Source organism: Mesorhizobium sp. M0701, assembly GCF_040320365.1.
In the GTDB taxonomy this organism is placed as follows: domain Bacteria; phylum Pseudomonadota; class Alphaproteobacteria; order Rhizobiales; family Rhizobiaceae; genus Mesorhizobium.
This window is the reverse complement of the sequence record NZ_JAMYPO010000001.1, coordinates 170,888-227,954: the sequence shown is the minus strand read 5'-3', so window position 1 is coordinate 227,954 and position 57,067 is coordinate 170,888. Positions and strand designations below refer to the sequence as shown.

Below are 57,067 nucleotides of genomic sequence, written 5' to 3'. Positions count from 1 at the left end.
GTTCCAGATGTTGGTGAACTGGTAGATCACCGTCACCACGATGATCGGCAGCGAGTTGGGCAGCATGATGCGCCGGAAGATCTGGAAGAAGCCGGCGCCGTCGATCTGCGCCGCCTTCACCAGCTCGTTCGGAAACGCTTCGTAATAATTGCGGAAGAACAGGGTGGTGAAGCCGATGCCGTAGACGACGTGAACGAACACCAGGTTCACGGTCGCATTGCCGAAGCCGAAGGTGAGGCCGGTCGCGTTCTGCAGCTTGACGCCGAACCGGCCGAGGCTGCCGAGGATCGTTGCCATCGGCAAGAGGACGGACTGGAACGGAATGAAGCAGGCAAACAGCATCAGCCCGAACACCAGCGTCGCCCCGCGAAAGCGCCACTTCGTCAGCACATAGCCGTTGAGCGCGCCGAGCAGGGTCGAGATGATGACGGCCGGAACCACCATCTTGATCGAGTTCCAGAAATAACCCTTCATGCCGACGCAGGTGAGACCCGAGCAAACCTCGCTCCACGCCCTTATCCAAGGTGCGAAGGTCGGCTCCTGCGGCAGCGCCAGCATGTTGCCGTTCTGGATTTCGTCCATGGTCTTGAACGAGGTCACCAGCATGACGAACAGCGGCATCAGATAGAACAGCGCGAACAGCGCCAGCAGCCCGTAGATGACAATACGGTTGACCGTCCTGGCGCTGATATCGCCAGTGCTCTGGCGAGCAGGAGTGGCCACGGCGCTCATCGCGGCTTCTCCCGAAGCTCGGAATAGAGATAGGGAACGATGATCGCGGTGATGGTCATCAGCATGATCACGGCGCTGGCCGAGCCGACGGCCATCTCGTTGCGCTTGAAGGTGTACTCATACATGAAGTTGGACGGCAGCCAGGCCGAACCGCCCGGCCCGCCGCTGGTCAGCGCGACCACCAGATCGTAGGATTTGATGGCGAGATGCGCGAGGACGATCAAGGCGGACAGGAAGATCGGCCGCAGCAGCGGGATGACGATGCGACGGTAGAGCTGGAAGGTGGTGGCGCCGTCGATCTGCGCCGCCTTCAGGATCTCGCCGTCGATGCCGCGCAGGCCGGCCAGGAACATCGCCATGATGAAGCCCGACGCCTGCCAGACACCGGCGATGACCACCGTGTAGATGACGAAATCCTTGTTCTTGATCCAGTCGAAATGGAAGCTCGTCCAGCCCCATTGGTGCAGCGTCTGCTCGAGGCCGAGGCCGGGGTCCAGAAACCATTTCCAGGCAACGCCGGTGACAATGAACGACAGTGCCATCGGGTAGAGGTAGATCGGCCGCAGCACACCTTCGCCGCGGATCTTCTGGTCGAGCAGGATCGCCAGGAACAGGCCGAGCGCCAGGCAGATGGAAATATAGAGGAAGCCGAAAATCCCCATATTGGTGATCGACGTGTACCAGGAGGACGGCGGATCGCTTTCGAAAGTCCAGCGCCATAGCCGCTGATAGGCGCGTGGCCCGGTGATCGCATAGGAGGGAAAGGTCTTGGAATTGGTGAAGGACAGATAGATCGTCCACAGGATGAAGCCGTAGACGAAGACGATAGTGGCGGCGAAGCTCGGCGCCAGCACGAGCTTCGGCAGCGCGTCCTGAAGGCGCGAGCGCACCGTGGCGCCCGGACGGGCATCGTGCTCCGGCGTCAGCGTGATACTGGTTTCAGCAACTGTGCTCATCTGTCCATTCCGTATGGCGGGTCCGGAATTCTGCTGTCTCGGGCTCTGCGGCACGAAAGCGTGCCGGTCGGCGCAACCGCAAAACCTCGCCAGGGGATCTCCCCGGCTTGCGCCGGGGAGATCATTCACATGGGCGGGTGCCTTACTTGGCGTCTTCGATCGCGCTGACCAGTTGGGTCACGGCCTCGTCCGAGGTCTTGATCTGGCCGTGCACGAATTTCGAGACGACATCCTTGTAGGCGTTGGCAACCGCGGGAGGCGCGCCATAGCCCTGCGCCAGCGAACCGAACAGCGTGCCGCCTTCATTGGCCGCCTTCAGGTCGGCCATGCCCTTCTTGCCGCAAGCGTCGAAATCGGTGTCCGGCACGTCGGTGCGGGCCGGAACAGAGCCCTTGACGACGTTGAAGGCCGACTGGAAGCTCTTCGACAGCGTGGCGGTGGCCAGGGCGATCTGGGCGGCCTTGCGGTCCTCCGGAACGTTGAACATGCCGAACATGTCGGAGTTGTAGACGACGCTGCCGTCGGTGCCCGGGAAGCGGTAGCACAGGAAGTCGGTGCCCGGGACCTTCTTGGCGGCGTTGAATTCGCCCTTGGCCCAGTCACCCATCACCTGCACCAGCGCATCGCCCTTGATGACCATGGCGGTGGCGAGGTTCCAGTCCCGGCCCGAGAAGTTCGGGTCGACATAGGTGACGAGCTTGGCGAGATTGTCGAACGACTTCTTCATCGTGTCGGACTTCAGCGACTCCTCGTCGAGGTCGTTGAAGGCCTTCTTGTAGAACTCAGGCCCGCCGGTCGACAGCACGACTGAGTCGAACATTGTCGCTTCCTGCCAGTTCTGGCCGCCCAGCGCGAGCGGGATGACGCCCGCCGCCTTGGCTTTGTCCAGCAACGCAATGAAGTCGTCGAAGGTCTTGGGCTCGGTGCCGCCGATCTTGTCCATCACCGCCTTGTTGATCCATAGCCAGTTGACCGAGTGGACGTTGACCGGAGCCGCGACCCACTTGCCGTCATAGACGGAGAATTTCTGCAGGGCCGCGGGAACGGACTTGTCCCAGCCTTCCTTTATCGCCGTCTCGGTCAGGTCGCCCATAACGCCGGCTGCGGCGTAATCGAGCACCGTATAGCCAAGCATCTGCGAGGCGGTCGGGTAGTTGCCCGCTGCCACCATCGCCTTCAGCGCGGTCATGGCGGCGTCGCCGCCGCCGCCGGCCACCGGCACGTCCTTCCAGGCAAAGCCTTCCTTGGCCAGATCCTGCTTGAGCACGTTCAGAGCGGCAGCTTCGCCGCCCGACGTCCACCAATGCAGCATCTGGACTTCCTTGACGTCCTCGGCATGGGCCCCGAACGCAACGCCCGATGCGAGAGCCGTCCCGATAAGCAGTTTGCGCAACATGTACTTCCTCCCTTGTTTAACTTGCACGACCGGCGGATGCCCACCGGGTTCTTCCCAACTCAGCCGACCCACCATCCGGTGCGCTGGCCGCGATGAAACTGGATTGTCTTTTCCTCGGTATAATCCTCGACGGCGCGCTTGCCGAGTTCGCGTCCGAGACCGGACTGCTTGTAGCCGCCGAAAGGCAGCTCGGGGTAACCCTCCATGAACGTGTTCACCCAAACGGTTCCCGAACGCACATTCCGCGCCACCGACATGCAGGTATCGATGCTGGCGCTCCACACGCCCGCCGACAGACCATAGGGCGTGTTGTTGGCGATGTGCAACGCCCTTTCAATCGATTCAAAAGTCAGCACCGAGAGCACCGGACCGAACACTTCCTCGCGTGCAATGGCCATGTCTTCGGTGACGTCGCGAACGATGGTCGGATCAAGATACTGGCCGGCGCTCGAAGCAAGCTGATTGCCGCCGCTACAGATCCGGCCGCCGCCGTTTTCCGCTGCCGTCACGTAGCCGGTGACCTTGGCCATATGGTCGGCGGAGATCATCGCGCCGACCTTGGTGCGGTCGTCGAGCGGGTCGCCGACAACCACCTTGGCGGTGAGGGCTTTGACGGCGCCGAGGAACTCGTCGGCGATCGCCTCATGGACGATCAGCCGGCTGCCGGCATTGCAGCATTCGCCGGCATTGAAGAAGCCGCCGAACACTGCCGCGTCGGCGGCGGCCTCGAGGTCGGCATCGGGAAAGACGATCTGGCCGTTCTTGCCGCCGAGCTCCATCGCGATTTTCTTCAGTGAGTTGGCGGCAGACGCCATGGTCACCTTGCCGACGCGGGTAGAGCCGGTGAACGACACCATCTCGACCAGCGGATGGCTGACCATCGGTGCGCCGACATCGGCGCCCAACCCGGCAAGGATGTTGACGACGCCGTCCGGCAAGCCGGCCTGCATCAGGATCTCGCCGAGCACAAAGGTCGAGGCCGAGGTCATCTCGCTCGGCTTGACCACCGCCGTGCAGCCGGCGGCGAGCGCGAAGGGTAGTTTCTGGCTGACGATAAGGAACGGGAAATTCCACGGCGTGATGATGGAGATGACGCCGATCGGTTCGCGCAGCACGACGCCGAGCATGGCGTCGCCGAGATTGGCGTAGCTTTCGCCGTGAAGGGTCCGCGCAAGTGCCGCGGCATAGCGCCAGATGTCGACGGCGCCGCCGATCTCGCCGCGCGCTTGCGCAATCGGCTTGCCGGATTCCAGCGCGTCGAGCCGTGCAATCTCGTCCAGCCGCGCCTCGATCAGGTCAGCAGCCTTGAGCAGGATCGCGGCGCGTTCGGCGGCCTTCATGCGCGGCCACGGGCCGGTCTCGAAGGCCTTGTGCGCGGCCTGTACCGCCGTCTCGACGTCCGCCGCGCCGGCTTGCGCATAGCGCGAGACGGTGAAGCCGTGGCCGGGGCTGCTGCGCTCCAGCGTGCGGCCGTCCTGGGCGTCGACGAACCTGCCGCCGATCAGCAGCCGGTAGCTTTGCGGCGCAGCGGCTGCCTCGGCGGGCATGGCGATGTTGAGAGGTGCGTTCATGTGAGTTTCAGGTTCCTAAGATCTTGAGAAGGCCGGCTTCTGCTTGGCCTTGAAAGCCTCGACGCCGGCCCTGAGATCGTTTGTCTGCGCGATGAAGCTGCTGGCCAGCGCTTCGGTCGCGGCAGCACTCTCCTCGCTTTCCGCAATGGCAATCATCAGCTTGGCGGCCTCGGTTGCCAGTGGCCCGCGCTCGGCGATCTTGCCGGCCCAGGCCTTGGCTTCGGCGAACGCCTTGCCGGTCTCGACCACCCGGTCGACAATCCCCAGAGCAAGAGCCTCGGTCGCCAGAAACACCTCGCCGCCGAGCGCCATCCGCCGCACTGCCTGCGCGCCGAAGCGGCGCACGGCGCGCTGTGTGCCGGACCAGCCGGGAACGACGCCGATCGAGGTTTCGGGGAACCCCAACTTCACCTGCGTTTCCGCCACGCGAAAGTCGCAAGCCGCCGCCAGTTCCAGCCCGCCGCCCAGCGCATGGCCGGCAAGAACGGCGATCGTGGGCTGCCGCAGCCGCGCCAGCCGGTCGAAGACGCGGTGGCCGTAGCGCACCCATTGCACCTGGAAATCGGCAGCGCTCATTTCTGCCCAAGCCTCGACGTCGCCGCCGGCGCAAAAGCCCTTGCCTTCGCCGCAGACCAGCACGACGCGGACGCCGGTTGCTGTCTCGGCCTCGTCGAGTGCCGCTTCCAGCGCCCGCAGCATCGGAATATCGAGCGCGTTGAATTTCTCCGGCCGGCGCAGCGTGACAATGCCGATGGCGCCGTCGGTTTCAAAGGTTACCAGACGCTCAGCCATGTGCGCCTCCAAGCGACGCGCCGCCATTGAGCGATAGGCCGATCGGCCGGTCCCGGTAGAGCGCATCCGGCGTCACTTTCAGGTCGTTGGCGACGGCGAGCGGGATCTCGGCCTGCGCCAGCACATCGCGCTCGAGGTCGATGCCCGGCGCCAACTCGGTCACCATCAGCCCCGCAGGCGTCAGCTTCATCACGCAGCGCTCGGTGACATAGGTGATGTCTTGTCCCTGCGCGACGGCACGCTTGCCCGAGAAGGAGATATGCTCGACCTCGTCGACGACTTTCTTGACCTTGCCCTCCTGGTCGATGCGGATGCCGCCACCGGCAAGCGACAGCTTGGCGCCGGCGTTGAAGAAACCGGAAAAGACGATCTTCTTCGCCCGCGCGGTGATGTCGACGAAGCCGCCGGCGCCGGCGGTGACATGCGGCCGCGCCGAAAGCTTCGAGACATTGACAGAGCCGTGCCGGTCGATCTGCAGGAAGGACAGCAGCGAGGCGTCGAAGCCGCCGGCCTGGAAATAGATGAACTGGTGCGGCGAGGGCATGAAGGCGTCGGCATTCGACGAGCAGCCGAACTTGAAGTCGAGCAGCGGCACGCCGCCGACCGCGCCCTGTTCGATGACCCAGGTGACCTTGCCGTGCTGGCCTTCCTCGAGCAGAATGCGCGGCACATTGGCCGAGATGCCGAAGCCGATATTGACCGCCATGCCGTCGGCAAGCTCCATGGCGACGCGGCGCGCAATGACCTTCTGGACGTTCATCTCGGCGTTGCGAAAGCTCGACAGCGGCCGGAAGATCTCGCCGGAGATGGCCGGATCGTAAGGCGTCAGCGTCGTCTGCAACTGGTCGGGCGCCACCACGATATGGTCGACCAGCACGCCGGGCACGCGCACATCGTGCGGCTTCAGCGTGCCGTTCTCGACGACGCGCTTGACCTGCGCGATGACGATGCCGCCATTGTTGCGGGCGGCCAGCGCCTGTTCGAGGCCGCCGAGATAGGCACCCTCATGCTCATAGGTAAGGTTGCCGCGCTCGTCCGCCGTGGTGGCGCGGATGATCGCGACCTGCGGTACGATCGAGCGGAAATAGAGCCATTCCTCGCCGTCGAACTGCTGCACCGAAACGATCGGCTCGCTGGCGGCAGCATTCATGGCGCAACCCTGATGGCGCGGGTCGGCAAAGGTATCGAGCCCGACCTTGGTCAGCACGCCGGGGCGCTTGGCCGCGGCTTCGCGGTGCATGTCGAACAGAATGCCGGACGGCACGTTGTAGGCGGCGACCGTATTGTCGCCGATCATCTTCCAGATCTGCGGCGGTTCCGACGATGACGGCCCGGACGGATAGGAGCCGCACAAAGTGCGCTTCAACAGGCCGGGCTTGGCTAGATGGTCGATGCCCTTGATGCCGTACATGTCACCGGCGGCGATCGGGTGCAGCGTCGTGATGTCCCTGGGATGGCCTTCGGCGTCGAAGCGCTCGCCGATCGCGGCAAGCACCGCATCCGGGCAGCCGAGGCCGCTCGACGACGACACGGAAACGACCATGCCATCCCTGATCAGGCCGGCAGCCTCAGCAGCTGAAACGAGCTTGCTCACGCGGCGCTCCCGAGCTTCGGGTCGATGGCAACGGCGTTTCCGGACCTGGCCGATTGCAATGCCGCTTCGGCTGATGTCAGCGACCAGACGCCGTCCTCGCCGGTGGCGGACGGCTGGCCCTCGCCGCGGATCGCCGCGTGGAATTCGCGCAGCGAACGGGCATAGAGGTCTTCGCGGTCGAAGCTCAATTCCTCCTCACCCTGTGCCGTGCGAAGCAACACAGAGCCGAGCGGCTTCTGCGTCATCACGTCCTTGGCGATCAGCGAGCCTTCGCTGCCATGCACCTCGAAGCCGCTGCCGGCGAATTTGGTGGTAAAGCCCTCGTGCGACTGGGCGATGACGCCCGATGCGAAGCGCCAGAGGCACATGGCGCCGTCTTCCAGCCCGCCGGCGGCCATGCCGGCCGATTGTGTGAACGCCGAGATCTCGACCGGATCGTCGCCGAGCACGAAGCGCAGCGTGTCGGCATCGTGGACGGTGATGTCGAGCACCACGCCGCCGCCGGCGTCCGGCCTGGTGATGCGCCAGCCCTGCAGGTGTTCCGGCAGATAGACAGAGTGGAAGACGCGCGCGGCGATCGGCCTGCCGATGCGGCCGCCAGCGATCGCTTCGCGCATCGCCCGATGCGAGCCGGCATTGCGCAGATGGTGATTGGTGCCGAGCACAACGCCGGCGGCCCTGGCCGCCGCGACCATCTTGCGCGCGTCGGCGCTGGTCAGCGCCAGCGGCTTTTCGCACAGCACATGCTTTCCCGCCTCGATGGCGGCGAGTGCCTGTTCGAGATGCAATTCGTTAGTGGTCGAGATGTAGACGGCGTCGATATCGGATTTGAGCAGGGCGTCGAGCGTCGAGACCGCCGCCGGAATGCGGTTTTCACCGGCGTAATTGGCGGCGCGCTCCGGGCTGGAGCTCATCACCGCGGCGATCTCGCCGTCCTTCTGCGCGCGGATGGCGCCGATCATGAACTGTCTTGCGATCGTGCTGGCGCCGATCAATCCCCATCGGACGGTCATGCCGCGTCTCCCATTCCTGCACGCCGAGTTCCATTGCGATCGGGGCCGCAGCTTTCCCGGACCACGAGGTTGACGGCGCCGATATGATCCTCGGCGCGCGTGGTGCGCGACTGGATCATCTTCAGCACGACATGGGCGGCGCGCTCGCCGAGGCCGGCGGTGTTCACCGCGACGCTGGTCAGCGCCGGCATATAGTGCTCGGCCTCGGCGACGTCGTCGAAGCCGACGACGGCAAAGTCCGCGCCGGGTTCCAGGCCGCGCTTGCGCAGCGCCAGCAAGACGCCGAAGGCGACCGCATCGTTGAAGCAAAGGGCCGCGGTCGGCGGCGCGGCCATGGCAAGTGCGGTTTCCAGGCAGGCAATACCGCCCTTGCGGCTGGTTTCGCCCTCGAAGACCAGCCTGTCGGCCGGATCGATGCCGAGCGCTTCACAGGCCTCGCGAAAGCCGCCCAGGCGCTCGTGATAGACGACAAGGTCGGACGAGCCGCCGAAGAAGGCCAGCCGGCGGTGGCCCTTGCCGATCAGATGGGCGGTGGCGAGATAGGCGCCGCGATGATTGTCGGGCGTGATCACCGGGATACGGCTTTCGGGAAGCCGGCGCATGACGAAGACGACCGGAACGCCTGCGGTCTCAAGGCGACGGAACGCACCAGGCGTGGTGCCGCGCGCCGGCGACACGACGAGCCCGGCGACACCCTGCTCCATCAACGATTTCAGAACCTCTTCCTGGCGCACCGGGTTTTCAGCCGTATTGGCGATGAAAGGCACGACTCCGGCCGACTGGAAGACGCGCTCCATGCCGACCGCGAGCTCGGCGAAAAACGGATTGGTGAGATCGTTGATGACCATGCCGATGACGTTGGAATGGGCCTTGCGCAGATTGGCGGCGCCGCGGTTGTAGACATAGCCGACGTCCTCGATCGCCTTGCGCACCTTGAGCGCGGTTTCGGGCCGGATCAGCCCGCTGCCTTGCAGCACCAGCGATACCGTCGATTTGGACACGCCCGCCTCACGGGCGATGTCGAGTATCGTTGCCTTGGCCCGGCTGGCCATCCAGATCTGTCCTCCCGGTGGTTTCTTGTGCGATTTTATTGGAACGATCTAATCCCTGCGGCGCATTTGAGTCAATCGCGTTTTTGCGAAGCCGGGAAAAATGCGGCTCGGTGGCGCAATTCTCCGGCAAGCAGGGCTTTCGGCTGCTGCGATGCAGCAATTTTCGCTGCACGAGGCAGGAGTCAAAATATCTTGATTTGTTGGAACGTTCCATTTAATAGGCGTTGGCAAGGGAGAGAGCCATGGACATCACCTTGCCCGGGGAAGGCGCCGGCCGTGTCCGCTACCGGCTTGTCGGCCAGCCGGTGCAGCCTGTGGCCGGCGCTCGCTTCTCGCGTATCGCCTACGCCGCCGCCCATGTCGTTGCCGATCCCCTCGCCATGACCGATCCGTGGTCGAGGCCCGCGGTCGACTGGGACAAGACGATGGCGTTTCGCCATCACCTCTGGGGGCTTGGCTTCCGTGTCGCCGAAGCGATGGACACCTCTCAGCGCGGCATGGGTTTCGACTGGGCGAATGCCAAGGAATTGATCCGCCGCTCGATCGCCGAGGCGCGCAGCGTCGAAGGCGCCGATCTTGCGTCGGGCGCCGGCACCGACCATCTGGCGCCGGGGGGCGCCAGCAGGCTAGACGATGTCATCGCGGCCTATGAAGAACAGCTCGGCTTCATCGAAGGGCTTGGCGGCAAGGCGATCATGATGGCCAGCCGGGCGCTGGCGGCGGTCGCCAAAGGCCCCGACGACTATATCGGCGTCTACGACCGCATCCTGTCCCAGGCCTCCGGCAAGGTCATCCTGCACTGGCTGGGCGACATGTTCGACCCGGCGCTGAAAGGCTACTGGGGCAGCAGCGACTTCGAAACTGCGCTGGAGACGGTGGTCGCGATCATCGAACGCCATGCCGGCAAGGTCGAAGGCATAAAGATATCGCTGCTCGATGTCGGCAAGGAGATTGCGCTCAGGGACCGGCTGCCTGAGGGCGTGCTGATGTTCACCGGCGACGATTTCAATTACCCCGAGCTGATCGCCGGCGACGGCGACAGACATTCGCACGCGCTGCTCGGCATTTTCGATGCGATCGCGCCGGTCGCCAATGCAGCGCTGGCAAAGCTGGCCGACGGCGACCGCGCCGGCTATGACGCGCTGATGGCGCCGACAGTGCCGCTGTCGCGCAAAATCTTCGAGGTGCCGACCGAATATTACAAGGCCGGCATCGTCTTCATGGCATGGCTGAACGGCCACCAGGAGCATTTTTCGATGATCGGCGGCATGCAATCGGCGCGCGGCATCCGTCACTATTCCGATGTCTTTCGCCTTGCCGACCAGGCAGGGTTGCTGGCCGACCCCGAGCTTGCCATTGCCAGAATGACAAGCCTCTGCGCGGTAGCGGGCGTCTGATCGCGAGCGCTACAGCGTCCGATCCAAAGGTTGCTTCGGGTGGCTTTGCGATTTGCCTTGTCTGGGCAAATCTGTATGCGGTATGCGTCCGGCAACAGAGAAGCCGATCCGGCGCTCCGCCGGCCAACTGGCATGGCTGCCGTTCTGCATTGGGGTAAGCTGATGACCTTCGACCTTCAGGGCAAGCGCGTTTTCGTGGCCGGACATCGCGGCATGGTCGGCTCGGCCATCTTGCGCAGATTGGCCGACGAGGATTGCGAGGTTATGACCGCCTCGCGCGCCGAGCTCGATCTTCTCGACCAGGCCGGCGTGCGGCGCTGGATGGCCGACCGCAAGCCGGATGCAGTGGTGATGGCGGCGGCCAAGGTCGGCGGTATCCTGGCCAACAACAGGCTTCCCGTCGATTTCCTGCAGGACAATCTCGTCATGCAGAACAATGTCATCGACAGCGCCTTCCGCAACGAGGTGCAGAAGCTGCTGTTTCTCGGCTCATCCTGCATCTATCCCAAATTCGCGGCGCAGCCGATCTCCGAGGACGCCTTGCTGACCGGGCCGCTCGAACCCACCAACGAATGGTATGCGATCGCCAAGATCGCCGGGCTGAAACTGTGCCAGGCCTATCGGCGCCAGTACGGCGTCGACTACATCTCGGCGATGCCGACCAATCTCTACGGTCCGGGCGACAATTTCGACCTCAATTCCAGCCATGTCGTGCCCGCTCTGATGCGCAAGGCGCACGAGGCCAGGCGCGCCGGCCGCAAGAGCCTGGAGGTGTGGGGATCAGGCACGCCGATGCGCGAATTCCTGCATGTCGACGACGCCGCCGACGCGCTGGTCTGGTTGCTGAAGAATTATTCGGGCGACAGCCACATCAATGTCGGCTCGGGAGAAGACATCACCATTGCCGATCTTGCCCGCACCATCGTGTCGGTCGCCGGCGCCGATGCTGCGATAACGTTCGATGCGACGAAGCCGGACGGCACGCCGCGCAAGCTGATGGACGTGTCGCGTCTGTTCGCCACCGGCTGGCGCCCGCGCTACTCGCTGCGCAGCGGATTGGAACAGACCTATGCCTGGTTTCTGGAGCACGTCGAGACCGGCGATCTGCGCCTCGGTGCGGCCTGAGGCCGGTATAGGCCGGGAACGTCAGTCGACGAAAAATACCGACGGCCAATTGAGGGATTGTCTGGATGGTGGGCGTGACAGGGATTGAACCTGTGACCCCTGCAATGTCAATGCAGTGCTCTCCCGCTGAGCTACACGCCCATCCGAAGCCGCGCATACACCATTTTTGGTTCGGCACGTCAATAGCGGGAAAAGCGAAAGAATGGCTGGCTTGCCGGGTCGGTCAAGACGCGACAAAAAACGCGTCAGGCGGCCTGCAGCATCTTTTCGACTTCGTTGACGAGGTCGCGCAGGTGGAACGGCTTCGATAGCACCTTGGCGTCTTTCGGCGCCTTGGAATCAGGGTTCAGCGCGACGGCGGCGAAGCCGGTGATGAACATCACCTTGAGGTCGGGATCGATCTCCGTGGCGCGACGGGCGAGCTCGATGCCATCCATCTCGGGCATGACGATGTCGGTCAAAAGTAGCGAAAAAGGTTCCTCGCGCAGCCGCTCATAGGCACTGGCGCCATTGTCGAAATCGCTGACCTGATAACCGGCGCGCTCCAGCGCCTTGACGAGGAACCGGCGCATGTCGTCATCGTCTTCCGCCAGCAGAATGCGTGCCATCTTGTCCCGTCCGAATCACCCAACCGACAATGCCGTGCGGCAAGCCCGTTAACCATGCTGTATATGAGGAGGTGACGGTAAACATCAAGTGAACGTTGGCCGCACAATCCTGATTTGGCTGGCGCTTCGGCGGCTGGACATGCGGGCGGCGAGGTGGCACTTTCCTATCATGATGCATTGGTATTCCCGGGTTCGTTCAAATTGAAAACGGCAGCCGAGGATTTTTCGGTCGTTCCTCCCTTCGAAATCCGATCGGGCGCCGAACAGCGCGTTCCCTTCCTCTTCAACTCGCCGCATAGCGGCCGCTACTATCCGGAGCGGTTCATGGCGATGGCCAAGCTGGACCGCAACGCCATCCGCCGCTCAGAGGACTGCTATGTCGAGGAATTGTTCGGCGGCGCCGTCGCGCTCGGTGCGCCGATGCTGGCGGCAAACTTCCCGCGCGCCTATCTCGACGTCAACCGGGAGCCGTGGGAACTCGACCCGCGCATGTTCGCCGAACCGGTGCCGTCATTCTGCAACATCCGCTCGGCGCGGGTGGCCGGCGGGCTCGGCACCGTGCCCAAGCTGGTCGGCGAGGGGCTCGACATCTATTCCGGCCGCTTGCCGCTGGCGGAAGCCGTGGCGCGCATCGAAGCGGTCTACAAGCCCTATCACGAGACGCTGAAACGGCTTTTGACCAGAACCCATGCGCGCTTCGGCTACGCCGTGCTGATTGACTGCCACTCGATGCCGGCAAGCATAAGGGTCGGCGACAGCGGATTGCGGCCGGACTTCATCGTCGGCGACCGCTTTGGCATTTCCGCCGCGGCGGCGTTGACCGAGACGGCGATCGGCCTGCTCACCGGCATGGGCTACAGCGTCGCCCACAACAAGCCCTACGCCGGAGGCTTCATTACCGAGCACTATGGCCGCCCCGTGCGCCATCTGCATGCGCTGCAGATCGAGGTCAATCGCGGGCTCTACATGAATGAGCGGACGTTCCAGAGATCGGCTGGTTTCGACGCACTGGCCGACGATCTGGCGCGGTTTTCGGCCGAACTGATGGCGATGCCCGATCACAATTTCATGGATCTGCCGCTGGCCGCAGAATAGCGCCTGAATCGCGGCACTCGCCGCTCATGCGGCGGCATAAAAAAAGACCGCATCGTTTGCACGACACGGTCGAAGTCTAGGGAGGAAACGCCCAAGGAGGGCATGGACAGGAACCCCTGTCCGAGAACAAACGTATTGTGCGCTGCACAAATGTCAAGGCGCGTTCCGGCTTTTTTAATTCACTGTGAAGTGGAAACTGCATTTCCACGACGGCGGCGTTGCATTCGAGCAACAGTTGGCACCGTGCGAAAGGCTCCGAACGCCTTTGTTTCGGCATAAATCCGTAGGCAAACGGGTATCTCCAAACATGCTGGAGCGGGAGAATCAGTTGGACATCAGCATCGAGTTCATGCGGCGCATTGCGCGTGCCGCCGCAGCCGAGACCTTGCCGCGCTTCCGCAACCAGGGCGCGGTCACCAACAAGGAGCGCGGCAGCTTCGACCCGGTCACCGAGGCCGACCGCGAGGCCGAGCGCGCCATCCGGGCGCTGATATCAGCGCAGTACCCCGATCACGGCATTCTCGGCGAGGAACATGGCGGCGAAAACATCTCCAGCCGGCATGTCTGGGTGATCGATCCGATCGACGGCACGCGCGCCTTCATTTCCGGCCTGCCGGTATGGGGCACGCTGGTCGGACTGACGGTCGACGGCGATGCCGTCGCCGGCATGATGTCGCAGCCCTTCACCGGCGAGCTGTTCTACGCCAATGCCTCCGGCTCGCATTATGAAGGTCCCGGTGGCCCGCGAAGACTCGCGACGCGCAAGACGACGAATCTCGCCGAGGCGACGCTGTTCACCACCACGCCGGCGCTGTTCAAGGGAGACGCGCGCCTGCGCTACGACCTGTTCGAGCAACAGGTCCAACTCGCCCGCTACGGCACCGACTGCTATGCTTTCGCCATGGTGGCGGCGGGCAGCGTCGATATCGTCGCCGATCCCGGATTGAAACCGTACGACATCGTCGCGCTGATCCCGATCATCGAGAAGGCGGGCGGCGTTGTCACCACTTTCGAAGGCGGGCCGGCGGAAGAGGGCGGCGACATTTTGGCGGCGGCGACACCGGAGCTGCACGCAGCCGCGATGGCGGCGCTGCGCGGCTGAGATTGGCCATTGCTGCCCAGGTAAGATCGTTGCCATACCTCCTGACAGGATGATGTCAGTTGGCATGCGCTATGGAACGCTGTCAGCCGGGGAGGACCATAGATGCCGACGCAGCCAGCAGCCAGCCATTCCGATGCTCCGGCGGACGGGCGGAGCGATTTCGATTTCTTTTTCGGGCGCTGGACCGTCGGCCATCGAAGATTGCAGAAGCGGCTGCAGGGCGACGGCAACTGGGATGTGTTTGGCGGCAGGTGCGAGGTGCGGCCGATCCTTGGCGGCCTCGGCAATGTCGACGACAATTGGATCGAATTGCCCGGCGGGCCCTATCGCGCCGCCACCTTGCGGACCTTCGACCCGGCGGCGAGGCAATGGTCGATCTGGTGGATCGACGGCCGCAATCCGTCGACCATCGATATACCGATGCGCGGCACTTTCGTGGCGGGTGTCGGCACGTTCCTGTGCGAAGACGTCTTCGACCGCCAGCCGATCCAGGTTTGCTTCCTGTGGTCGCGGATCACGGACAGGTCGGCACGCTGGGAGCAGGCCTTTTCGCCGGACGGCGGCAAGGCATGGGAGACCAACTGGATCATGGATTTCTCCCGCACGAGCTGAAGCCGGACAAGGTATGTGGCTCAGACGTCACCGGTTCCGGGGATGAAGGCATCGAATGCGGCGAGCAGTTGCTCGCGATAGAGATCGGCTTCTTGCAGGATCTCGTGGCGGGCGCCGTCGATCATCACTAACGAGCCGACGCGCAGACGTCTCGCATAGGCTTCGACTGCCCTGGTCGAGACGACCTGGTCGGCGCCGGCGGCGATCATCAGCAAGGGAACCTGGATCTTGGCCATGAAATCGGGGTCGCTGACGATCAAGGACGCCTCGGTGGCCGCCTTCAGCCAGCGGATCGTCGGTCCGCCGAGCGCCAGCTGCGGATAGGTTTCGTAGATCAGCGTGTTGCGCCGATAGCGCGCCGGGTCGCTGGTCAGCTTGTTCATGGCGAAGGGCACTGATTCCTTCGGTCGCGGACCCCATGCGGCATAGAGCCGGCCAAGGCCGAGAAGGCAGAACAGCGAACAGGTGCGGCGAACGGTTTTTATCGAAACCGGCAGGTCGGGCACGGTGAAGAATGGTGCGATCAGCACCATGCGGCGCACGCGGTTCGCCATTGAGGGCGCGGCGAGCAGCGCGATCACCGCGCCGGCCGAATGGGCCAGTATGTAGTAGGGTCCTCGGCAATCGGGCAGCACGATCTCCTCGAAGAACTGCTCCAGATCGCCGGTATAGTCGAAGAAGCTCTGGACGTAGCCGCGCTGTCGGTCGCCGATCATCCGGTCGGAAGCGCCCTGGCCGCGCCAGTCGAGGGTTGCCACGCCAAAACCCCGGTCGGCAAGGTTGCGAATGGTCTCGAAATACTTCTCGATGCATTCGTTGCGGCCGGTCAGGACGACCACGGTGCCCTTCATCGGACGGCTAACCGCGGCAAACAGACCATAGCGGATCTTCTTGCCGTCGCGCGTGGTGAAGAAGCCGCCGGCTGCGTTTTCCGGCAGCGGATTGCCTGGAGTCTCATGGAAAGGCGGCGTCTGGTGGAAGAGATCGGTCATACGGTGTTTGGTTTGGGATCGGTGCCGGCATGGGCGCAAGTTAGGCATAGACGCCCATGCGCCAAAAGCAAAGGAATTCGGGACGCCGGAGGTCGACCGAGGCAGCGAAGAAATAAGGCCGGAAGCAGCCTTGGGCGTACTTCCGGCCTCTGTCGACCCGGGAGGAAGGGACGTTACACCCGGTTCGGCCTCGTCGTGTCGCCTTTTCCGGCGACCTGTTCGTGATCTCGAGAACAGTTTTAGTGCCGCCTGGCTGAACGCTCGCCGAAGCCACGGTTCATCTGCCGTTCATCGGCATCGGGACGTGGGCCGGGACCGGTCGCGTTCGGACGCGGGAAAATCTTGAAATGCCGTCGCCGGCTTCCCAAATTTGTCATGCGGTCGCCAATGTCGGGGCCGCTGGCCAATCCGGAACGCCGTCACGGGTTTCGCACCGGCCATACGCAACCTTGTTGCTCAACAGGAGAACACACCATGCGTCACGTTGATTTTTCCCCGCTCTACCGTTCGACCGTCGGTTTTGACCGGCTGTTCACCATGCTCGATTCGCTTGCGCAGCCGGAAGGCCAGACGTATCCGCCTTACAACATCGAGCGCACGGGCGAGGATGCCTATCGCATCTCGATGGCTGTGGCCGGCTTCTCGGAAGATGAGATTTCGATCGAAGCTCACCGCAATGTGCTGACCGTCAAGGGTGAGCGCAAGGAGGAAGGCAATGGCGAAGGCTCCGAACTGCTCTATCGCGGTATCGCCAGTCGAGCCTTCGAGCGCCACTTCCAGCTTGCCGATCACGTCGAGGTTGTCGGCGCCGCGCTGAAGAACGGCCTGCTCTTCGTCGACCTCAAGCGCAACATCCCCGAAGAGCTGAAGCCGCGCAAGATCGCGATCACCTCGGCTCCGGCCAAGGCCAAGCAGATCGAGGCCAAGACTGCCGCCTAAGCCAGGCAGCTTAACTCCGGGACGCCAACTCCCCGGGAAGAAAGGGCGGTGCAGCAATGCGCCGCTCTTTTGCTGGTGGGCAAGGCTTGCTATCCGGCGAGCAGGTAGCCGAAACGGTCGACCTCGTCGGGCGTGGTCGCGAAGCTGGTGACAAAGCGATAGAGCGCTTCGTCTTCGCCAATGTAGCCGTCGTAGCCGAGCGGCCTGTGCCAGTCGTGGAAGGCCGCCCCTGCCGCTTGCATTCTTTCGGCCTCGGCCTTTTTCATGACTGCGAAGACCTCGTTCGCCTGCGGCAGCCAGGCCAGCCGGGCCGAAGGGGAATCTTCTATCGCCGCGGCAAGCCGTGCCGCCATCGCATTGGCGTGCCGTGCTGTGTCGAGCCATAGCCCACCCCTGAAATAAGCATCGAATTGCGCGGCGATGAAGCGCGATTTCGAGAACAGCTGGGCCGCGCGCTTGCGCAAAAAGGCCAATTCCTTGGCTCGCTCGAGGTCGAACAGCACGATCGCCTCGGCGCACCAACAGCCATTCTTGGTGCCGCCAAAGGAGAGGATGTCAACGCCATGCTTCCAGGTCATTTCGGCCGGCGTCGTTTCCAGCGCGACGAGCGCATTGGCAAAGCGGGCCCCATCCATGTGCAGCGGGAGTCCATGCTGCTTTGCGATCGCCGAAATCCTGGCGATTTCGTTCAGCGTGTAGACGGTGCCGACTTCGGTCGACTGGGTGATCGAAACGGCAACCGGCCGCCCGGAATGGACGTTTTCGGGTGCGAAATGGTCCACCGCCCGTTCCAGATGGCCGGCATCGATCCTGCCGAGTGCGCCTTCGACTGTATAAAGCCGCGAACCGCCGGTGAAATATTCCGGTGCACCGCATTCGTCCTCGATGACGTGCGATTCGCGATGGCAGAAGGAAATGCCGCCTGGCTTGTTATAGGTAGTCAGCGACAGCGAATTGGCAGCGGTGCCGGTGGCGACGAAAAACACCGCGACCTCGCATTCGAAGATTTCATTGAAGCGCTGGTAAACGGCCTTGTCGAGGGCACCGTCGCCATAGGCGGTGGAGAAGCCGTCGGCATGGGCCGACAGACCGGCAGCGATACGGGGATGGGCGCCTGCCCAATTGTCGGAAGCGAAAATCATGCGTCTGCCTATGCTGGGGAAATCGATGCGAGCTTGGCCGCTTTCGCATGCCGGCCGCAAGTGGCAGATGCCGAAAATCCGCTAAAGCCAGCGAAACGCATGAGCGTAGATGCAGCGACTGAAGGCTACGCTGACACGGCGTTCCGCGCAATTTTCTGTCGCGAAAGCTTCAAGAATTTTGTGAATCGGTCTTGTGTGCATCCAAAATTTCTGTCATAAAAATTTAGGACAGTAGTGCTGTCTTATTTTGTCGCACAAAACTGGCCGCATTGGCATATGATTGCGCCTCTGCGGCATTGCCGCGAGCGACAGCTAGACAGTCTGGCTCCAGCCTGTACGAATACCATATGCGAACGATGCGGAAAGCCGCACGGTCGGCAAGAATTTCGCAAGACGTGCCGCAAGATTGAAAGGGGAGCCACGCGCTTCCCGGCGGAAACCAGCGCCCGAAGGGGACGGAACGGAGGACAGGACGATGACGGACATGACGCCATCTGCGACGAAGGCCGCGCAGACGAAAGCGGCAGCCGTCAAAAATCCGTCCCTGACCAATATTGGGCGAACCAGCACCGGCTATGCCGCGCACGGCCTCTATGATCCGCGCAACGAGCATGATGCCTGCGGCGTCGGCTTCATCGTCAACATGAAGGGCGTGAAGTCGCATCAGATCGTCGAGGACGGCCTTGCCGTGCTCGAAAACCTGACGCATCGCGGCGCCGTCGGCGCGGATCCGCTGATGGGCGACGGCGCCGGCGTGCTGGTGCAGCTGCCGGACCGCTTCTTCCGCGAGGAGATGGCCAAGCAAGGGGTCGAACTGCCGAAGCCCGGCCACTATGCAGTCGGCCATGTGTTCATGCCGCGCGACCCGGAGCTGCAGGCGCATATCGAAGGCATCATCGCCGAGGTGGCGCAACTCGAGGGCCAGCCGCTGCTCGGCTTTCGCGACGTGCCGGTCGATAATTCGTCGCTGTCCAAGGCGCCCGACATCGCCGCTTCCGAGCCGGTGCACCGGCAGGTGTTCCTGGGCCGCGGCGCCGAGATCGAGAACGACGACGATTACGAGCGGCGGCTCTACATCCTGCGCAAGGTCATTTCCGGCCGTATCCACGAAGAGACCAAAGGCGTCGACAACGGCTTCTATGTCGTCTCGATGTCGTCGCGGACCATCGTCTACAAGGGCATGTTCCTGGCCTATCAGGTCGGCGCCTACTACAAGGACCTCACCGACCCGCGTTTCGAGACGGCGCTGATCCTGGTCCACCAGCGCTTCTCGACCAACACGTTCCCGTCGTGGAAGCTGGCGCATCCCTACCGCATGGTCGCCCACAATGGCGAGATCAATACGCTGCGCGGCAACGTCAACTGGATGGCGGCGCGGCAGGCCTCGGTCGATTCCGAACTGTTCGGCAACGACATCTCGAAGCTGTGGCCGATCTCCTATGAAGGGCAGTCCGACACCGCCTGCTTCGACAATGCGCTCGAATTCCTGACGCAGGGCGGCTATTCGCTCGCCCACGCCATGATGATGCTGATCCCGGAAGCCTGGGCCGGCAACAAGCTGATGGGTCAGGACCGCAAGGCTTTCTACGAGTATCACGCTGCCCTGATGGAGCCGTGGGACGGGCCAGCGGCGGTTGCCTTCACCGACGGCCGCCAGATCGGTGCCACACTCGACCGCAACGGGCTGCGGCCGGCGCGCTACATCGTCACCGATGACGACCGCGTCATCATGGCCTCGGAAGCCGGCGTGCTGCCGGTGCCGGAGGAAAGGATCGTCAAGAAGTGGCGGCTGCAGCCCGGCCGCATGCTGCTGATCGACCTGGACAAGGGCCGCATCGTTTCCGACGAGGAGATCAAGTCGGAGATCGCGACCAGGCACCCCTACAAGAGCTGGCTCGCCAACACACAGCTCATCCTCGAGGATCTGAACCCGGTCGAGCCGCGCGCCCTGCGCAGGGATGTCTCACTGCTCGACCGCCAGCAGGCGTTTGGCTACACCCAGGAGGACACCAAGCTGTTGATGTCGCCGATGGCGACCACCGGCCAGGAAGCCGTCGGCTCGATGGGTACCGACACGCCGATTTCGGCAATGTCGGACAGATCGAAGCTGCTCTACACCTATTTCAAGCAGAATTTCGCACAGGTCACCAATCCGCCGATCGACCCGATCCGCGAGGAGTTGGTGATGAGCCTGGTGTCCTTCATCGGGCCGCGGCCCAACATCTTCGATCTTGTCGGCAATTCGCGCCGCAAGCGGCTCGAAGTGCGCCAACCGATCCTGACGAACGGCGATCTGGAGAAGCTGCGCTCCGTCGGCCACACCGAAGACCGTTTCGACACCAAGACGATCGACATCACTTACGGTTCGAATGAAGGCGCGGCCGGCATGCAGGGCGCCATCGACCGGCTATGCGAGCGCGCCGAGGCGGCGGTCGCCGGCGGCTACAACATCATCATCCTTTCGGACCGTCAGCTCGGCCCGGATCGCATTGCCATTCCGGCACTGCTGGCGACTGCGGCCGTGCACCATCATTTGATCCGCAAGGGATTGCGCACCTCCGTTGGCCTCGTCGTGGAATCCGGCGAGCCGCGCGAGGTGCATCATTTCTGCTGTCTCGCCGGCTACGGCGCCGAGGCGATCAATCCCTATCTCGCTTTCGACACGCTGCTCGACATGCACAAGCGTGGCGAATTGCCGGCGGAGGTCGATGCCTACGAAGTCGTCTCCCGCTACATCAAGTCGATCGGCAAGGGCATCCTCAAGGTGATGTCCAAGATGGGCATCTCCACATACCAGTCCTATTGCGGCGCGCAGATATTCGACGCCATCGGCCTGAAGTCGGACTTCGTGCAGAAGTACTTCACCGGCACGGCGACGCTGATCGAAGGCGTCGGGCTGGACGAGATCGCCGCCGAAACGGTCAGCCGCCACACCGACGGCTTCGGCAACGACCCGGTGCTGCGCAACAGCCTCGAGGTCGGCGGCGAATACATGTTCCGCATGCGCGGCGAGGCCCATATCTGGTCGCCCGACGCAGTGGCGACCTTGCAGCACGCCGTGCGCCAAGGCTCGTGGGAGACGTTCAAGGACTATTCCGCCCAGATCGACAGCGAGACGGCGCAGGCGCAGACCATTCGCGGCCTGTTCAAGATCAAGCTTGCGCAAGAGACCGGGCGTAAGAAGGTCACGCTCGACGAGGTGATGCCGGCGGCCGATATAGTCAAGCGCTTCTCGACCGGGGCGATGTCCTTCGGCTCGATCTCAAGGGAAGCGCACACGACGCTGGCGCGCGCCATGAACGCCATCGGCGGCAAGTCGAACACCGGCGAGGGCGGCGAAGAGGCCGACCGCTATCTGCCACTGCCGGGCGGCGGCAAGAACCCCGAACGCTCGGCGATCAAGCAGGTCGCCTCGGGACGCTTTGGCGTCACGGCGGAGTATCTGGTCAATTCCGACATGATGCAGATCAAGGTCGCGCAAGGGGCGAAGCCAGGCGAGGGCGGCCAGCTGCCGGGTCACAAGGTCGATGCGACCATAGCAAAGGTCAGGCACTCGACGCCGGGCGTCGGCCTGATCTCGCCGCCGCCGCATCACGACATCTATTCGATCGAGGATCTGGCGCAGCTCATCTACGACCTGAAGAACGTCAATCCGGCGGCCGACGTATCGGTCAAGCTGGTCTCGGAAGTCGGCGTCGGCACGGTTGCGGCCGGCGTCGCCAAGGCGCGTGCCGACCACATCACCATATCAGGCTATGACGGCGGCACCGGTGCCTCGCCGCTGACCTCGCTCAAGCATGCCGGCAGCCCGTGGGAGATGGGCCTTGCCGAGACGCACCAGACGCTGGTGCTCAACGGCCTCAGGTCGCGCGTCGCGCTGCAGGTCGACGGCGGCCTGCGCACCGGGCGTGACGTCATTATCGGCGCACTGCTCGGCGCCGACGAGTTCGGCTTTTCGACCGCGCCGTTGATCGCGGCCGGCTGCATCATGATGCGCAAGTGCCATCTCAACACCTGCCCCGTCGGCGTCGCGACACAGGACCCGGTGCTGCGCAAGCGCTTCAAGGGCACGCCCGAGCACGTCATCAACTTCTTCTTCTATGTGGCGGAAGAGGTGCGGGCGCTGCTTGTCGAGATGGGCTACACCCATCTCGACCAGATCATCGGCGACACCGACCTTCTGGAAAAGCGCGAGCTGATCCAGCACTGGAAGGCACGCGGGCTCGACTTCAGCAAGATGTTCTACAAGCCCGATGCGCCGCACGAGGCGGTGCACTGGACCGAGCGGCAGAAGCATCCGATCGACGACGTGCTCGACCGCAAGCTGATCGAACTCGCAAAGCCGGCGCTCGAAGCCAGGCAGCCGGTCAGTATCGAACTGCCGATCCGCAACGTCGACCGTTCGACCGGCGCCATGCTGTCGGGCGAGGTGGCAAAGCGCTTCAAGCACAAGGGCCTGCGCGAGGACACGATCTCGGTCAAGCTCACCGGCACGGCCGGCCAGTCCTTTGGCGCCTTCCTGGCGCGCGGTGTCTCGTTCGAACTGGTGGGCGCTGCCAACGACTACGTCGGCAAGGGCCTGTCGGGTGGCCGCATTGTCATCCGCCCGCCGGAGAACACGAAAATCGTTGCTGCCGAGTCCATTATTGTCGGCAATACCGTGCTCTACGGCGCAACCGAGGGCGAGGCCTATTTCTGCGGCGTTGCCGGCGAGCGTTTTGCGGTGCGCAATTCGGGTGTCGCCGCCGTCGTTGAAGGCGTCGGCGACCATGGTTGCGAATACATGACTGGCGGTATCGTCGTCGTCATCGGCCAGACCGGCCGCAACTTCGCCGCCGGCATGTCGGGCGGCGTCGCCTATGTGCTCGACGAGGCGGGTGATTTCGCCGAACGCTGCAACATGGCGATGGTCGAGCTGGAGCCGGTTCCGGAAGAGGACGACCTGATGGAAAAGCTGCTCCACCATGGCGGCGATCTCGACCATAAGGGCCGTGTCGACGTATCCGGCGATATGACCAGCCATGACGAGGAGCGGCTCTACCAGCTGATCTCCAACCACGTCCACTACACCGGCTCGGTACGAGGTCGCGAAATCCTCGACGACTGGGCGACTTTCCGGCCGAAATTCCGGAAGATCATGCCGGTCGAATACCGCCGCGCGCTGATCGAGATGGAGCGGATGCGCATGAACGTGGCGGCGGAATAGATTTGGAAATTGCCGGGAGGCCATGCGTCCCGGCAACCACCTTCATCAACAATCCTGACCTCGGACTGAAGGTTGCCACAGCTGCCTTATGAGGTTAACGGGTGCGTCGCCAGGCGTGCCTTCCGGACAGCAGGGACTGGACTATGGGCAAGGTAACAGGATTTCTCGAGATCGACCGGCAGGTGCACAAGTACCAGCCGGCTTCCGACCGCATCCGGCATTTCCGCGAGTTCACCCTGCCGATGTCGGACAAGGAGGTCGAGAAACAGGCCGCGCGGTGCATGGATTGCGGCATTCCGTATTGCCATGGACCGACCGGCTGCCCGATCCACAACCAGATCCCGGACTGGAACGACCTCGTCTACAATGGCGACTGGGAAAACGCGATCCGCAACCTGCATTCGACCAACAATTTTCCGGAATTTACCGGCCGCATCTGCCCCGCACCTTGCGAGGAAGCCTGCACGCTGAACCTCGAGGATATTCCGGTCGCCATCAAGACGATCGAGCAGGCGATTGCCGACAAAGCCTATGAAACCGGCCATATCCGGCCCTATCCGCCGGAACGGAAGACCGGCAAGCGCGTCGCGATCATCGGCTCGGGGCCGGCAGGCATGGCGGCTGCCCAGCAACTCGGCCGCGCAGGCCATGACGTTCACGTCTATGAGCGCGAGAGCCGGCCGGGCGGGCTGATGCGCTACGGCATCCCCGATTTCAAGATCGAGAAGCATTATATCGACCGGCGCATCGAGCAGATGCAGGGCGAAGGTGTCAGCTTCCATTGCGGCGTCAATGTCGGCGTCGACAAGCCGGTCGCCGAACTGCTCGCCGAATATGATGCCGTGCTCTATTGCGGCGGTTCCGAAACGCCGCGCCCGGCCAACATCCCGGGCGACGATCTCGACGGCGTGCACGACGCCATGCCCTATCTGGTGCAGCAGAACAAGCGTATCGGCGGCGAGCCGATCCAGTCGGTCGCATGGCCGTCGCGCCCGATCGTCGCCGGCGGCCAGCATGTCGTCGTCGTCGGCGGCGGCGACACTGCCTCAGACTGCGTCGGCACCGCCTTCCGCCAGGGCGCGGTGCGCGTCACCCAGCTCGACATCCGGCCGCAGCCGCCGGAAAAGGAAGACAAGCTGTCGGTCTGGCCCTACTGGGCGACCAAGATGCGCACGTCATCGTCGCAGGCCGAAGGCGCCGAGCGCGAATTCCAGGTGGCGACGCTTGAATTCATCGGCGAGGACGGCCAGCTGACCGGGGTCAAATGCTGCGAGGTCGACGAAAAGCGCAAGCCAATCGCCGGCACCGAATTCGTCATCCGCGCCGATCTCGCGTTCATCGCCATCGGCTTTGCCGGGCCAGCCGCTCGCGGGCCGGTCTCGGAACTCGACGGGCAGATGAAGATCGTCACCGACAGCCGCCGTTCGAAGAATGTCGAGGCCAATGACCGGGACTACAGGACCAGCGTCGAAAGGCTCTATGCGGCGGGCGACGTGCGGCGCGGCCAGTCGCTGGTCGTCTGGGCGATCCGCGAGGGCCGCCAGGCGGCGCGCGCCATCGACGAGGCGCTGATGGGATCGAGCGTGCTGCCGCGCTGAGCCAGTTCCGAAGAGGTTCTGTTTACTGGCGGATCGCCGTCGTCGTATCGGATGCGGCCGCCGTCGCAGGTTGTGTCTTGGGCGGCCAGGAGAAGTCATCGGCGCGGCCCGGTGAGGCGTCGGGCGCCTTGCCCTCGACGATCAGCCTTTCGCCCGGCAAATTCTTGTCAGCTTTTGCCGGCGGGGCGGCGCCGAGAAGTTCCGAGCCGCCGTCCAGCGCCGGATCGCTGAGCAGCATCGGCGCGGTGCGATCGACAGCTATCGGTGCGGCAGCAGGTGACGGCGCCTCGACGGGAGCGCCGGCCGGGGCAGACGCTGTCACCACGCTTCCCGGCGCGGCCAGCCCAAGGATCTTCATCAGCGGCTTTTCGGTATAGAAGGCGAGCTTGCGCTTGCCGGCCTTCGACATGTTGATGCCGTCGTCGGAGCGCAGGCGCACCGATTGGCCGTTGATGTCCGGTCCGCTGGTGATGAAGGCGCCGTTCTCGTCGACGAACCCGTCCCAGACGTCGACGAATTCGCCGCCGTGGCTTTCGGCGGACGAGCGGAAGATGTCGTTGAAGGCCAGCATGTCGGAGGTCATTTTCGAGACCCGGAAGGCCGGCATGCCAACCCACAGATACGGCACCTTGGTTGCTGCGATGGCCTTGCCGAACGCTTCGGTCCGGCGCTCGTATTCCTTGGTCCAGTTTTCGGATCGCGGCTGCTCGCGCACATCGCCGACGCGCATCTGCTGCCGGTCGTTGGATCCGAGCATGACGACAACGGCTGCCGGTTTTTCGGCGGCGATCAGCGACTTGACCTGGCCTGGCCAGTTGTAGACATCGTCACGCACGAAGCCGGACGATCCGTTGGCACGGACGACGATCCTGACGCCAGTGTTCTCGGCAAAGGCGGCGTCGAGCCCCTCAGCCAGCCCAGACGCCATGAAATCGCCGACCACCAGAACGACGCGTGCATCCGGCGCCTTCTCGGCCACCGGGGTTGTCGGCTCGGCCGGCGGCGGCCGGCGAACTGACCGGGGCTTTCTCAGCTTGGGCCTGGGCTTTGTTCTCTGGAATTCTCTCTGGAATTCGGGCGGCGGCTGCTCAAACCGCTCGCTTCTGCGCGGAAACAACAGGTCGCGCAGCGACCAGCCACGACTTTCCGGCTCCTGCGCCATGGCCGAGGTATGAAAGGCACTGGCTGCGCCGACTGCCAGAACGGCGATCGCCAGAACCAGGATCGGCACGCGACGAACGATTAACCGGATGCGCGCAGCCGAAACCAATCACCCTCTCCATCCCGCAACCGGCTCTAGTTCTGCCTGAGCCATTTGAGCACTTCCTTGCTCGGATACCCGTCCTGGGTCAAGCCAGCCTTTGCCTGGAAGGCCATGATGGCGGTTTTCGATCCGTCACCGATCTTGCCGTCGAACTTGCCGTCGTAATAGCCGTGCTCGGAAAGTCGCTTCTGAAGCTCCTGCCTTTCCTCGAAGGAGAGCTTGGTAAACGGTCGCTTCCAGTCCTGCACAAGCCCGCCATAGCCGGCGATTTCGTCGGCAAGAAGGCCCACGGCGAGCGCATATTTGTCGGCATTGTTGTAACGCTTGATGACGGAGAAATTCTTGATCATCAGGAAGGCTGGCCCGCCGCGGCCGCCGGGCAGCTTCAAAGTCGCCTTGTCCGCACCGTTCTTGAACGGCTTGCCGTTGGCACGGGTGACGCCCAGCGCCTGCCATTGCGACAGCGACTTCGAGCCTCCGGGCAGCTTCTTGCCGTCCGGAAGGCTGACCTCATAACCCCAGGTCTTGCCTGCCTGCCAGCCGTTCTTCCTCAGCAAATTGGCGGCTGTCGCCAGAGCGTCGGGAATCGAATTCCAGATGTCGCGCTTGCCGTTGCCGTCCATATCGACCGCATAGGACTGGTAGCTGGTGGGGATGAACTGGGTATGGCCCATCGCGCCGGCCCATGAGCCGCTGAGATGGCTTTCGTCGATGTCGCCGGTCTGCAGGATCTTCAGCGCCGCGATCAGTTGGGTGCGGGCAAATTTCGCTCGCTTCGGGTCGGCATAACCAAGCGTCGCCAGCGAGCGCACCACATTGCGCATGATATTATCGCGCTTGAGGGTTTCGCCGTAGTTAGATTCCATAGACCAGATGGCCAGCAGGATGTAGCGGTCGACGCCGTATCTTGCCTCGATCCTGTCCAGCCAAGGCTTCCATTTCCTTGCCATCTGCTGGCCGACGGCGACCGACTGGTCATGGACGCGGTTGTCGAAATAATCCCAAGCGGGTGCGGTGAATTCGGGTTGAGTACGGGCCTTTTCCAGCACCACCGGGTCAGCATCGTTGATGCCCTTGAATGCCTGGTCGTAGACGGAGCCGGAAACGCCGCTCGCCACGGCGGTAGCACGGAAGCTGGCGACCCATTGGCGGAAGCCGGCATCGGCAAAAGCCGACCCGCTGGGCATGAGCAAGGCAAGCGAGAGGCTGGCGGCCGTCAGGACGCTGGTGAAGCGCCTTGCGGCGTTGCGAACGGACATCTTTTCCTCCTTCTTCATCTCAGGAAGACTATTCATCGCCGAACCCGGTTAGCATTTGGTTTACCATAGGTGCCGTCCGGGGTGAAAAGATGCGTCAATGCTTTACCAGCTGAGATTTCTGACCCGCCGTTCAGTAATCCTCGATTTCGGCATGAAAATGTCTCGAATCGGGATTGCCGAACAGGCATGCAAATGGATAATTGGCACATGAAGAGAGTTCGCAAGGCAGTGTTCCCGGTTGCCGGTCTCGGCACGCGCTTTCTCCCCGCCACCAAGGCCATTCCCAAGGAAATGCTGACGGTCGTCGACAGGCCGGTCATCCAGTATGTGGTCGATGAGGCGCGCGAAGCCGGGATCGAGCATTTCATCTTTGTGACCGGCCGCAACAAGGCGGTCATCGAGGATCACTTCGATGTCCAATTCGAGCTCTACGACACGCTTGCGCAGCGCGGCAAGGACGACCAGCTCGCCCGCCTGCAGCGGCTGCAGCCGGCGCCGGGGCAGACCAGCTTCACCCGCCAGCAGGTACCGCTCGGCCTTGGTCACGCCGTCTGGTGCGCGCGCGAGCTCGTCGGCGACGAGCCCTTTGCGCTGCTGTTGCCCGACATGATCATGCAGTCGGAAAAAAGCTGCATGAAGGACATGGTCGAGCTTTACGCCGAGACCGGCAACAACATCGTCGCCGTGCAGGAATGCGATCCGGCCGAGGCGCACAAATACGGCATTGTCGGCCGCGGCGAGGCCGCGCATCACGGTTTCCGCATCTCCGGCATGGTGGAAAAGCCGAAGACCGGCACGGCGCCGTCGAACCTCTACATCAACGGGCGCTATATCCTGCAGCCGGAGATATTCAAGATACTCGAAGGTCAGGAAAAAGGCGCCGGCAACGAGATCCAGCTCACCGATGCAATGCTGAAGCTGCAGAAGCAACAGCCCTTCTACGGCTACCACTACCGCGGGCGAACGTTCGACTGCGGCTCGCCCGAAGGCTTCGTCGAGGCCAACGTTGCCTTCGCACTGTGGCGCAGAGACATGAATGCCAGCATGGCCGGTGTCATTCGCACGCTTCTCGACGAACTCGCGCCGTCAGAACGCCGCGGCGTAGCCTTGTAGTTTCAACACCGGTTGCCGCGCTGATCGGCTAAAGCGCGCCGCGTTCGACCGGCCTCATGCGACGCGCTTTAGGTTCTTGTTTTACGCAAGTCGTTATCGCAAAACCGCTGCAAACTTTTGCGCGACATGCATTTAGCGCTGCAACTTCAAGCCGACGAAGATACTGTTGGCCGTGTAGTCGCGCCCAACCAGGTTGCTGGTCAGTTTTTCAGTCCTGGCGCGGGTGGTGAGCCCGGTGTAGCGGTTCAGCCACCACGTCAGCCCAGCCTCGGCGCTCAGCGTCAAATCATGATCGTCGGAGCCGGTATAGTCGCGCCATTCAAGGCCGAGAGCGGCATTTCCGGTCAGGTTGGCGCGGATCTGCCGCTCGCCGGTGAGGCTGCCGGAATAGAGCATGTCGCCGCTTTCGCCCGCATTCGTCGTGTTCTCGGCGGTCGTCTGTGCGGTGAGCCCGATCGTGGTGCCGCGTTCCGGCGACCATTTGAGATCGGCATTGACCGTCGCGCCCGAAATAGCCGGCAGGGCATCGTCGTCGATAGCTTCGCGCAGCCAGCCGACCGAGAACTCGCCGGTAAGCTTCTCGCGGAGATCGAGCTCGACGCCGGCCCGTGCGCCAAGCCTGGTCGAGGAGCGCTGGAAGCCGTTTGGATCGACGCGCAAATCATAAGCGCGCCGGCCGATCTCGATTTCGGTGAACGGGGTGATGGCAGGCGAGATCTCGTAACCGGTACGCAAAATGGCCGTGTAGAGCGTCGAGTCGCGGCCCTTCTGCGACAGCGATCCGCCCGACGAAAGCTTGGCGTCGCCAAAGATGTCGTGCTCGACCGCGCCGGTCAGCGCGAAGCGCATCTTGCCGGCATCCTTCTCGACGGCGAGACTGCCGTTCACGGTCTGGCGCACCGGCTGGCCAACGGCGCCGACGACCGCGTCCGGCGCCGAGGCCGATTCGGGCAAGGCCTCATAGCCCAGCTTGGCGATGGCGCGCAGATCATTGTCGAGATCGATGTTGAGTGTGCCGTCGACGCGGCCTTGCGCCTCGTGAATGTCATAGCCGGACAAGGTTTCGCGGAAGATGCCATAGCCCTCAACCGTCGCCGAATTCTCCCGCCAGTCGGAGACGGCGTTGAAGCGCAGCGTCGTTTCCGACAGCAAGGCCGGCTTGCCGAGGCTGCTCGAATCGGCGTTTGTCGAAGACGTCAGGCCTTGCTCGAGCGTCGGCCGGATCACGAAGGAGCCGAGCTTGATGCCGGTGGCGGCGAACGGGTCGTCCTCGTTCTTCTTGTCCTGGCCTTCGATGGCTTCGGTGCGCTCGGCGCCGGGGTCGAGCTTGAGCCTCTCGGCGGAATCGATGGTGACGGCACGGCGGTTGACCGTATCCTGCTCGTCTATGGCGGCGGTATCGGTGTCCTCGGTCGCCGCCGCGGCTGCAGTCGCGGTTCTCTTGCGCTTCTGGCTGTCAGCGGTCTCGTCTTCGGCGTTGGCCGCATTGGCGGCGCGTTGCGTCGCGCTTGGCCGCCGTCGGGGGGGCGGAGCAGGGTTGTCGGGAAATGGGTCGCCGCTGGCCGCTGGTTGATCGAAAGTGCCGCCGGTTGTGGCCGCCTCGCCCGTGCCGTCGTCAGGCAACGCCCCTTGGCTGGCCGGGCGATAGGTAGGCAGCGGCGTATTGTCGTTGGCGGTTGCAGCAGCCTGCGCGGCTTGGGTTCCGGCTATGCTCGATTGCCTGATCTTGTACTGCTGGTCGTCCAGGATTGTCGATTCCGAAACCTCGCCGCGCAGCTCGGTTTCCTGGGCGCAAAGCAGTGCCGGCCGCGACAACGCAAAGACACTGGTTGCCAGCAGCAAAGCGCAGACCGCCTTGCCCTTTCGTCCCATTTTGTTTTGAGGCTGAAACCCGGACATCGGCACCACTGCTTGCGCGGCGCACGCGCGCCATACTTACGAAACCGTAAATGGGGATGGTTAACGGAGCGTTGAGGCATGGCCCGCCAGGAGGTTCGGGACGGCAATTCCGTTGGACAGGCGCGCGCCGAAGCGCTAATCGCATCGTCCATGGACGTGAAATCCCCAGACAGGAAGCGGCATGACGGGCAGGCCGCGATTGCCTCGGCGCTGAGAACCGTGGCGACGGAGCAGGCCGGCGTCGCGGCACTGGCAGACGCTCTCGAAAACGGGCTGGCCGAGCCGTTCGCACGAGCCGTCGGCATGGTGTCGCAGATCGATGGCCGCGTCATCGTCACCGGGGTCGGCAAAAGCGGCCATATCGGCTCGAAGATCGCCGCAACGCTCGCCTCGACCGGCACGCCGGCCTTCTTCGTTCACCCTGCCGAAGCCAATCACGGCGACCTCGGCATGATCGCCAGGAACGACGCCATCATCGCGCTGTCGTGGTCGGGCGAAAGCCTCGAGCTCAAGGGCATCATCGCCTATTCGAGGCGCTTCTCGATCCCGCTGGTCGCGGTCACCGCGGGCGAAAAATCGGCGCTGGCGCGCGCGGCCGACGTGGTGCTTCTGCTGCCGCGAGCACCGGAAGCCTGTCCGCACGGGCTTGCGCCGACGACCTCGACGCTGCTGCAAATGGTGATGGGCGATGCGCTGGCCATAGCGCTGCTCGAGGCACGCGGCTTCACCCCGGACCATTTCCGCACGTTCCATCCCGGCGGCCAGCTCGGAGCCAACCTGACGCAGATCCGCGAGATCATGCATGTCGGCGACAGGCTGCCGCTGGTATCGTCAGGTACCGGCATGCGCGAGGCAATCCTCGAATTGTCGCGCAAGGGGTTTGGCTGCGTGGCCGTGACTGCCGCGGACGGCAAGCTGATCGGCATCATCACCGATGGCGACATCAGGCGCCATATCGGCAGCGATCTCCTGGCAATGAGCGTCGATCAGGTGATGACCAGAGAGCCGAAAATGGCCGCGCCCGACACGCTTGTTGCGACGGCGCTGCAGACGATCAACGACTCGGCTATCACCAGCCTGATGGTGGTCGAAGGCAGGCGGCCGATCGGGCTCGTCCATCTGCACGACCTGCTGCGCATCGGTGCTGCCTAGCGGGCTTCTAGACCGCCTCGACCGTCAGTTCCAAGTCGGTATCAGCGGCGCCCGTCACGCGCACTTGCGTGCCGGCCGGCAGGTCAGGGCCGGAGACGCGCCACAACGTGTCGCCCAGCTTTACGCGGCCGCGCCCGTCCTTGATCGGCTCGGCAAGGGTCGCCGTCCGGCCGACCATCTGTGCGCCGCGACGGTTGAGCAGGGGCTGGTCGGTTTCATCATGGCGCCCGCCCACCAGCCGCTTGCCGACATAGGCCGAGACCAGCGACAGCGCGAGGAAGGCGAGGACCTGGACTTGCCAGGTCCAGAAACCGGCATCCCAGATGAGCAGTGAGACGACGCCGATCAACAGCGCGGCAATGCCGATCCACAGCATGAAAATGCCCGGCGCGATGACCTCCATTACCAGCAGGACGAAGCCGAGGACCATCCAGCTCCACGGGCCGAGTTCGGAAACAATGCGGTCGAGCATGGCTGTGGCCTCAGGTTTCGCTCGGACGAACGACCGGCGGGCGGGCAGCCTGTCGTGCGGCACCGGCGGTGCCTTCGCTTCGGAAAACTTCCTTGGCGATTTCGCCAATACCGCCGAGCGTGCCGATCAGCGATGAGGCCTCCATCGGCATCAGCACGAGCTTGCTATTTGTCGCTGAGCCGATCTTCGTCAGCGCTTCGGTGTATTTCAGCGCGACGAAGTAGTTGAGCGCCTGCACGTCGCCTTTGGAAATCGCCTCCGACACCACCTGCGTGGCGCGTGCTTCAGCCTCGGCCGAGCGCTCGCGCGCTTCGGCGTCGCGGAAGGCGGCTTCCTTGCGCCCTTCGGCCTCCAGGATCTGCGATTGCTTGAGGCCTTCGGCGGCGAGGATCTGCGCGCGCTTATTGCGCTCGGCCATCATCTGTCGGCCCATCGATTCGACGAGATTGGCCGGCGGGTTGATGTCCTTGATCTCGACACGAGTGATCTTGATGCCCCAGGGATGCGCCGCCTCGTCAACGACGCGCAGCAGGCGCTCGTTGATGGCGTCGCGGTTCGACAAAAGTTCGTCCAGGTCCATCGAGCCCATCACGGTGCGGATGTTGGTCATCGTGAGATTGAGAATCGCATTCTGCAGGCCGGAGACCTGGTAGGCGGCCTGCGCCGCGTTGAGCACCTGATAGAAGGCGATGCCATCGACGGCAACGGTGGCATTGTCGCGGGTGATGATCTCCTGCGTCGGAACGTCGAGCACCTGCTCCATCATGTTCATCTTGGCGCCGACACGGTCGACGAAAGGCACGATCAGGTTGAGGCCTGGGTTCAATGTCTTGGTGTAACGGCCAAAACGTTCGACGGTATAATTATAGCCTTGCGGAATTGTTCGGATGCCCTTGATAAGCACCAGCACGACAAGGGCGACAAGAACAAGAAGCGCGATATCAAAACCACTGAAACCCATTTGGCTCTCCCCTCAAAGGCCGGCCATGCCGGACAGTTCCACGCGGCCGACTTGATCAAACACTTAAGTGTGTTTCAGCAACGTTACAATCAGGTGATCATGGATTGCCGGTGAATAGACGGGCGATCTGTTCAGGCCCAGCCGGACAGCTCGCGCCGCACCATCGCCTCGATCACCGCCATGCCCTCGGCACTGTCGTTGAGGCAAGGGATGTGTGCGAACTTTTCGCCGCCGGCATGATGGAAGGTCTCGGACGCTTCCCTGCCGATCTCGTCCAGCGTCTCGATGCAGTCGACGGAAAATCCTGGATTGACGATGGCGACCGATTTCACGCCTTCGCGCCCTAGTCTTTCGACCGTCTTGTCGGTGTAGGGCTGCAGCCACTCCTGCGCGCCGAAGCGCGACTGGAAGGTGGTAATCAGCTTGTTTTCATCCCAGCCGAGCTTTTCGCGCAGCAGTCGGGTCGTCTCGAGGCAATGGGCCTGGTAGGGGTCGCCCTTGTCGGAATAGGGTTTCGGAATGCCGTGATAGGAAGCGATGACAATTTCCGGTTCGAATCCGAGGCTCGCCAGATGCTTTTCGATCGAACGGGCGAGCGCCTCGATATAGGCCGGCTCGTTGTAATAGGGTGGCACGCTGCGAATGGCCGGGGCGCGGCGCATCTTCATCAGGGCGCGAAACAGCTGGTCGTTGGCAGTCGCAGTCGTCGTCGCCGAATATTGCGGATAGAGCGGGAAAGACAGGATGCGGTCGCAGCCTTGCTCGACCAGTCTCTCGGCCACGCTCTCGGTCGAAGGGTTGCCGTAGCGCATCGCCCAGTCGACGACGACATTGGGTAGCTCGCCGAGCGCGAGCCCGAGCTTCTCGGCCTGGGCGCGGGTGTAGGTTCGCAGCGGCGACTCGTTGCGCTCCCGGTTCCATATCCTGGCATAGTTGGCCCCTGATTTCTTCGGCCGGGTGGTGAGGACCACGCCGTAGAGGATCGGATACCAGATCGCCTTGTTGAGCTCGATGACGCGCGGATCGGACAGGAACTCCCGGAGGTAGCGCCACATCGGCTTGAAGCCGGTGCCGTCCGGGGTGCCGAGATTGATCAGCATGACACCGACCTTGCCGGTCCTGACCAGAGGGCGCCCTGCCGACGGCGAGGCGGCAGTCTTCTCGGCTTTGATTTCAGCAGGGTTGGCAAGCGTCATGAGGTTCTCCAACACCGCGAACCAACGGTGCCGCGGCGAAAGTAGCGATGCCGCGCCGGTTTTCAAATGCTGCGTCTGGCCGCACCTTATCCCAGAAATGCAACACCCGCCCGGTCTGCCGGGCGGGTGCATTGCGTTCCTGCGGCCGGATTACTTCGAGGCCGCCGGGATCGTCAAGGTTGCGCCGACCGGAAGGCGGCGTGGCTCGTAGGCTTTGTTGGCATCGGAGATTATTTTCCATTTGGTGCCGTCGCCATAAGCCTTCACCGCGAGATCCCAATAGGTATCGCCGGCGACGATCACATGGCTGCTTTCGGCCGGTGCCGGCTCAGCCGGAGCAGGGGTCGCCGGAGCCGGTGTGGCCGGAGCCGCAGGTGCCGCCGGCTGGGCCGGCTCGGCGGGTGCGGGTGCCGGCGCTGTTTCAGCCGGGACGGCCGGCGGCGTCTTGGAAATGTCGCCGGAGCCGGCCGGCATTTCGGGCATTGCCGGCTCAACGGGCTTTGCCGGCGCAGCCTCGGCAGGTTTTGGCGGTTCGGCAGGGTTGGCAGGTTCTGCGGCCGGGGCTACGGTCGCGGCGATCTCGGTGATGCGGCCGTCGAGCTTCGGCGTATAGGGCCGGTGCGCGCCTAGGTAGTCGGCGACGACCTGTTCCAGCCCCGGGCCGTAATCATAGGCGTTCTTGGCCTTCTCGGCGAACACCTTGTAGCCGTCGCCGCCCTGGCGGACATAGTTGTTGGTGGCGACCAGGTAATCCTTGTCCGGCTTAATCGGCGTCCAGGCGCCGCCTTCCATGACCTCGACCGATTTGACGCGTCCGTTAGGCGGCGCCGATTTGTCGAACGCATATTTCAGGCCGGCAACCTGCGGGAAGCGCCCGGCGCCGTCCTCGACCTGGCTGAGGCCGCTTTCGAGGCCGGCAACCAAATCCTTGCCGGAGATCTGGAAGGTCGCCAGCGTGTTCTGAAACGGCAGGACGGTGAGAACCTCGCCCATGGTGACGGTGCCCTGGTCGATGGAGGCGCGCAAGCCGCCGCCATTCGAGATGACGATCTCGACGCCTTGGCCCTTGACCCGGTCGAGGACGGCGTCGGAGACCAGATTGCCCATCTCGCATTCGCGGGCGCGGCAGTTTTCGCGACTGCCGTCGATCGCCTTGGTGGTCTCGGCGACTTCCTTGTTCTTCAAGGCCTCGATCGGCGCGCCGAGTTCCTTGATGCGGGCAAGCACGGCGGGGTCGGGCGTGATCGATTTGTCGAGATGGATGGGATCGCCGCTTGCCTCCTTGACGACGCCGTTGTCGTCGAACACGACCTTGAACTCGCCGAGATATTTCGAATAGGACGCCGCCTGCACGACCGGCACTTTGTAACCGTCCGGATTGTCGACCATCGTCGGATATGGGCCTTCCGCCTTGGGGTCGGTGTTGGACAGCAGCGAATGGCTGTGGCCGCCGACCACCACGTCGATCCCGGGGATCTTGGCGATCACGTCGCGCTCGCGCTTGTAGCCGATATGGGTGACCGCGATGATCTTGTTGACGCCCTCTCGCTTCAGTTTCTCGACCTCAGCGGTGATCGACTTGACGTCGTCTTCGATGGCAATGTTCGGGCCAGGGGTGGCAAGCTCCGGCGTGTCGTTGGTGACCGCGCCGACGATGCCGATCTTCTGGCCGCCGACCTCGACCACGATCGACGGCTTGACGCGGTCGCCGAGCTTGGATTGCGCATTGGCCTTCACATTGGCGCCGAGCACCGGAAACTGGATCATGTCGAGAAACGGCGCCAGCGCCGACTCGCCATCGTCGAACTCATGGTTGCCGAGAGCCTCGGCATCGAATTTCATCTGGTTGAGGAATTCGCCTTCGGTCTTGCCTTTGTAGGTCGTGTAGAAGAGCGAGCCCTGGAAATTGTCGCCGGCGCTGAGCAGCAGCACGTTCTGGCCTTCCAGCTTCTTGCGCTCCTGCGCGATCGCGGTGACCAGGCGGCCGGCGCCGCCGACGCATTCGCCCTTGGTCTCCTCCTCGGCCGAGCAGGTCGATTCGTACTTGTTGTTGCTCTCGATGCGGCTATGCCAGTCGTTGATGTGCAGGATGTTGAGCGTGTAGTCGGCAAAGGATACCCCTGCCGACAGGCCAAGCGCCGATGCCGACAGCGCGGCGATGGCAGCAATCTTCTTCATTCTCGTCTCCCGGATAACTTGACCAGAGGCGTTTAACGCTCTTGTTTGACTGGGATGTAACAGCCCTCTTGGGCTATGTTCACATCGCGTTTCAGTCGATGCAAGCGGAAATCGGCATCAGCTTTGCCGGCGCAAGAAGACGGCGGCTTGAAGCCGCCGCCCTTGTGCAAAGTAAATTCGGAATCGGATTTCAGGTGCGCCTGGTCAGCACAAAATTCTGCCCGCTCGCGCTGGTGCAATTGAGCTGGCTGGTGGAGACCATCAGGCAGTTGAAGCTGATCGGCGTCTGGCGGATCAGCGAAGTGCCATGAATCTCGACCGAGGTGCCGCCGGTCATGGTGTAGCTGCCGTCGGCAAGCTTCTGGCCGGTGTCGGTTGCGACGGTCGCGAAGCTGCCGCCCTTGAAGGTGGACAAGCCCGTGCCCTGCGCGTCGATCCAGGAGCCTTCAACCCCCTTGGCCGTGATCACCGGCGGCTCGCCTGGGCCGGTTGTCGTGCAGGCCGCCAACGCGACCGTAGCGGCCGCGGCAATGCCAGCCGAAAGCAGTCTTTGCGCAATCGTCATCTTCAAGATCCTCTCCTCTCGCATCGGCCCGAAAATCGATCCGATTTTCGGAAAGCACGATGCGCACATTCAAAGTGCTAGAGCGTACTTTGTGCGTCCAAATGGACGCACGTGGCTCTCGGCCGCCCCTCTTCAATCGCCCGATTTCCGGGCGATTGCAAGCTGGCCGAGTGTCGAGGCAACGCTGCTATCGAACGAGGATGTTGCGGAATTGCCACGGGTCTTTGGTATCGAGATCCTCGGGAAACAGACCAGGCCGATTGTCGAGCGGTGTCCAGTCGGTATAATAGCTCCTGACCGGCCCGAGATAGGGGCCCTGCACGTCGAGGCAGCGCTTGTAATCCATCTCGTCGGCCTCGACGATGCCGGCCTCGGGATTTTCCAGCGCCCAGACCATGCCGGCCAGCACCGCCGACGTGACCTGCATGCCGGTGGCGTTCTGATAGGGCGCCAGCTTGCGCGCCTCGGCCAGCGACAGCTGCGAGCCGTACCAGTAGGCGTTCTTGGCGTGGCCGTAGAGCAGCACGCCGAGTTCGTCGACGCCATCGACCAGTTCATTTTCGTCGAGCACGTGATGCACGGGCTGAGCCTTGCCGGCGACACCGAACATCTCGTGCAGCGACAGCACGGCGTCGTTGCAGGGATGATAGGCGTAATGGCAGGTCGGCCGGTATTGCACCTTGCCCTTCTTGCCGCGCAGCGTGAAAAAATCGGCAATCGAGATCGCTTCGTTGTGTGTCACCAGGAAACCGTATTGCGGGCCGGGCGTCGGACACCATGTGCGCACGCGTGTATTGGCGCCGGGCTGCTCCAGATAGATCGCGGCCTTCGAACCGTTCTTGTGGCTTTTGGCGTTCTTCGGCATCCACGCCTCATGCGTGCCCCAGCCGAGCTCGGCCGGCTGCAGCCCTTCCGAAATGAAGCCTTCGACCGACCAGGTGTTCCAGAACACGTTCATCGGCTTGGGCTTCTTGGTGCGCTGGGTGTCGCGCTCGGCGATATGGATGCCCTTGACGCCGGCCTTCTTCATCAGCCTGGCCCAGCCTTCGCGATCGTGCTGCGCGGGTTCCGAGAAGTCGAGGCCAAGATCTGTGGCGAGATTGACCAGTGCCTGCTTGACGAACCACGAGACCATGCCCGGATTGGCGCCGCAGCACGAGATCGCCGTGGTGCCGCCCGGGTTCTTCGCGATTTCAGTACGTACGGTCTCGCGCAGCGCATAGTTGGTGCGTGAGGCGTTGTCGGCCTTCTCGTCGAAATAAAAGCCGAGCCAGGGTTCGACCACCGTGTCGATATAGAGGACGCCAAGCTTGCGGCAGAGCTTCATCAGCTCAAGCGAGGAAGTGTCGACCGACAGGTTGACGCAAAAGCCCTGGCCGCCGCCATTGGTCAAAAGTGGTGTCAGCAGCTTCTTGTAGTTCTTTTTGGTCACCGCATCCTGCATGAAGGTGATGCCGCGCTCGTCGAGCAATTTACGGTCGGTGTCGCGCGGGTCGATGACCGTCATGCGCGACTTGTCGAATTTGAAATGGCGCTCGATCAGCGGCAGCGTTCCCCGTCCGATCGAGCCGAAGCCGATCATCACTACAGGGCCGGTGATCTCACCGTAAACGGGCCAGTTTTCATTCGCCATTTATCGATTACTCCCTCAAAAAACGCTTCGGAACAGCGGCTTGGCCCCGGCGCGACAAACCATAGATCATTGTCACAATAAAGCGAAAAGCGGACGGCCGGCGTTACACCGCGCCATCCCGGCTACGGCTCGACCAGTCTTGCGAATTCAGGCTTGAAGAGGTCACGTGCCTCGGAGACCGGCAGTTCCAGCAGATCGTCGGCGCAGGCCTGGATGGCATGCGGCAGGGTCTGGAGCCCGAAAACCAGAACCTGCTTGTCGCCCTCACGCCAGAGGCTGACCGCTAGATATTCGCCGATGAGATCGTCCATGCCGCATTCGGCTTCGTGATCGATATCGGTCTGATCGATCGGTTTCTTGCGCCGCTGCTTGACGAAGGAGGCCAGGGAAGGACCGGGCTTGCCATCCACCGTATCCGAGAAAATGTCCTGAAGGCCAAGCAGGACGCCGCGCCGCACATCCATGATGTAGGCGTCCGAATAGTTGGTCGGATGCGCTCCGCCGCAGAAGATGCTGCCGGACTCCCGCCAGCTCATCAGCCGCGGCGTCAGCGAGGTCACTTCGAATGTGCTGTCCTCATAGCCGCCGAGCGTGCCGTCGTTCATACCGTCAATCGGCCCGCCTTCGTTGAAACCGGCATATTGCGCCGCCAGGCAGCCCAGTGCGCCAATGTTTGCGCGCCAGTGCCTCTCTTGCAGCAGAGCATTCGCGACCTCGATCGGAACGTCGCCGGACAGTTCGACAATGCGCGGCGTGGCAAACCTGGTGCGGGGGTCGACGACATAGCGGTAGGTTGCGTCCGGCCAACCAGTCGTCTTGCCGTTATCGAGCTGAGTGTCCATCCGCAGATAGTCATAAGGGGACGTTTCCATGGTGAGCGGCGTGTCATTGCCGAAGAACTTCATGAAGCTGAAATCGTAGAGATCGAGCGGGGTGCTGGGCTCGTTCCCGGTCACTTGCCGACTTGCGACCCGTTCCAATCTGAGCGGCAGCGCCTTCTTTCCGTTCCAGCTGCCTTCAAGGGTCTTGCCGTTACTGGATGAGGCCGGGCGCCACACAGCGGCGATCGGCGCGGCCTTTCATCGCAATTATCGGCGCCGCATGCCTCCTCCTCGGCCAGTTCGAACGTGCTGCCCTGCTGCGACCTGGCCTGCAGCGGGATGTCGACGCCCTTCGAGCGGTAGAAATAGCGGCCGGCCAGCGGGCCGCCGGGCGCCGCGGGGTCGCCGGTGAATTCGACGACGATATCGCTCTTTCCAAGCTTGCCGGCATAAGTCACCGGCTCCGCCTCGGCTGCTGTCGACAGTACCAGGATCGCGGCCATGAACGTGACCGGCCTGCTAAGATGCTGGATCATTGTTCCCCCAAGCGATCATTTTCAGTTTTTCCACCAGCCGGTCACGGTCGGCGGTCATCCCCTTGTAGTCGAGTTGTGCCTCGTCCAGCGCCAGAAGTTGTTCGGCCAAGGACGCCGCGAGCGCCGCGCGGCCGGGGTGGCGTTCCAGCACGGCGAGCGGGTCGAGATGGATGCGGATGGTGAAGAGTACGTCGCCCGAAACGGGGAGCTTTCTCAGCGTCTGCCGCTCGACCCGGATAAAGACATGGGCGTCGATGTCGCCGTCCGGGAATCTCGACGGGCGACTGCTGGCGCGGTCGATGCGTTCGAGGTTGGAGAGCGGATGGTAGAGCGCGCCGCCCGCCTGGATCGACCAGTTGTAGCGCTCGACGGCTTGGCCCTGGAGGCCGTCGAACATGCGGTTGATGAGATCGGCCGGGCGTGTGCCAGGGCCGAAACCCGGTACCGGCGCGTGGATCTGCTGCAGCGGCTTGCCGAATTTTTCGGTCAGCGACCATGACGACGGGAAGCAGAGCGAGCCGGCGGCCAGACGCCAGCCGCTCTCGTCGCGGCGCATCAGGATCAAATCCTCCTGCACAAGCAGCGAGGCCGCGACAAGCGGCGCATCGCTGAAAGAAGCTGCGGTGCCCGAGCCTTCGAGATCGTCGGTGCCGCCGATCACCTCGATCGCATTGTCGGTACGCCTGTGGGTCTCAGGAAAGTTCGCCGCCAGATGCGTACCGAGCAGATCGAGCACTTCGCGCTGAGCGTCGCGCGTTGTTTGCTCCTCGACAAAAACCTTGCCGGGAATTTCCGCGTAAAGCCGGCGTTTTTCGGCAAGATAGGGCAGCAGATATTCGTCGACCTCGATCCAGCTATCGAGATTGAGCGGCTTCAGCCCGATGGTGAAGAGTTTCGACGAGCCGTCATAGGGTGTGTGGGTCGGGGGGCGGAAACTCATGCTTCTTTGTAGGCTTCCAGCGCGGCGGCGGCCATTCTCGCCGTGAATTCGGTGATTTCGTAATCGGCGGCACCTGCCTTGGCGAAGGGATCGTCCGCCAGTCTGGCATCGAGCTCCTCGCGTGGACCGCGCGCGATGATGATGCCGCCGGTCCTTGGCCGCTTTGGCCCGGAGGCGACAAAGATACCTTCCGCGTAGCAGGCCTTCAGCCATTCGACATGCGCTTGCTGCAGGCGGTCGATCTCGGTCAGCGGCACCTTGTAGTTCAGCGAAACCACGAACATTGTTGTCTCCAGATGCTTCAGCCCAGCCGCGCCGGGATCAATCCGCGCAGCGAGTTGCCGACGAACAGCGCCTTGGCCGATTTCAATTCGTTCCACGTGTAGACCGCTTCACCGGCGCGGCCTTGATCCAGCAGTTCGCCGCGCAGGACGCCAGGCAGCAGGCCGCAATCGAGCCGCGGCGTGGCCAGCACGCCGTCACCGAAATCGGCAAAGACATTGGTGATCGTGCCCTCGCAGATTTCGCCGCGCTCATTGGCGAGCAGCACCTCGTCGGCGCGGCTGGCGAGATATTCGGCGCGGGCGCGCGTATAGGTTTGTCGGCGGCTGGTCTTGTGGCGCAGCAGCATGTCGCTCGAATCAAGCCGCACCCGTGCCAGTTGAAGTGTCCAGACCTTGTCTGCGGCGAGCGGCTCGTAAGGCTGCGCCGAAACCGCGACTTCGCCCTTGCGCGACAGGACGAGGCGAGTGCGCAACGCGATCTGCTGGCGGCCGACCGCATTCATCAGCGCTTCGCCGACCCTTTGCGGATCGCAGGCGAAACCGAGTTCGCTTGCCGAGCCGTAAAGCCGCGCGAGATGGCGGTCGAAACGGACGAAACCCGAGCCGGGTTCCCAGCGCATTGTTTCGATCAGTTCGAAATCGGCAGTGTTCCCGTCGCGAAACGGGCTTTCAGCAGACACTCCTGGTACTCCTCTTCGGCTGTCGAATCGAAGACGACGCCACCGCCGACATTGTAGACCGCCTCGCCATTGGCAAAGAGCGAGATGGTGCGGATCGCCACCGAAAAGCGCATCCGGCCGCCAGGCGCGATCCAGCCTATGGCGCCGCAATAGACATCGCGCGGGCCACTTTCCAGCTCGCGCAGGATCTCCATGGCGCGGATCTTCGGTGCGCCGGTAATCGAGCCGCAGGGGAACAGCGCGGCGAAAATCTGGCGGATGGCGAGGCCGGGCAGGAGTTTCGCCCGCACGCGGCTCACCATCTGGTGGACGGTCGGGTAGCTCTCGATGCGGAAAAGCTCCGGCACATCGAGCGTGCCAACCTCGCTGATCAGTGAAATGTCGTTGCGCAGGAGATCGACAATCATCCGGTTCTCGGCCTGGTTCTTCTCGTCGTTGCGCAAGAACGCTTTCAGGCGATCGTCCTCGGCTTTTGTTGCCCCGCGCGGCGCGGTGCCCTTCATCGGATGCGTCTCGATCATGCCTTCCGCGTCCACCTCGAAGAACAGTTCGGGCGAACGCGACAAGACGATCGGATCGCCGAGCGCGACCAGCGCCCCATACTTCACCGGCTGGCGTTCGGTCAGCGCGTTGAAGGCGACCAGCGGATCGCCCGACCATTGCGCATGGACCGGAAAGGTCAGATTGCCCTGGTAGCAGTCGCCCTTGCGGATGTGGTCATGCAGCCTGGCAAAGCGTTTGGCGTAGTCGTCCGAAGACCAGGCTGCCTTGGCGTCGAAGATTGGGCCGTTGCTAGCCGGCAGATCGCCTGGCGCGACCGTCTCTTCGACCGGCGCATCGAACACGCCGAGGCAAAAAAGCGGGGCGCGGCGGCCGGCCGGCAGCAGCGGAACGAGCTTGGGTTCGAGCAGGTAACCGGCCTCGTAGGAGAAATAACCGGCCAGCCATTTGCCGCCGTCATGTGCAGCCTGCGCGGCTTCCAGCGCCGGCAAAAAATCCGCCTCGCCATGCGCTGCGATTATCTCGGCCGGCCGGTCGAAAACGAGCTGCCGCGCGGTCTCGTCGTTCCTGAAAATTGCAAAGGGCAGGGGCAGGGACATAAGGCTCGGATGCTGCGGTCACCAGCGATCGATCTATATGGGGGCTCGACCGTGCGCAATCGAGGGAACGGCGTCTCAAGACGCAAAGGCGCGGCGGCGGCAAAAACAAAAGCGGCGCCAGAGGGCGCCGCCTTGTTCCAGATGCAGCCTGCGATGGATCAGGTGTTGCTTGCTTCTCCCGCGGTCGGGAAGCGGCGCGCAAATTCCTTTTCGTCGCCGGCGGCAAGCAGTTTCGCCTGCTCGATCCAGCGTTCACGTTCGATACGGCCGTCGAAATTTAACGTCGCCTCGATCCGCTTGACATCGTCGGGTGTCCAGGCGGCGATCTGGGCATAGGTCGTGACCCCAAGCCCTTTGAGCAGCCGCTCGTTGGTCGGGCCGATGCCGATCAGGCGACGCAGATCGTTGGCATTGCCTGCTGCCGCGGCTGTTGCCTTGCCGGTCGCGGCTTTCTTTGCCGCTGGCGCGGTCTTGCTTGCCGGCGCAGCCTTGCTTGCCACTGGCACAGTCTTGGGCGCGGTGGTCGCTTTCGATGCGGCCGGTTTCGGCGTTGCCGGTTTAGCGGCAGTTGCGCGCGGCGCAGCCGCGGCTTTGGCCGTTGCAGATTTCTTCGGCGCCGGTTTGGCCGGTGCGGATGTCGACATCAGCGTTGACGGCGCCTGCATCGCGGCTTTGGTCGCGCCGGTCTTGGCGGCTGGCGCCTTGGCTGTTGCCGCCTTCGCGGTTGGCGCCTGGGTGGTTTTCGCCTCGCCCAGCCGGCGTTCGAGATCGGCGCGGGCGCGGCCGCATGCATCCAACTCACCGGTCAGACGGTCGCTATCGGCGCGCAATCTGTCGCGTTCGCTGCGCGTGCGGTCTAGATCGCCGCGCAAACTGTCGAGTTCGCCACGCAGGCGTCCCCAAATGAACCAGCCAACCAACACACCTACCAGGAACGCCAGGAGCATGTAGAAAAAAGTGCCCATTGTCTTTCTCTCTCTCCAGTCCGATCCGTCCGCCCTGGCCTGTAGAGCCATGACCTCGGCGAAGGACCATTCGATGGTGGTTCCGCAATTTGCAGAACAGCCGGCTTCGATCGAGCTGTCGGCGACCGGTTTGCCCCTAGCCAACAACCGTTGTCGCATCCGCCGACACGCCATGGCCGGTCGGGATTTTCCGACGGATCCATTCGTGCCCGGCTGAGCTTGAGGGCGGACGCTATCATACAGCTTACGGGAATCTAACGGAAAACTTCCATGGAAAGTTATTTAAGAACAAATAACCAAGACAAGAATAGAACCATCGCCAATATGCATTGCTGCTAAACTGTTCTGGAAAGCCGGTCATCCGGTGTTGCGCATCACCCAGTCTTGCGCATCAATTGTCCAGTGCTTCCAGCTCGTCGATCAGTCCGCTGATCACGCCAAGCCCGATCTGCCAGAAGGCAGGGTCGGCCGCGTCGAGGCCGAACGGCGCTAGAAGCTCGGAATGATGCTTGGTGCCGCCGGCGCGCAGCATGGCAAAATATTTCTCCTGAAAGCCGCGCTCGGCGTTCTGGTAGACCGCGTAGAGCGAGTTCACCAGGCAATCGCCAAATGCGTAGGCATAGACGTAGAAAGGCGAGTGGATGAAGTGCGGGATATAGGTCCAGAAAATCTCGTACCCTTCGCGCAGCTTGATCGCCGGCCCGAGGCTTTCCGCCTGCACTTCCAACCAGAACTGGCCGAGCTTGTCGGAGGTCAGTTCGCCGCTCCTGCGCTCGGCATGCACTTTGCGCTCGAACTCGTAGAAGGCGATCTGGCGCACGACCGTGTTGATCATGTCCTCGACCTTCTGGGCGAGCATGGCCTTGCGTTCGCGCTTGTCGGTGGTCTGCTCGAGCAGCGAGCGGAAGGTCAGCATCTCGCCGAACACCGATGCGGTTTCGGCCAGCGTCAGCGGCGTCGACGCCATCAAGGCGCCTTGGCCGCCGGCCAGCACCTGGTGCACGCCGTGGCCGAGCTCGTGCGCCAGCGTCATCACGTCGCGCGGCTTGCCCATGTAGTTGAGCAGCACATAGGGATGCGCCGAAGGCACGGTCGGATGCGCGAAGGCGCCAGGCGACTTGCCGGGTCTCACCGGTGCATCGATCCAGTTGCGGTCGAAGAAAGTTCTGGCGATCTCCGCCATGTCGGGCGAAAAGCGCTGGTAGGCGGAAAGCACGGTGTTCTTGGCCTCGTCCCAGCCGATGACCGCCTGTGGGGTCTCGGGCAATGGCGCATTGCGGTCCCAGTGGTTCATCACCTCCATGCCGAGCCAGCGCGCCTTCATCGCGTAATAGCGATGCGACAGGCGCGGATAGGCGTCGCGAACCGCCGCGGCGAGTGCATCCACCACGCTGCGTTCGACGCGGTTGGCGAGGTGGCGGGAATCGGCAATGTCCTCGAAGCCGCGCCAGCGGTCAGAAATCTCCTTGTCCTTGGCCAGCGTGTTGGTGACCAGCGTAAAGACGCGCAAATTCTTGCGGAAGGTCGTGGCCAACGCCTCGGACGCCCGGCGGCGCACCTCGCTGTCTGCGTCCTGCAGGCGATTGAGCGCCGGCTCCAGCGTCAGCTCCTCGCCGTCGACGTCGAAGCGCAAATCGGTCATCGTCTCGTCGAACAGGCGGTTCCAGGCCCCGCGCCCGGTGATCGATTTTTCATGGAAGAGCTGCTCGATGCGGTCTTCGAGCTGATAGGGCTTGTCCTTGCGCAGATCGAGCACCCAGGGCCGGTAATGGGCGAAGGCCGGATCGGCGGCGAGTGCGTTTTCGATCGCGCCATCGTCGATGAGGTTCAGCTCGAGCGCGAAAAACAGCAGGTGCGCGCTGGCATCGGTCATCTTTTCCTGGATGTCGCCATAGAGCTTGGCGCGCTGCGGATCCGACGTGTTGCCGGCATAGACAAGCCCGGCATAGGAGACGATGCGGCCGATCAGCTCCTCCAGCGCTTCATAGGCCTGAAGCGCCTCGCCCAGCCTGCCGGCGCTGCCACGCCCGGCCTCGGCGGCGAGCGTGCCTTTCCAACGGCTCTCGAAGGCGATGGCATCGGCGGCGGCCTTGGCGATGTCGCGCTTCAACTCGGGCGCTTCCATGCCCGAATAGAGATCGGCCAGATTCCATTCCGGCAGGTCGCCAAGCTGCGCCACGCCCTGACCGGGCGCCGCCGCCAGCTTTCGAGCAAAAACCATGCGCATTGCCGATCCTTCCAGACACAAAAATTCGAGGAAACGAGAAGCCGGTCAAATCCTAAGGAATTCATTCACCGGGTTTTTTGAAAGCTTATTTAGAACCCTGTGCCAAGATGATCCATAGGGCGCATTCTCGGGCGGGCACGGTCGGATCAGTCATGGCAGCTTCCATACTCATAGTCGATGACGATCCCGTGCAGCGCAGGCTTCTCGAGGCGGCGGTGACGAAATTCGGCCACACCGCGATCGTCGCCGATGGCGGCGAGGCGGGTCTCGAGTTTGTCGACGGACCCAATGCGCGCGACGTGTCGGTGGTCATCCTCGACCTTATGATGCCCGGGCTCGACGGCATCGGCGTGCTGAAGGCGATGCGCGAGCGTGGCATCCACATTCCCGTCATCGTGCAGACCGCGCAGGGCGGCATCGAAACCGTCGTTTCGGCAATGCGTCACGGCGCCTTCGACTTCGTCGTCAAGCCGGCCTCCCCCGACAGGCTGCAGGCGTCGATCGGCAACGCCCTCAAGGTCGAAGCGCTCGAAGGCGAAGTGAAGCGCTCGTCACGACAGCGTGGCGGCCATCTGACATTCAAGGACATGATCACCCACAGTCCGGCGATGGATCGGGTGATCCGGCTCGGCCGCAAGGCGGCGGCGTCCAACATTCCGATCCTGATCGAAGGTGAATCCGGCGTCGGCAAGGAACTGGTGGCGCGCGCCGTCCAGGGCAGCGGCGACCGCCGCTCGAAACCCTTCGTCACCGTCAATTGCGGCGCCATCCCCGACAATCTGGTCGAATCGATCCTGTTCGGGCACGAGAAGGGCTCGTTCACCGGCGCCACCGAAAAACATACCGGCAAGTTCGTCGAAGCGCACACCGGCACGCTGTTCCTTGACGAAATCGGCGACCTGCCGCTCGACGTGCAGGTCAAGCTGTTGCGCGCCGTGCAGGACGGCGAGGTCGATCCGGTCGGCGGGCGTTCGACCATCCGGGTCGACATCAGGCTGATCTCGGCAACCCATCGCAACCTGCTGCAGCAGGTCAAGGACGGCAAGTTCCGCGAGGATCTGTTCTATCGGTTGAACGTCTACCCGATCGTCGTGCCGCCATTGCGCGACCGTCGCGACGACATCCCCTATCTGGTCGAGCACTTCATGGAGAAGGTGGCGCCCGCCGATCCGCGCCACCGCCTGCGGGGCATCTCGGCTGCGGCGCTTGCCATGCTGCAGGCCTATGACTGGCCGGGCAACATAAGGCAGCTCGAAAATGCCGTCTTCCGGGCTTCGGTGCTTGCCGACGGCGACATGCTGACCGAAGAAGAATTCCCGCAGATCCGGGCGCAAGTCGAGGGCACGGTCAATCTCGATTCGGGTATCGCCTTGCCAGCTCCAGGATGGCCAGCTTCAGGGGGGCCAACTCCAGGGTGGCCAGTTTCCGGAGTGGCTTCGGGCAGCCAGCCGCGCGACAACATATCGGCCGCTGGCGGCATCGCAGCCGCCGACGCCGATGCACCAGCCAAGCCTCGTTTCGGCACGCTGCGGGCGCTCGACGAGCGCGGCAATGTGCGTGCGCTGGCCGACGTCGAACTCGAAATGATCAAGCTCGCCATCGATCACTATAGCGGCCAGATGAGCGAAGTCGCCCGCCGCCTCGGCATCGGCCGGTCGACGCTCTACCGCAAGCTCAAGGAATACGGCATCGACCCGGAAACCGGCCGCGTTGAACGGCTTGCTTCCTGAGTCACAGGGCCAAGCCGGTTCTCATCCGGACATCCATTCGAAGCAAGCACGCCTCGAAACGAGGTATTCGCCGCTGTGTTCACGTATTAAGGCGGACGGTAACAGATCGTGTTTCGAGCTGGCGCCAAAACATGATCTAAACCAGCGGTTTACCAAGATATCCTGCGCAATATTTTTGGCGGGATATCGCCACCGTGTTACCGCATTTCGGCTTCAATAAGCGATGATTAACCATTAGGATCGATATTCGGATGCACACACCACGCATCCGTTTGGTCAAATCCGGGGACAAAACGGCAGCCTGCAAGGCCTTTTGATTTGAACAGAATCGAACGACACGAAAACGGGCGGCATTATCACATGAGCGTCTGGCCGAGATGGCTGGCAGCGGTGATTGTTGCTGTCGGGTTCCTTGCAGCAGCGGCAACCGGCGCCCGCGCCGAGACACGTTCGCTGAAGCTCTATCATCTCCACACGCATGAAAAGGCGGAGATCGTCTACAAGCGCAATGGCCGCTACGACCAGGCGGGCCTGCGAAAGATCAACATCATCCTGCGCGACTGGCGCCGCAACGAGCCGACCAAGATGGATCCGCGCCTGCTGGACCTGGTCTGGGAAGCGTATCGGGAGAGCGGCGCCACCGATTACATCCAGGTCGTCTGCGGCTATCGTTCGCCGGCCACGAATTCGATGCTGCGCAGCCGCAGCAGGGGCGTCGCCGAAAAAAGCCAGCACATGCTCGGCAGGGCGATGGATTTCTATATTCCCGGCGTGCCGCTGAAGAAGCTGCGCGACGTCGGCCTCAGGATGCAGGGCGGCGGCGTCGGCTACTATCCCAGCTCCGGCTCGCCCTTCGTGCATATGGATGTCGGCAATGTACGCCACTGGCCCGGCATCAGCCGCCAGGAACTGGCGCGCGTGTTCCCCAACGGCAAGACGCTGCATGTGCCGAGCGACGGCAAGCCGCTGCCTGGCTATCAACAGGCGCTCGCCTCCTACAAAGCCCGCAAGGGCGCCGGCGCGCCGGCCATTGAACTCGCCAGCGCAAGCGGCGGTGCCAAAAAATCCCGTGGGTTCCTGGCAGCCCTCTTCGGCGGTGGCGACGACGAGGCGGACGACAGCGCCGACGTGGCGATGGCCGAGCCGGCGCCAAAGCCCCGTAACGTGAAGCCGGCGCCGTCCGCCAAGAGCAGCAACCTGCCTGGCATTGCCATCGTGGCGCCTCAGGATGCCAAGCGCGCTCAGATTCCGGAAGTCGCCGATGCTCCGGCGCCTGCGCCTGAACCGGAGAACGACACGCCGGAGACGATCATCGCGGCATTGCCTGCCCGCAGCATCCCGCTGCCGGATTTTGCTCCGCGTCCGAAGACCGACGTCGGCGCCCAGCCGCCTGAAAACGTTCCGTTCGGCGTGGCGGATGCGGCTGGATCGACTGAACAGGCAGTGGCGACCGCGCAAGCGCCGGCAAGCGTGACGCCGGCCAGTGTGGCACCGGCAAATGTTCCGTTCGGCATAGCAGACCCGTCTGCTGCGGCCGGCCCGGTGCAGGTCGCGGCAAGCAACATTCCCGTGCCGAGCTGGCGGCCCGATCATTCGCTGCCGGCCGATCTTTCGCCGGCGGGTCTTGCGCCGCAGGACAAGCAAGTGTTGCTGGCGCTGGCGAGTGCGGCCGAGCGGAGCAACACCGCCACCGACGCATTCTCGGTATTGCCGTCGGCGCGGCCCGACAGTTCCCAGCCCGACGAGGTCAAGGCCGTTCTGGAACGGGTCAGCGCGACCGACGAATACAAGGTCGCGTCGCTTTCCGAGCAAGCATCGGTGTTCGAGGAACCGGCGAGCGACGATGGGGCATCGAGCGACGGGGCATCGCCGCGCGAGGCCATCGTTGCCCGCCCGGCAGGTTCTGATCCGGCGGCCGTCATCGGAGCGGGCGTGAAGACCACACGCAAGGAACCCAGGGCCACCGCCCGCGACCTGAAGCCCGGCCCCAAGCCGGTGGTGGTCGCCGCCGCGCCGCAGGCCGCCCGGTGGGCGCTGCACAGCGGTGAGTATGTCGCAACCGTTTCAGATGCGACAACGGCGCCGCGCTACGCCTACGACTTCGTCCGTACGGCACCGAGCGAGGTCTATACGATAGGTTTCCAGCCGGGCAACGAGATGGCCGACGCAAACCGGTTCACCGGCAAGGCCGTCAAGTTCATGTCGGTGGCCCGCTTCAAGACCGAGTAGGCCGCGCTGGGCAAAATATCGTAAAGGCTGCGCTGGCACCCCGCGCGGCCTCCACCGCCGGCACTGGCTTCCTTCATCCAGGGATGCTAACCAGCGGTAGGCATTCTCCCGCTTCGTCTAATGGTAGGACAGCGCCCTTTGAAGGCGTGAATCGTGGTTCGAGCCCATGAGCGGGAACCAGCCGGCGAACCAGATCGGCGGCGGCTTTTTGATGCAGAAGATGCTAGCGCCCGAGCTTGCTTGCCGCGCGCGCCAAGGCTTCGATCTCGTCCCATTTGCCGGCCTTGACCAGATCGTCCGGCGCCACCCAGGAACCGCCGACGCAGATGACGTTGGGCAGGCTGAGATAGTCGGCGGCGTTCTTGCCGGTGATACCGCCGGTCGGGCAGAATTTCACGTCGGCAAGCGGCGAGGCGAAAGCCTTGAGCGAAGCGATGCCGCCCGACTGTTCGGCCGGGAAGAATTTCAGGAAGCGCAGGCCGGCTTCGCGGGCGGCCATGACCTCTCCCGGCGTGATGGCGCCGGGCAGCAACGGCACGTCGCTGTCCTTGGCTGCCGCGAGAAGCTCGCGGGTGATGCCGGGGCTGACGATGAACTTCGAACCGGCGGCCGCCGCCTCGCCGAACTGGCAGGCGTCCAGGATGGTGCCGGCGCCGACGACCGCGTCTTCGACCTCGCCTGCCACCCGGCGGATCGCCTCCAGCGCGTCGGCGGTGCGCAGCGTGATCTCGATCACCGGCAGGCCACCGCTGGCCAGCGCCCGGGCCAGCGGCACCGCGTCGGCGGGATTGGCGATCTTCAGCACCGGTATGACCGGCTGGCCGTTGAGGAGCGACAGGAGCTTTTCGGTCGTGCTGGGCATTCGTCGTCTCTCCTCTGTTGATCAAGTCGACCGGTTAGCAGAAGGCGGTTTTTCTGTCCACGAAACGCGGCGTGTCGCGATGTCACGCGTGGTGTTCGAAACCTTCCGCGATCAGACCGCTCCCGGCTCTGCCTTGATCCGGCTGTCGTGAGCGTTTAGTGGCTTGGTGATGACACTTCACAGCCAAGCCTTCCGTGTTGCCGCGCTTTACCGCTTCGCTCGGCTCGACACCTTCGAGGCGCTGCGCGCGCCGCTTGCCGCCTTCTGCTGCGCACGCGGCATCAAAGGCACGCTGCTGTTGGCGCGTGAGGGCATCAACGGCACGGTCGCCGGCAGTGAAACGGCAATCGCCGCGCTCATCGATCATCTCGAATCCATCGACGGTCTCGCCGGCCTCGAGATCAAATACAGCAGCGCCGCAACGATGCCGTTCCACCGCATGAAGGTGCGGTTGAAGCGCGAGATCGTCACCATGGGCGTGGACAATATCGATCCGGCGGCAGGTGCAGGCACCTATGTTGCGCCGGCCGACTGGAATGCACTGATCTCGGATACGGGTACCATCGTCATCGACACGCGCAACGCCTACGAGGTGTCGCTCGGCACCTTCAAGGGCGCTGTCGATCCTACCACCAACAGCTTCCGCGAATTCCCGGCCTGGGTCGAGCAGCATCGGCATGAGTTCGACGGGCGCAAGGTCGCCATGTTCTGCACCGGCGGCATACGCTGCGAGAAGGCGACCGCCTATGTGAAGTCGCTCGGTTTGGAGGATGTGTTCCACCTCAAGGGCGGCATTCTGAAATATCTCGAGGACGTGCCCGCCGAACAGAGCCTGTGGCAAGGCGAATGCTTCGTCTTCGACGAGCGCGTTTCGGTATCGCACGGGCTGCTCGAAGGCGAGGCCGAACTCTGCCGCGCCTGTCGGCATCCGCTAGCCGCAGAAGACCGGCTGTCGCCGCAATATGCCACCGGCGTTTCATGCCCGCATTGCTTCGATGCCCGCTCGGACGAAGATCGCGCCCGCTACGCCGAGCGCCAGCACCAGGTCGAGCTGGCGCAAGCACGCGGCGACCGCCACATCGGAATAGCTTCACGTTAAGCAACTTCACGTTAAGCAACAGCGAAGCGATCGATGACCCACAGCCATGTCCCGTCGTTCTGCCGGCGCGCCACCTCGGTGGTGATGGTGCCGTCGGGAAGCCGGGTCGAGGTGAGCGCCAGGTCGCCATTGACGACAGCCGGGCGCTGATCTCCGGACTGAAATTTTCGGCCGGTTGCGGTGATCTCCGCGAACAGCGCCCGGATGGCTTCGCGGCCGAACGTCAGTTGTCCGCCACCGCTGTCGATGACGGCATGCTGCTCGAAAAGCGCGGCCATGCCGTCAATGTCTCCGACCCACTGCCGCGAAATCAGCAGGCGCTCCAGCTCCTGGGGGTCGCGTGCCGGCTGGCGGTCTGTCTCATCGGTCATGCCAGGCTCCTCCCAAGCGACATGCCGCGACATTACTCGAAGTCGAAGCTGGTTTCGACACGTCCGATGTCCACAGCGCCGCGCGTTTTTTGACGCGGATGGAGGCTGCAGCACTATAATTTCCGCGTGAAATCCCAGCAGATGTCGGTGCGACGTCATGCGTGGCAGCGGGCAAAAGGATGCGCCGCGTCATTGTAATGTCAAACTGCGGGACCTAGGTCTTCGACGTGCAAACCCTGCCCGCGCGCCTTTGGCCGGGCCAATTCTGGAGGCATTGATGTTCGATCCCAAGAAGCTCCTCGACGATCTGCTCGGCTCGCAAGTTCCCGGCACCGGATCGACCGTCCGCGACAAGGCCGGGCAGGCGGTGCAGATGGCCAAGGACAATCCGCTTGCCGCCGGTGCGCTGGCCGCGGTGCTGCTCGGAACCGGCCCCGGCCGCCAGGTCACCGGTGCGGCGGTGAAGCTTGGTGGGTTGGCTGCGATCGGTGGCCTCGCCTACAAGGCCTACCAGAACTACAAGAACGGCAACGCGCCGGCCGAGACGCAAGCTGCAGGCGAACCGGAATTGCTGCCGCCGCCGGCCGATACCGCCTTCCATCCGTCGCAAGCGCCGCAGGGCGAAGACGAATTCACGCTGACGCTGGTCAGGGCGATGATCTCGGCGGCGAAGGCCGACGGTCACGTCGATGACGAAGAGCGGCAGAAGATCGCCGGCAAGCTCAGCCTCGCCGGCGTCGGCGCCGAAGCGGAGAAATTCCTGATGTCGGAACTGGAGGCGCCGCTCGATCTGGATGTGCTGATCGCCGGGGCCAAGACCGATGCGCAAAAGCTGGAACTCTACACCGCGTCGCGTCTTGCCATCGATCCGGACACGCGGGCCGAACGCGGCTATCTCGACCTGCTTGCCGGCCGTCTCGGCCTGCCGGATGCGCTGGTCGACCATGTCGAGGCGACGGTGACGGCGGCGAAGGTGCCGGCAGCGGGCAGCACGGGCAAGCCGGTCGCAGGCTCGCGCTGGTAGCTCGAAGAGGAAGCCTCGGAGCTCGGCGCCGTTGGCGTTAGCTTCTCGCTAATCCGGTGGGCGCATGATTTCAGCCAGTCGGATCGGCTTTCCTCCTCCCAAGCCCGGTTCGGATCAGGGGCGGTCGCTAATGGCCGCCCTTTTTGTGAGCACAGGCTTTGGGCCGGCTTGCCATGGTTCCCGTCATTTGCGATGCCTCGTCCCTTTCAGGGAGTACAGCCATGACCGACTCTAAAACCGCCATCGTAACCGGCGCCGGCACGGGCATCGGCAAAAGCGTCGCCACAGCGCTGCTCAAGGCCGGCTGGAATACGGTCTTCTGCGGTCGCCGCAAGCCGGTGCTGGAGGATGCGATCGCCGCGGCCGGGCCGACGCAGGCCAAGGCATTGGCCTTCGCCTGCGACATCAGCAAGGCCGATCAGGTCGACGATCTGTTCGAGACGGTGGCTGCGGCTTTCGGGCGCGTCGACCTGCTCTTCAACAATGCCGGCACGAGCTACAAATTGACGTTGATCGACGACATCCCGGTCGACGTGTGGAACGACATCGTCGGGGTCAATCTCACCGGCTCGTTCCTGTGTGCTCGCGCCGCGTTCGGCGCCATGCGCAGGCAGCAGCCGATGGGCGGCCGCATCATCAACAACGGCTCGGTATCGGCCTATGCGCCACGGCCGGGCTCGGTGCCCTATACGGCGACCAAGCACGCCATCACCGGGCTGACCAAGACGCTGGCGCTGGACGGCAGGCCCTTCGACATTGCTTGCGGCCAGATCGACATCGGCAACGCGCTGACCGACATGGCGCAGGCGATGACGGTCGGCGTGCCGCAAGCCAACGGCACCATTGCCGCCGAAGCGGTGATGGATGTCGAGCGCGTCGCCGATGCCGTCCTCCATATGGCCAGCCTGCCGCTCGACGCCAACGTGCTGTTCATGACCGTGATGGCGACGAAGATGCCGTTTGTCGGGCGAGGGTAGGCAACCGGTCCAGGTAGTATACATGTCGTTGTCCCAAAACCGCTGCGCACTTTTGGGCGACATGCACTAGACTAGGCCGTAAACTCATAAATGCGGAATGACCGGGATAGGTGGAAAGCGGGCTTGGGATTTGTGGAAAGCGCTCATGGCGTATGTCATGCTAGAACTGCAGTCATAGAGAATGGTTCATGCATGAATTGGGAACAGATAGCATCGGATTTCGCTTGGGACGGCTCCTGGCGAGACATCTACGTTCTGAACACGTCTGAGGCAGATTGGCAGGTCGTCTGGGACATCCTCCTCGAATGGACCCCGCCTGCTAGTTTCAGTGTCTCCGGCAAGATCGAGTCGATGCCATTGGGCGTCGAAGCGGCCCTGGAATGCGAAACAGGCAGCTTACTGTCTTTTTACGTCGGGCCAATCCAGCTTGCATGTCACTTCTTCAGCGCTGTCGAAATTGAGTTCGACTTCGATCCAAGGCAAGTCAGCGGAAAAACCGAGGTTGAGAAGCTTGACCGCTTTATGCGATTGCTCGGTGACGCTACTGGGAAGCAGATAATTCTCACGCAGGAAAATGATCAAGAGGCTATCATCGCCCGCTACTCTCCCGATCTTGAGAGTGTGGTCTGGACGTCACTTTCATAGCCAAATGTCTGCCTCCGCAGCGGACTTGATCAAAGATTTGCCTGAAGGTGCGATGCTGCTCGCCGACAAGGGCTACGATGCCAACGCATTGCGCACTGCCATCACGGACCAGAACACTTGGGCCAATATCCCGCCCAAAGCCTATCGCAAGGCCCCGATCTGCTTCAGCCCTTCCTATACAAAGCCCGTAACCTGATCGAGCGCTTCTTCAACAAAGCCAAACAGTTCCGTCGCATCGCGACGCGCTACGACAAGCTGGCTGAGAACTTTCTTGCCGCCCTAAAACTCGTCGCAATCCGCATCTGGCCACGTAGCTATGAGTCTACGTCCTAGGGCCGCGTGACCGGAAGCGGCACGCCGGGAAGGAACAGCGAAATCGGGCGGATTTCGTAGACGGCGGTCGGATTGACGCGGCGAAGGTCGCGCGCAATGTCGATGGCGGCGTCACGGTTGGCGCAGTCGACGACATAGAGCCCCAGCAATTGTTCCTTGGTCTCGGCGAAGGGGCCGTCGATAACCATTCCGGTGCCTGGCCCGCGCAAGGTGCAGGCGTCTTGTGTCGCGCCGAGCCGGGCCGCCGGCCCAAGGGTGCCTTGCCGGTAGAGCCGATCGTTGATCTGGAGAAGATCGGTCATCAGCGCCGCATCCTGCTCAGGCGTCAGTGCCGTGATCGCTTCTTCCTCGTGATAGGCAAGAATGGCATAGAACATCTGGCGTCTCCTTTCGTCGTCCTCACTTCGCCAGGAACGCCTCGATCCGCTCCAGCGCGCGCAGGATGTTCTCTTCGGAATTCGCGTAGGACAGCCTGACATAGCCTTCGCCGAGAATGCCGAAATCGGGGCCGCCGATCAGCGCCACGCCGGCATCCTCGAGCAGAGCCGAGGCGAGCTTCTTGGCCTTCCAGCCGGTCTTGGAAACATTGGGGAAGGCATAGAAGGCGCCTTTCGGCGTGATGCATGAAACGCCCGGCAAGGCATTCAACCCCTCGACCACGACCTTCCTGCGGCGGTCGAAGGCGCGCATCATCTTGTCGACGTCGTCCTGCGGGCCGTCGATGGCGGCTATGCCGGCATACTGGCTCGGCGCGTTGACGCAGGACCAGCAATTGACCGCCAGCTTGCGCACCTTGTCGTAGAGATGCGCGCCCTTGTCGCCATTCGGCCAGATCGACCAGCCCATGCGCCAACCGGTCATCGCCCAGGTCTTCGACCAGCCGTTGAGCACGATCAGCCGGTCGCGGATTTCGGGGAAGGCGAGCAGCGAGCAGTGCGTCTCGCCGTCATAGGTCATCACGTCGTAGATCTCGTCGGAGAGGATGGCGACGTCCGGGTGCGCTTGCAGCCCCCTGACCAGCTTTTCGATCTCGGCGCGAGGCGTGACGCCGCCGGTCGGATTGGCGGGCGAGTTGAGGATCAGCAGCCTGGTCTTCGGGGTGATCAGCGCCAAGGTCTCCGCAGCCGAAAAGGCAAAGCCGTTCTCCTCGCGCATCGGCACCGGGATGGGGGCAGCACCGGTGAACTCGATCATCGAGCGGTAGATCGGAAAGCCGGGATCGGGATAGAGAATTTCGGCGTCCGGCTCGCCGAACATCAGGATGGCCGCGAACATGGTCGGCTTGCCGCCGGGCAGGATCATCACCGCTTCGGGCGAGACTTCGACGCCGGTAGTGGCCAGCGTGCGGCGGACCACCGCTTCGCGCGTCGCCAGCAGGCCGTTGGCCGGCGTATAGCCGTGATGGCCGTCGCGCAGCGCCTTGATCGCCGCTTCTACAATGTGCTGCGGCGTCTTGAAGTCGGGTTGGCCGATGCCGAGATTGACGATATCGCGGCCCTGATGGGCGAGTGCCGTGGCACGAGCCAGCACCGCGAAGGCATTTTCCTCGCCGAGACGATCGAAGGCCGAAATCGTGTGGAGCATTTTTCCCGTCCGTGTGGTTCTTTCAGCGAGCGTGCGTTTTTGTGAG

Annotated in this window: 49 protein-coding genes, 2 tRNA genes and 1 pseudogene (1 of these 52 only partly in view); 19 read left to right on the top strand and 33 right to left on the bottom strand. The window is 63.2% G+C overall.

The genetic code is table 11. From position 1 onward, the window contains the following. The 8 genes from NKI24_RS01085 to NKI24_RS01050 form a co-directional block, all read right to left on the bottom strand. Positions 1–732, bottom strand: partial view of a carbohydrate ABC transporter permease gene (locus NKI24_RS01085; protein WP_352742882.1) — the 5' portion only. Its footprint begins 213 nt before the window's first position; only the first 732 of its 945 coding nucleotides appear in the window; the start codon lies at positions 730–732; its stop codon lies beyond the left edge, outside the window. Beyond that, on the bottom strand, positions 729–1,688 hold the full coding sequence (locus NKI24_RS01080) for a carbohydrate ABC transporter permease (RefSeq protein WP_023675368.1): 960 nt from the start codon (positions 1,686–1,688) through the stop codon (positions 729–731). The genes NKI24_RS01085 and NKI24_RS01080 overlap by 4 nt, the downstream gene beginning before the upstream one ends. A 142-nt stretch (positions 1,689–1,830) precedes the next feature. Beyond that, a complete protein-coding gene (locus NKI24_RS01075) occupies positions 1,831–3,084 on the bottom strand; it encodes an ABC transporter substrate-binding protein (protein ID WP_352742880.1) in 1,254 nt (417 codons plus the stop codon). Positions 3,085–3,143: 59 nt separating this feature from the next. Continuing rightward, positions 3,144–4,655, bottom strand: a complete 1,512-nt coding sequence (locus NKI24_RS01070) for an aldehyde dehydrogenase family protein (protein WP_352742878.1) — start codon at positions 4,653–4,655, stop codon at positions 3,144–3,146. Positions 4,656–4,670: 15 nt separating this feature from the next. Next, entirely contained in the window at positions 4,671–5,447 is a 777-nt protein-coding gene (locus tag NKI24_RS01065) for an enoyl-CoA hydratase/isomerase family protein (RefSeq protein WP_352742083.1), read from the bottom strand. After that, on the bottom strand, positions 5,440–7,041 hold the full coding sequence (locus NKI24_RS01060; protein WP_352448240.1) for an acyl CoA:acetate/3-ketoacid CoA transferase: 1,602 nt from the start codon (positions 7,039–7,041) through the stop codon (positions 5,440–5,442). The genes NKI24_RS01065 and NKI24_RS01060 overlap by 8 nt, the downstream gene beginning before the upstream one ends. After that, a complete protein-coding gene (locus tag NKI24_RS01055) occupies positions 7,038–8,054 on the bottom strand; it encodes a Gfo/Idh/MocA family protein (RefSeq protein ID WP_352448239.1) in 1,017 nt (338 codons plus the stop codon). The genes NKI24_RS01060 and NKI24_RS01055 overlap by 4 nt, the downstream gene beginning before the upstream one ends. Beyond that, complete coding sequence (locus NKI24_RS01050) at positions 8,051–9,106, bottom strand: LacI family DNA-binding transcriptional regulator (protein ID WP_352448238.1); 1,056 nt, start codon at positions 9,104–9,106, stop codon at positions 8,051–8,053. The genes NKI24_RS01055 and NKI24_RS01050 overlap by 4 nt, the downstream gene beginning before the upstream one ends. A gap of 242 nt (positions 9,107–9,348) precedes the next feature. On the opposite strand from NKI24_RS01050, the gene NKI24_RS01045 reads away from it, so the two are divergent. Together NKI24_RS01045 and fcl are read left to right on the top strand one after the other, a co-directional pair. After that, the gene (locus tag NKI24_RS01045; protein ID WP_352742874.1) at positions 9,349–10,503 is read left to right on the top strand and encodes a dihydrodipicolinate synthase family protein; all 1,155 of its coding nucleotides are present in this window, start codon (positions 9,349–9,351) and stop codon (positions 10,501–10,503) included. Positions 10,504–10,665: 162 nt separating this feature from the next. Beyond that, on the top strand, positions 10,666–11,628 hold the full coding sequence (fcl, locus tag NKI24_RS01040; RefSeq protein ID WP_352682500.1) for a GDP-L-fucose synthase: 963 nt from the start codon (positions 10,666–10,668) through the stop codon (positions 11,626–11,628). 66 nt (positions 11,629–11,694) lie between these two features. On the opposite strand, the gene NKI24_RS01035 is transcribed toward fcl, so the two are convergent. Together NKI24_RS01035 and cpdR are read right to left on the bottom strand one after the other, a co-directional pair. After that, positions 11,695–11,769 (bottom strand) — tRNA-Val (locus NKI24_RS01035). 104 nt (positions 11,770–11,873) lie between these two features. Beyond that, complete coding sequence (cpdR, locus tag NKI24_RS01030; RefSeq protein WP_006199474.1) at positions 11,874–12,236, bottom strand: cell cycle two-component system response regulator CpdR; 363 nt, start codon at positions 12,234–12,236, stop codon at positions 11,874–11,876. A 153-nt stretch (positions 12,237–12,389) separates the two neighbouring features. Here cpdR and NKI24_RS01025 point away from each other — a divergent pair, with 153 nt between their 5' ends. The 3 genes from NKI24_RS01025 to NKI24_RS01015 all read left to right on the top strand — a co-directional run bounded on the left by NKI24_RS01025 (position 12,390) and on the right by NKI24_RS01015 (position 15,045). Beyond that, positions 12,390–13,331, top strand: coding sequence for an N-formylglutamate amidohydrolase (locus tag NKI24_RS01025; protein ID WP_023675377.1), 942 nt, complete (start codon positions 12,390–12,392; stop codon positions 13,329–13,331). Between the two features lie 328 nt (positions 13,332–13,659). Further along, the gene (hisN, locus tag NKI24_RS01020; RefSeq protein ID WP_352742872.1) at positions 13,660–14,433 is read left to right on the top strand and encodes a histidinol-phosphatase; all 774 of its coding nucleotides are present in this window, start codon (positions 13,660–13,662) and stop codon (positions 14,431–14,433) included. A 102-nt stretch (positions 14,434–14,535) separates the two neighbouring features. Then, positions 14,536–15,045 carry a DUF1579 domain-containing protein gene (locus NKI24_RS01015; protein WP_352742870.1) on the top strand — a complete coding sequence of 170 codons (510 nt, stop codon included), beginning with the start codon at positions 14,536–14,538 and terminating at the stop codon, positions 15,043–15,045. 20 nt (positions 15,046–15,065) lie between these two features. On the opposite strand, the gene NKI24_RS01010 is transcribed toward NKI24_RS01015, so the two are convergent. Continuing rightward, a complete protein-coding gene (locus tag NKI24_RS01010) occupies positions 15,066–16,037 on the bottom strand; it encodes an alpha/beta fold hydrolase (protein WP_352742868.1) in 972 nt (323 codons plus the stop codon). Positions 16,038–16,511: 474 nt separating this feature from the next. Here NKI24_RS01010 and NKI24_RS01005 point away from each other — a divergent pair, with 474 nt between their 5' ends. Then, entirely contained in the window at positions 16,512–16,976 is a 465-nt protein-coding gene (locus NKI24_RS01005; RefSeq protein WP_352448231.1) for an Hsp20 family protein, read from the top strand. Positions 16,977–17,065: 89 nt separating this feature from the next. Here the strand turns inward: NKI24_RS01005 and NKI24_RS01000 are convergent, their stop codons facing one another. Further along, entirely contained in the window at positions 17,066–18,118 is a 1,053-nt protein-coding gene (locus NKI24_RS01000) for a threonine aldolase family protein (RefSeq protein ID WP_352448230.1), read from the bottom strand. A 475-nt stretch (positions 18,119–18,593) separates the two neighbouring features. Between NKI24_RS01000 and gltB the strand changes: the two genes are divergently transcribed. Together gltB and NKI24_RS00990 are read left to right on the top strand one after the other, a co-directional pair. Next, entirely contained in the window at positions 18,594–23,324 is a 4,731-nt protein-coding gene (gene gltB / locus NKI24_RS00995; RefSeq protein WP_352742866.1) for a glutamate synthase large subunit, read from the top strand. Positions 23,325–23,467: 143 nt separating this feature from the next. Continuing rightward, positions 23,468–24,922: a glutamate synthase subunit beta gene (locus NKI24_RS00990; protein ID WP_352448228.1), complete on the top strand. Its 1,455-nt coding sequence runs from the start codon at positions 23,468–23,470 to the stop codon at positions 24,920–24,922. 22 nt (positions 24,923–24,944) lie between these two features. On the opposite strand, the gene NKI24_RS00985 is transcribed toward NKI24_RS00990, so the two are convergent. Continuing rightward, on the bottom strand, positions 24,945–26,192 hold the full coding sequence (locus NKI24_RS00985) for an SGNH/GDSL hydrolase family protein (RefSeq protein WP_352742070.1): 1,248 nt from the start codon (positions 26,190–26,192) through the stop codon (positions 24,945–24,947). Between the two features lie 26 nt (positions 26,193–26,218). Then, on the bottom strand, positions 26,219–27,445 hold the full coding sequence (locus tag NKI24_RS00980; protein ID WP_352742863.1) for a lytic murein transglycosylase: 1,227 nt from the start codon (positions 27,443–27,445) through the stop codon (positions 26,219–26,221). Between the two features lie 207 nt (positions 27,446–27,652). Here NKI24_RS00980 and galU point away from each other — a divergent pair, with 207 nt between their 5' ends. Then, complete coding sequence (gene galU, locus NKI24_RS00975; RefSeq protein WP_352448225.1) at positions 27,653–28,558, top strand: UTP--glucose-1-phosphate uridylyltransferase GalU; 906 nt, start codon at positions 27,653–27,655, stop codon at positions 28,556–28,558. 132 nt (positions 28,559–28,690) lie between these two features. On the opposite strand, the gene NKI24_RS00970 is transcribed toward galU, so the two are convergent. Beyond that, the gene (locus NKI24_RS00970; protein WP_502901420.1) at positions 28,691–30,430 is read right to left on the bottom strand and encodes an outer membrane beta-barrel protein; all 1,740 of its coding nucleotides are present in this window, start codon (positions 30,428–30,430) and stop codon (positions 28,691–28,693) included. A gap of 177 nt (positions 30,431–30,607) precedes the next feature. Between NKI24_RS00970 and NKI24_RS00965 the strand changes: the two genes are divergently transcribed. Next, positions 30,608–31,609, top strand: a complete 1,002-nt coding sequence (locus NKI24_RS00965; protein WP_023675389.1) for a KpsF/GutQ family sugar-phosphate isomerase — start codon at positions 30,608–30,610, stop codon at positions 31,607–31,609. A 7-nt stretch (positions 31,610–31,616) separates the two neighbouring features. On the opposite strand, the gene NKI24_RS00960 is transcribed toward NKI24_RS00965, so the two are convergent. The 14 genes from NKI24_RS00960 to NKI24_RS00895 form a co-directional block, all read right to left on the bottom strand. Next, complete coding sequence (locus NKI24_RS00960) at positions 31,617–32,081, bottom strand: NfeD family protein (protein ID WP_023675390.1); 465 nt, start codon at positions 32,079–32,081, stop codon at positions 31,617–31,619. A 10-nt stretch (positions 32,082–32,091) separates the two neighbouring features. Further along, complete coding sequence (locus NKI24_RS00955) at positions 32,092–33,042, bottom strand: SPFH domain-containing protein (RefSeq protein WP_352568140.1); 951 nt, start codon at positions 33,040–33,042, stop codon at positions 32,092–32,094. Between the two features lie 131 nt (positions 33,043–33,173). Continuing rightward, positions 33,174–34,238, bottom strand: a complete 1,065-nt coding sequence (hemH, locus tag NKI24_RS00950; protein ID WP_023675392.1) for a ferrochelatase — start codon at positions 34,236–34,238, stop codon at positions 33,174–33,176. A gap of 150 nt (positions 34,239–34,388) precedes the next feature. Next, a complete protein-coding gene (locus tag NKI24_RS00945; RefSeq protein WP_352742859.1) occupies positions 34,389–36,416 on the bottom strand; it encodes a 5'-nucleotidase C-terminal domain-containing protein in 2,028 nt (675 codons plus the stop codon). Positions 36,417–36,606: 190 nt separating this feature from the next. Further along, entirely contained in the window at positions 36,607–36,981 is a 375-nt protein-coding gene (omp10, locus tag NKI24_RS00940; protein WP_023720183.1) for an outer membrane lipoprotein Omp10, read from the bottom strand. A 187-nt stretch (positions 36,982–37,168) separates the two neighbouring features. Continuing rightward, positions 37,169–38,614 (bottom strand): homospermidine synthase, encoded by a 1,446-nt coding sequence (locus tag NKI24_RS00935; protein ID WP_352448220.1) that lies wholly within the window; start codon positions 38,612–38,614, stop codon positions 37,169–37,171. A 122-nt stretch (positions 38,615–38,736) separates the two neighbouring features. Then, entirely contained in the window at positions 38,737–39,570 is an 834-nt protein-coding gene (locus NKI24_RS00930; protein WP_352742856.1) for a hypothetical protein, read from the bottom strand. Next, the gene (locus tag NKI24_RS00925; RefSeq protein ID WP_352742854.1) at positions 39,567–39,971 is read right to left on the bottom strand and encodes a hypothetical protein; all 405 of its coding nucleotides are present in this window, start codon (positions 39,969–39,971) and stop codon (positions 39,567–39,569) included. Before NKI24_RS00925 ends, NKI24_RS00930 begins: the two co-directional genes overlap by 4 nt. Beyond that, positions 39,955–40,911 carry a heme-dependent oxidative N-demethylase family protein gene (locus NKI24_RS00920; protein ID WP_352742852.1) on the bottom strand — a complete coding sequence of 319 codons (957 nt, stop codon included), beginning with the start codon at positions 40,909–40,911 and terminating at the stop codon, positions 39,955–39,957. Before NKI24_RS00920 ends, NKI24_RS00925 begins: the two co-directional genes overlap by 17 nt. After that, positions 40,908–41,195, bottom strand: a complete 288-nt coding sequence (locus NKI24_RS00915; RefSeq protein ID WP_352682521.1) for a YciI family protein — start codon at positions 41,193–41,195, stop codon at positions 40,908–40,910. Before NKI24_RS00915 ends, NKI24_RS00920 begins: the two co-directional genes overlap by 4 nt. A gap of 17 nt (positions 41,196–41,212) precedes the next feature. Beyond that, on the bottom strand, positions 41,213–41,875 hold the full coding sequence (locus tag NKI24_RS00910) for an aminotransferase class IV family protein (RefSeq protein WP_352682523.1): 663 nt from the start codon (positions 41,873–41,875) through the stop codon (positions 41,213–41,215). Further along, on the bottom strand, positions 41,824–42,975 hold the full coding sequence (locus NKI24_RS00905; RefSeq protein WP_352588086.1) for an aminodeoxychorismate synthase component I: 1,152 nt from the start codon (positions 42,973–42,975) through the stop codon (positions 41,824–41,826). The genes NKI24_RS00910 and NKI24_RS00905 overlap by 52 nt, the downstream gene beginning before the upstream one ends. 158 nt (positions 42,976–43,133) lie before the next feature. Beyond that, the gene (locus NKI24_RS00900; protein ID WP_352742849.1) at positions 43,134–43,940 is read right to left on the bottom strand and encodes a helix-hairpin-helix domain-containing protein; all 807 of its coding nucleotides are present in this window, start codon (positions 43,938–43,940) and stop codon (positions 43,134–43,136) included. Between the two features lie 391 nt (positions 43,941–44,331). Further along, entirely contained in the window at positions 44,332–46,167 is a 1,836-nt protein-coding gene (locus NKI24_RS00895; protein ID WP_352742847.1) for a M3 family oligoendopeptidase, read from the bottom strand. A 152-nt stretch (positions 46,168–46,319) separates the two neighbouring features. Here NKI24_RS00895 and NKI24_RS00890 point away from each other — a divergent pair, with 152 nt between their 5' ends. The 3 genes from NKI24_RS00890 (at position 46,320) to NKI24_RS00880 (ending at position 50,306) form a co-directional block, all read left to right on the top strand. After that, positions 46,320–47,897 carry a sigma-54-dependent transcriptional regulator gene (locus NKI24_RS00890; protein ID WP_352742845.1) on the top strand — a complete coding sequence of 526 codons (1,578 nt, stop codon included), beginning with the start codon at positions 46,320–46,322 and terminating at the stop codon, positions 47,895–47,897. Between the two features lie 360 nt (positions 47,898–48,257). Further along, a complete protein-coding gene (gene mepK, locus NKI24_RS00885; RefSeq protein WP_352742843.1) occupies positions 48,258–50,126 on the top strand; it encodes a peptidoglycan L,D-endopeptidase MepK in 1,869 nt (622 codons plus the stop codon). Positions 50,127–50,232: 106 nt separating this feature from the next. Further along, positions 50,233–50,306: transfer RNA gene (locus NKI24_RS00880), tRNA-Gln, on the top strand. Between the two features lie 43 nt (positions 50,307–50,349). Here the strand turns inward: NKI24_RS00880 and NKI24_RS00875 are convergent. Then, a complete protein-coding gene (locus NKI24_RS00875; RefSeq protein ID WP_352742841.1) occupies positions 50,350–50,988 on the bottom strand; it encodes a 2-dehydro-3-deoxy-phosphogluconate aldolase in 639 nt (212 codons plus the stop codon). Between NKI24_RS00875 and NKI24_RS00870 the strand changes: the two genes are divergently transcribed. Both NKI24_RS00870 and trhO read left to right on the top strand, forming a co-directional pair. Then, a complete protein-coding gene (locus NKI24_RS00870; protein WP_352588071.1) occupies positions 50,978–51,139 on the top strand; it encodes a hypothetical protein in 162 nt (53 codons plus the stop codon). The genes NKI24_RS00875 and NKI24_RS00870 overlap by 11 nt on opposite strands. 18 nt (positions 51,140–51,157) lie before the next feature. After that, positions 51,158–52,087, top strand: a complete 930-nt coding sequence (trhO, locus tag NKI24_RS00865; protein ID WP_352742839.1) for an oxygen-dependent tRNA uridine(34) hydroxylase TrhO — start codon at positions 51,158–51,160, stop codon at positions 52,085–52,087. 11 nt (positions 52,088–52,098) lie between these two features. Here trhO and NKI24_RS00860 read toward each other — a convergent pair whose 3' ends face one another. After that, entirely contained in the window at positions 52,099–52,458 is a 360-nt protein-coding gene (locus tag NKI24_RS00860) for a YybH family protein (RefSeq protein ID WP_352742837.1), read from the bottom strand. Between the two features lie 277 nt (positions 52,459–52,735). Between NKI24_RS00860 and NKI24_RS00855 the strand changes: the two genes are divergently transcribed. The 4 genes and pseudogenes from NKI24_RS00855 to NKI24_RS00840 all read left to right on the top strand — a co-directional run. Beyond that, entirely contained in the window at positions 52,736–53,482 is a 747-nt protein-coding gene (locus NKI24_RS00855; protein WP_352742835.1) for a tellurite resistance TerB family protein, read from the top strand. Positions 53,483–53,703: 221 nt separating this feature from the next. After that, positions 53,704–54,459 carry an SDR family oxidoreductase gene (locus NKI24_RS00850; RefSeq protein ID WP_352742833.1) on the top strand — a complete coding sequence of 252 codons (756 nt, stop codon included), beginning with the start codon at positions 53,704–53,706 and terminating at the stop codon, positions 54,457–54,459. 192 nt (positions 54,460–54,651) lie between these two features. Further along, positions 54,652–55,104, top strand: coding sequence for a hypothetical protein (locus NKI24_RS00845; RefSeq protein WP_352742831.1), 453 nt, complete (start codon positions 54,652–54,654; stop codon positions 55,102–55,104). Positions 55,105–55,129: 25 nt separating this feature from the next. Further along, positions 55,130–55,437, top strand: a pseudogene (locus NKI24_RS00840) (transposase); the annotation flags it as partial. On the opposite strand, the gene NKI24_RS00835 reads toward NKI24_RS00840, so the two are convergent. Both NKI24_RS00835 and NKI24_RS00830 read right to left on the bottom strand, forming a co-directional pair. After that, complete coding sequence (locus NKI24_RS00835; RefSeq protein ID WP_352742829.1) at positions 55,434–55,814, bottom strand: YciI family protein; 381 nt, start codon at positions 55,812–55,814, stop codon at positions 55,434–55,436. The pseudogene NKI24_RS00840 and the gene NKI24_RS00835 sit on opposite strands and share 4 nt — an antisense overlap. 22 nt (positions 55,815–55,836) lie before the next feature. After that, positions 55,837–57,021: a pyridoxal phosphate-dependent aminotransferase gene (locus NKI24_RS00830; RefSeq protein WP_352682425.1), complete on the bottom strand. Its 1,185-nt coding sequence runs from the start codon at positions 57,019–57,021 to the stop codon at positions 55,837–55,839. Between the last annotated feature and the right edge of the window lie 46 nt (positions 57,022–57,067).

Excerpts from the sequence above, each read along its gene's own strand:
- NKI24_RS01065 (WP_352742083.1), bottom strand. The coding sequence starts at position 5,447 with ATGGCTGAGCGTCTGGTAACCTTTGAAACCGACGGCGCCATCGGCATT.
- NKI24_RS00955 (WP_352568140.1), bottom strand. The coding sequence starts at position 33,042 with ATGGGTTTCAGTGGTTTTGATATCGCGCTTCTTGTTCTTGTCGCCCTT.
- NKI24_RS00990 (WP_352448228.1), top strand. The coding sequence starts at position 23,468 with ATGGGCAAGGTAACAGGATTTCTCGAGATCGACCGGCAGGTGCACAAG.
- mepK (WP_352742843.1), top strand. The coding sequence starts at position 48,258 with ATGAGCGTCTGGCCGAGATGGCTGGCAGCGGTGATTGTTGCTGTCGGG.
- NKI24_RS00960 (WP_023675390.1), bottom strand. The coding sequence starts at position 32,081 with ATGCTCGACCGCATTGTTTCCGAACTCGGCCCGTGGAGCTGGATGGTC.
- trhO (WP_352742839.1), top strand. The coding sequence starts at position 51,158 with ATGACACTTCACAGCCAAGCCTTCCGTGTTGCCGCGCTTTACCGCTTC.
- NKI24_RS00875 (WP_352742841.1), bottom strand. The coding sequence starts at position 50,988 with ATGCCCAGCACGACCGAAAAGCTCCTGTCGCTCCTCAACGGCCAGCCG.
- NKI24_RS00900 (WP_352742849.1), bottom strand. The coding sequence starts at position 43,940 with ATGGGCACTTTTTTCTACATGCTCCTGGCGTTCCTGGTAGGTGTGTTG.
- omp10 (WP_023720183.1), bottom strand. The coding sequence starts at position 36,981 with ATGACGATTGCGCAAAGACTGCTTTCGGCTGGCATTGCCGCGGCCGCT.
- NKI24_RS00920 (WP_352742852.1), bottom strand. The coding sequence starts at position 40,911 with ATGAGTTTCCGCCCCCCGACCCACACACCCTATGACGGCTCGTCGAAA.
- hemH (WP_023675392.1), bottom strand. The coding sequence starts at position 34,238 with ATGACGCTTGCCAACCCTGCTGAAATCAAAGCCGAGAAGACTGCCGCC.
- NKI24_RS01010 (WP_352742868.1), bottom strand. The coding sequence starts at position 16,037 with ATGACCGATCTCTTCCACCAGACGCCGCCTTTCCATGAGACTCCAGGC.
- NKI24_RS01080 (WP_023675368.1), bottom strand. The coding sequence starts at position 1,688 with ATGAGCACAGTTGCTGAAACCAGTATCACGCTGACGCCGGAGCACGAT.
- NKI24_RS00850 (WP_352742833.1), top strand. The coding sequence starts at position 53,704 with ATGACCGACTCTAAAACCGCCATCGTAACCGGCGCCGGCACGGGCATC.
- gltB (WP_352742866.1), top strand. The coding sequence starts at position 18,594 with ATGACGGACATGACGCCATCTGCGACGAAGGCCGCGCAGACGAAAGCG.
- NKI24_RS01075 (WP_352742880.1), bottom strand. The coding sequence starts at position 3,084 with ATGTTGCGCAAACTGCTTATCGGGACGGCTCTCGCATCGGGCGTTGCG.
- fcl (WP_352682500.1), top strand. The coding sequence starts at position 10,666 with ATGACCTTCGACCTTCAGGGCAAGCGCGTTTTCGTGGCCGGACATCGC.
- NKI24_RS01070 (WP_352742878.1), bottom strand. The coding sequence starts at position 4,655 with ATGAACGCACCTCTCAACATCGCCATGCCCGCCGAGGCAGCCGCTGCG.
- NKI24_RS00945 (WP_352742859.1), bottom strand. The coding sequence starts at position 36,416 with ATGAAGAAGATTGCTGCCATCGCCGCGCTGTCGGCATCGGCGCTTGGC.
- NKI24_RS00915 (WP_352682521.1), bottom strand. The coding sequence starts at position 41,195 with ATGTTCGTGGTTTCGCTGAACTACAAGGTGCCGCTGACCGAGATCGAC.
- NKI24_RS00845 (WP_352742831.1), top strand. The coding sequence starts at position 54,652 with ATGAATTGGGAACAGATAGCATCGGATTTCGCTTGGGACGGCTCCTGG.
- NKI24_RS01015 (WP_352742870.1), top strand. The coding sequence starts at position 14,536 with ATGCCGACGCAGCCAGCAGCCAGCCATTCCGATGCTCCGGCGGACGGG.
- galU (WP_352448225.1), top strand. The coding sequence starts at position 27,653 with ATGAAGAGAGTTCGCAAGGCAGTGTTCCCGGTTGCCGGTCTCGGCACG.
- NKI24_RS00925 (WP_352742854.1), bottom strand. The coding sequence starts at position 39,971 with ATGATCCAGCATCTTAGCAGGCCGGTCACGTTCATGGCCGCGATCCTG.
- NKI24_RS01045 (WP_352742874.1), top strand. The coding sequence starts at position 9,349 with ATGGACATCACCTTGCCCGGGGAAGGCGCCGGCCGTGTCCGCTACCGG.
- NKI24_RS00830 (WP_352682425.1), bottom strand. The coding sequence starts at position 57,021 with ATGCTCCACACGATTTCGGCCTTCGATCGTCTCGGCGAGGAAAATGCC.
- NKI24_RS00895 (WP_352742847.1), bottom strand. The coding sequence starts at position 46,167 with ATGCGCATGGTTTTTGCTCGAAAGCTGGCGGCGGCGCCCGGTCAGGGC.
- NKI24_RS00890 (WP_352742845.1), top strand. The coding sequence starts at position 46,320 with ATGGCAGCTTCCATACTCATAGTCGATGACGATCCCGTGCAGCGCAGG.
- cpdR (WP_006199474.1), bottom strand. The coding sequence starts at position 12,236 with ATGGCACGCATTCTGCTGGCGGAAGACGATGACGACATGCGCCGGTTC.
- NKI24_RS01055 (WP_352448239.1), bottom strand. The coding sequence starts at position 8,054 with ATGACCGTCCGATGGGGATTGATCGGCGCCAGCACGATCGCAAGACAG.
- NKI24_RS00965 (WP_023675389.1), top strand. The coding sequence starts at position 30,608 with ATGGACGTGAAATCCCCAGACAGGAAGCGGCATGACGGGCAGGCCGCG.
- NKI24_RS00835 (WP_352742829.1), bottom strand. The coding sequence starts at position 55,814 with ATGTTCTATGCCATTCTTGCCTATCACGAGGAAGAAGCGATCACGGCA.
- NKI24_RS01000 (WP_352448230.1), bottom strand. The coding sequence starts at position 18,118 with ATGATTTTCGCTTCCGACAATTGGGCAGGCGCCCATCCCCGTATCGCT.
- NKI24_RS00860 (WP_352742837.1), bottom strand. The coding sequence starts at position 52,458 with ATGACCGATGAGACAGACCGCCAGCCGGCACGCGACCCCCAGGAGCTG.
- NKI24_RS00935 (WP_352448220.1), bottom strand. The coding sequence starts at position 38,614 with ATGGCGAATGAAAACTGGCCCGTTTACGGTGAGATCACCGGCCCTGTA.
- NKI24_RS01005 (WP_352448231.1), top strand. The coding sequence starts at position 16,512 with ATGCGTCACGTTGATTTTTCCCCGCTCTACCGTTCGACCGTCGGTTTT.
- NKI24_RS01050 (WP_352448238.1), bottom strand. The coding sequence starts at position 9,106 with ATGGCCAGCCGGGCCAAGGCAACGATACTCGACATCGCCCGTGAGGCG.
- NKI24_RS00970 (WP_502901420.1), bottom strand. The coding sequence starts at position 30,430 with ATGGGACGAAAGGGCAAGGCGGTCTGCGCTTTGCTGCTGGCAACCAGT.
- NKI24_RS00980 (WP_352742863.1), bottom strand. The coding sequence starts at position 27,445 with ATGTCCGTTCGCAACGCCGCAAGGCGCTTCACCAGCGTCCTGACGGCC.
- NKI24_RS00855 (WP_352742835.1), top strand. The coding sequence starts at position 52,736 with ATGTTCGATCCCAAGAAGCTCCTCGACGATCTGCTCGGCTCGCAAGTT.
- NKI24_RS00905 (WP_352588086.1), bottom strand. The coding sequence starts at position 42,975 with ATGTCCCTGCCCCTGCCCTTTGCAATTTTCAGGAACGACGAGACCGCG.